This is a genomic window from Rossellomorea vietnamensis (assembly GCF_008180615.1).
Classification (GTDB): Bacteria; Bacillota; Bacilli; order Bacillales; family Bacillaceae_B; genus Rossellomorea; species Rossellomorea vietnamensis_D.
The window spans coordinates 173,014-229,181 of record NZ_VTEH01000011.1 but is presented as its reverse complement, the minus strand read 5'-3'; the positions used below and the strand labels follow the sequence as shown (position 1 = coordinate 229,181).

Sequence of the window (56,168 nt, the reverse complement as noted above, 5' to 3'; positions counted from 1 at the left end):
CGAAAGCATTCCAATGCAAAAAACCTCCTTGTCCAGCGGCGAGGAGGTTTTTTGCATTGGTTATTCGACAAATTCCGGGGTGTGACTGTCACAACCCGATTTTGGCTGTCTTCGTCTGAAAATCCACATCGGAATAGTAGGTGTTCTTGACGAGCACGTTCGGTCCCAGGCATTTGACAGCCGGGCAGTGGCAGCTCAAAGACCGGGCTGTTTTCGTCTGGTTCCAGCGGTCATATGCTTCTGTCAGTGTTGTGTCCTGGATGTTCCCCAGTCCTGGTTCGTCCCCGAAATCTGTTACGATGATATCTCCTGAAAATATATTGACATTCAGACGGGAACGGCCGTCCGGATCATTCCTGACCGTGACATTTTTTTCTTTATAAAGACGCTGATACAGTTCAAGCTCTTCTGTGGATGAACTGCAAGGATAGAATGGAAGCGTCCCGAACAGCATCCATACCTCTTTATTGCGATGGTCCAGCAGTCTCTTGATTGCCTCCCGGATTTCATCGAGATTCAGTGTCTCCAAATCTTTAGCGAAATCGACAGGATACATCGGATGCACCTCATGGCGTGTGCATCCCATTTCAATAATATGGTCATGAATTTTTTCCAAATAGGGAAAGGTCCGTCCATTCAGCATGGTTTCGGCTGATACCATGACCCCTTCACTGGATAACCGTTTTGAGTTTTCAACCATGCGTTCAAAGTAACCTGCTCTCTGCTTCTCGGAAGGCTTTCTGTCCATCCTGGCAAACCCTGTTTCTGCAAACTCTTCAACTGACCCCCAATTATGGGAGATATGAAGCACATCCAGGTAAGGAACAATAGCCTCATACCTCTCATATGGAAGGGTAAGATTTGAGTTTATCTGTGTTTTCACGCCTCGTGAATGAGCATACTTCAATAGCGGAAGAACATGATTTTCGACTGATTTTTTTGACATCATCGGTTCCCCGCCGGTAATAGAGATGGTCCTCAGAGAAGGAATCTCATCAAGCCTTCTAAAAATCAGCTCCATCGGAAGTGCATCAGGGTCCTTGTTCTGCAGAGTATACCCTACAGCACAATGGTTGCAGCGCATATTACAAAGGGTTGTTGTCGTAAACTCGACACTGGATAAAGTCATCTTTCCGTATTCTTCAACATCCATATAGGCTTCCCAGGGATCGTTCACAGGGGATAGCGGCTGGTTTTCTTTCTTTTGTAAAAGCATCTATGTAACTTCCTTTCAAAATACTCCAATTGAGTCATTCTTCATACCATATGAAATCTTACGGGATTCTACCACTTTTTACAATAACATTCTGAATACAGTATAGATTTTGAGCTGCAGGGCAGGTTAACCTTAGAAGTGCTCTAAGTAAAAACTAGAGCCCCTCCTGAAAGGAATGAAGTCACAATGGATCTTTGGCTCTTCTGGGCAATACATTCTCTCTCGAAACGCACTAATTCTCTCAACCGGATAATGATTCTGGTTTCTAATAAGATGCGGTATATCTATTTATTGGTTCTGGTGATCCTTTGGTTCCGAAATAAATCCATTCCAAGGATTGCACTCCTATCAGGGGCATTTTCTCTTTTTCTCGGCAGCATCATCAGAATGTTTCATTTCCGGCCCCGTCCTTTTGTCAACATGCGGGTAGGAATCCTGATCCCTTCAAAACGGAATTCCAGCTTTCCCAGTAAACACACCCTGCTGGCATTTGCTGTATCCAGCACTATCTTATTTTATCATCGCACGCTGGGCTTGATATTTACCTGTTTGTCTGTACTCACCGGGTTATCCCGCGTATGGGTGGGTCACCATTATCCTTCAGATATCTTCGGCAGTGCCTTGATTGGTTCTTGTACAAGCTGGGTGACACACTTTTTCTTCCCCAAAAAAAGACAGCCCGCTGAGTAAGCTGCTGTCTCCTGGATATATTACAAGCTTTTACTAAAAATAAGTATGGGTGATGCTATGCATATTGTATTGACGTTCACATTATTGCTTTTCGCTTTTTTAAAAGGAAATTGGAGGGAATGGGAGAAATATCATCTGACAATTTTCTATGTCATTATATGCAATCTCCTTTATAATCATATCGCCCAGAATAAACTGCTGTGGGAATATTATCCGGACTTTTATCCAAAGTCACATATTTTGGTGGACATTCTTTATTCTTTTATCAATCTGCCGGCAATCACCTTGTTATTTCTTACCTTTTATCCATTCACCGCCTCCCTATTAGTAAAAGTCAGGTTCATAGCCATATGGTCGGGAGCCTCATTTATAATTGAATACCCATTTTATAAATTTGAAAGGCTGCTGCTGCAAAACGGTTATGAATATTGGATGGACATCCTCTTTTACATTGTCATGTATAGTATGATCCGCCTGCATTTCTCGAGACCGTTTCTTACTTATCTCCTATCCGCCATTATTACCATCATGATGATTTGGTTATTTGATATTCCTTTGAGTTGATTTACCTATTCATAAAATTTACTTGTCGAGACTGACGAGGACAGGGTGAATTCTTGTAAAAAAAGCACCTCCTTCTCCTGATTGTCTTGGGAGAAAGGGGTGCTTTTTTATGAAATTCCGCAAAGTTTTTTCGACTTATATCGGGGCGTGACTGTCACTAAGGTTTCAATACGACCTTAATGCAGTCGTCTTCATGATCATTAAAGATCTTATAGGCATCTGCTGCTTGGTCCATCGGCATGATATGGGAGATGATCTCAGTTGGATTCAGTTCGGCAGACGTAATTTTCTCAAAGAGCTCCGGCATGTAGTGGACAACCGGTGCTTGTCCCATCTTCAAGGTGACGTTCCTCTCAAAGAAGTTGCCCAGCGGGAACATGTTGTACATCATGCCGTATACTCCTGTCAGCTGGACGGTGCCGAACTTCCTGACAGCATCTTTCGCAATATTGATTGCACTCAGCGTTCCACCTTGAATTTTTAATTTCTGCTCCACTTTTTCGAGTGCATTCTTTTCACCATCCATACCGACACAGTCAATGACGATGTCTGCTCCTCCGCCGGTCACTTCTTTCAGGTGATGTCCCATTTCCTTGAATTCATCAAAATTAAATATTTCCACATTATTATTTTGTTTGGCTTTATTCAGTCTGTAAGGAAGATTATCTACAGCAATGACCCTGCCGGCGCCTTTCATCCAGGCAAATTTTTGTGCCATCAAGCCAATTGGTCCGCACCCAAGGACAATGACTGTATCTCCCGGCTTCATTCCAGAGTGCTCAATACTCCAGTAAGCGGTCGGCAGCACGTCAGACATGAACAATAAAGCCTCGTCTGCTAAGTCGCATGACTCCGGCACTTTGAACGGCATCGCGTTTCCAAAAGGAACCCGTAAGTATTCCGCCTGCCCGCCTGGATGGTTACCATATTGCTCGGTATATCCGAAGTATCCTCCAGTATCTTTATGCGGATTGGCATTATCACATTGGCTTTCCATATCATGCTGGCAGTAAAAGCAATGTCCGCAGGAAACGTTGAACGGAAGAACGACTCTGTCCCCTTTTTTTACCCTCGTGACATCAGGACCCGTTTCCTCGACGATCCCCATAGGTTCGTGACCAATGATATAGCCTGGCCTCAATGGCAGGTTTCCTTGATATAAATGAAGATCAGAACCGCAAATCGCCGTTGATGTAATTTTGACGATGATGTCATCCGGCTTCTGGATCTTCGGGTCTTCAACCTCTTTAACTTGGATATCCTTTGAACCCTGATACGTTACAGCTTTCATAATCAGCCTCCTAATAGTGGAATATAAAACTATACCCCCTTGGCAAAAAAGTATTCTGTCTTAAACAAAGATTTCCTTATTATGTATCTTCTATTTAAGGCTGATTTTTCTGATCGGACCTTGAGGGGGAGTCCTATCAACGAAAATGAAGGTCTATGGACGATATCTCCTTCTCTATCAACGATTTTCAAGGTCCTATCGACGATTTCAATACTTCTATCAACGAATTCCCCCTCTCTATCAACGATCTCCTGTTTGCGAAGCTTAGGCTTCTGGCTGTTTTTTTCCACTCACCGAAAGCGCAGTGCATCACGCGAAAAAACAGATTGTGAAAGATATGTGAAAACAGTTGCCAAACCCGATCATCGGGAGTATATTATAAGTGTAGAGAGTAAGTGAAAACATTCACAAACTTAAATCTTAAATCGAAAGACCCTCACAACCTGCTCTCTAAGCAACTCGAAAGCTGGCCGGCTTTATCTCAAATTTTTTTAAATCTTTATGTGAAATAATTCACAAATTATAAGGAGATGTTTATGATGAGATGGTGGAAAACTCCTCAAGCTGCAATGGTGTGGACTGTATTGAGAATATGGCTCGGGATTCAATGGCTTGAAGCCGGCTGGCATAAAGTAGCGGATGGTTTTGATACAACTGGTTTCCTGCAAGGCGCAATAGCAAAAGCAAGTGGTGAACACCCTGCCGTACAAGGCTGGTATGCAGGCTTCCTGGAAAATGCTGCTCTTCCAAATGCAGAACTCTTCAATATCCTGATTCCTTGGGGTGAAGTACTTGTTGGTCTTGGCCTTATAGTAGGAGCTGCAACGATCCCGGCTTTATTAGCAGGAGCCTTTATGAATTTGAACTTCCTGCTGGCTGGCACAGTAAGCACAAATCCGGTTCTGTACACTGCAGCCATCATCCTTCTCTTCACTGGAGGCGGAGCTTACTTCTGGGGAATCGACCGGTTTGCTCTTCCTTATATCAAAGAAAGATTGGCCAACAGGAAAGCCCGCAGAGGCGGCAAAGTTGACCGCAAACATGCTGTCCTGCACTAATTAAGAATACCAGCTTCCAGAATATAATAACCGCGCATCTTCCTTAACAAAAGTGGAGATGCGCGGTTATTTACATTCCGTAAAATACCTTTCACTCTAAGCCTTATACTGCCTCCTTCCCTCCTGATGTGAAATTCTCCTCAACCATTTTTCACAATTTTCTTATCTTTATCAATTTAAATTTTCTAAAGCGGTTTCTTTTTCAAAAGTCCTGGGTATATAATCTTTGGTTTTATTAGAATTTTTTTACAGAAAAGGTGAATAGAATGTCTGCTGGCGAGTTGCTGATTATTGGCGGAAATGAAGAAAAGTATGAGGGCTTATCCATTTTGCAAACATTTGCGGACCTTGCTTTGAAAAAGGGCGGAAAGGTAGGAATCCTGCCGGCCGCTTCCCGCGTTCCTGAAGAAATCAGCGGTATGTATCAGGATATCTTCACAAAGCTTGGTATTAATGATTCTATCATTCTTTCAATCTCTTCACGTGAGAAAGCGGAGAACCCGGAATTGGTTAAAACTCTGGAAGGAATGGCCGCGCTTTTTATCACGGGGGGCAATCAATCACTATTAGCGGAGCGGATTGCGGGGACATCTTTTCATGATTCGCTCCAGCGAAGATGGCAGGAAGGAATGATACTGGCAGGGACAAGTGCAGGCGCTTCAATCATGGGCAAGGAGATGATTGTGTCATCAAAGTTAAAGCTTCATGATGACAATCTCAAAGTCTATATGGGAAAAGGATTTGGATTCTTGGAAGATTTAATAATCGACCAGCATTTTTCACAGCGCGGGAGATTCGGCAGGCTTATCGGCGCAATGGCTGAAATGCCCGGGATGATTGGCATCGGGATAGATGAAAACACCGCAATATTGCTTAAGGACAATGAATTCGAGGTTATTGGAGAACATCAGGTTTTTATCGTTGATGGTCAAGAGGGAGAAGTGTTCAGGCCAGAGGTTCCTGAGGAAAACAGTGAGCTAACTGCGACCAATTTCAAGCTCCACACTCTTAAAGCCGGATTCAGGTTCAACCTTACTAATAAATCTGTCATCCATTCTAAGTAGAAGAGAGGAAACAAGAATGAAAATAAAACGTGTCAGATACTTACAAGGTCCCAATTATTTCAGTTATAAGCCAACCATGTGGATTGAATTGGATCTCGAAGAATTTGAATATCAGCCATCCAATGAAATCCCTGGATTCCCCGAGACCTTAGAAAGGCTTATTCCTTCCCTTAAGAGTCATACCTGCTCCCGCGGATATGAAGGTGCATTTATTGAGCGTCTGCATGAAGGCACTTGGATGGGCCATATCCTCGAGCATATGGCCCTTGAGCTTCAGCATCTTGCCGGCATCAATGTCAAGCACGGCAAAACTTTGACCAGCGATGATAAAGGCATCTACTATGTCACCTTTGACTATAAAGAAAAAACGTCTGGATTGTACTCTTTTGAAGCTGCTATGGAAATCGTTCAGCGGATTCTTAATGATGAAGCTCCTTTCTCAGTGCAGCCTTATATTGATAAAGTTTCCGCACTATACTATGAAAATAAGCTGGGACCCAGCACGGAAGCGATCTATACAGCTGCACAGGAAGAGAAGATACCTGTGGAGAGAATAGGCAGCCAAAGCCTGCTGCGCCTTGGTACAGGTTCTAAACAAAAGTATGTTCAAGCCACTATAACAAGCCAGACCTCTCATCTTGCTGTAGAAAATGCATGCGATAAGCAGGCGGCAAAACAAATACTTCAAGCAGCAGGCCTTCCGGTTCCAACGGGCGAAACCGCTGACTCGAGGGAAGAAGTATTCACGGCAGCCGACCGTATTGGTTACCCGCTGGTTCTGAAGCCTCTTCATGGCAGGCAGGGTAAAGGGGTCATTACAAATATCAAGAACAAGGAAGAATTGTTCAATGCCCTCTACTGTCTTGAGCCTCTTCAAGAAACTCTTATCATTGAGCGTTTTTATGATGGAAGCGATTACCGTCTTCTGGTCGTTGATAATAAGTTAGTGGCAGCCAGCCTGCGTACTGCTCCCTTCCTCATCGGCAACGGAAAAGATACCATCGAAAAGCTGATAGAAGCGGAGAATGAGAATCCTCTCAGGGGATCCGGACACGAAAAACCGATCACCAAGATTCCTATGAATCAAACAGTCAAGTGCTTCCTGGAGAGCCAGGACCTTTCATTCCACACCGTTTTAGAAAAAGGCCAGATCATTCAAGCTGTCGGCAGTGCCAACCTTTCCACAGGAGGACAGGCTATTGATGTGACGGACGAAGTTCATCCTTCCATCAGGGAGATAGCTGAAACTGCCGCGGAAGCAATAGGCCTGGATGTTGCAGGAGTGGATTTAATATGCCGCGACATCACTAAGCCTTTCAGCTCTGAAACAGCAGCTATCCTCGAGATTAATGCTGCACCGGGCATCAGGATGCATCTGCATCCAAGCAAAGGAAAAAGACGGGAAGCTGGCAAGGCCATTGTTCAATACCTTTTCAAAGATAGAAAAGAAGCCTCCATCCCTATCATCTCGGTGACCGGCACCAACGGAAAGACCACCACAACCAGACTAGTGAAGCACCTTCTTGAAGGCAGCGGTTCTATCGTCGGCATGACCAATTCAGACGGAGTTTATATTGGTGATAAGCAAATTGATACGGGAGATTGCAGCGGCCCGATCAGTGCCAGGAAGGTGTTGAGCAATCCTAAGACTGATTTTGCCGTCCTTGAAACAGCACGCGGGGGGATCCTGAGAGAAGGTTTGGCTTTCCGATATTGCGATGTGGGAATTGTCACCAATGTCAGCGAAGACCACTTAGGGCTTGATGGAATAGAAACCTTCCAGCAGCTGGTCAAGTTAAAAAGACTGATACCTGAAGTAGTAGCAGAAGACGGGTTCTGCGTGCTGAATGCAGATGATGAAGAAACGGTAAAAATGGCTTCTCACACTGCTGGCACCGTCATATATACTTCTTTGAATGAGAAGAATCCGTCAATACGGAATGCCATCGGAAACGAAGGCACCGTGTGGTATGTAAACGGCGAAGGAATGATCATCCTCCATGATAAAGGAGTTCATCATCCCTTTTTACCTGTAATGGATATACCTATCACGATTGAGGGAACAGCCCGGCATAACATTTCCAATCTGCTGCAGGCTCTGGCAGCTTCATATTCACAAGGTGTAAGCCTTGAAATTTTAAAAGAAAGAGCACTGACTTTCAAACCTGATGCAGCCCACTCCCGCGGAAGATTCAACCGAACAAGGATACAAGGCAGGGAGATCATCGTCGATTATGCACACAACCAAGCAGGTTTGAAGGCCATTTTCGAGGCAGTTGAACACATCCCAAGGCAGCGGACCATCACTGTCATTTCCTCTGCCGGTGACAGACAGGACAAGGCCATAATTGAAATGAGCAGGATTGCTTCCTCAAATTCTGATTCTCTTGTGATCAAAGAAGATAAAGATTTAAGGGGAAGAGAAACTGGAGAGGTTCCAGCGATCATGCTTAAAGAAGCCCAAGCCTATTACGGTGATTCAGCGTCTTCATCTATTGTTTTAGACGAATCTGAAGCCTATCAATCTGCATGGGAACAATCAAAGGAAGGCGACTTATTATTATTTCTTTACGAATCCTTCCAGGCAGCTGAGGATTTTATTAACGGAATTCAAGATTCGAAGCTTCTTAGTGATGCTGCAGAGTAAGGACAAAGTCATCCGTCCTCTTTCAGAAAAAAGGGCTGCTATATTAAAGCCAAAAGGACATTCTTTGAGTGGAGGCTGATGGCTTCTCCTATAATCTAAGTGCCACTTCAGCTGCATTTCAGATCCCAGGGAGCGAAATGGATAGAGCATAAAGGTAATATCAAAAGGCTCTTTTCGTAAACGTTGTTGCTATTTCATATTAACTTCGTAAGATAATGGCTTTAATTCTGATAAGCCAATGAACTACTCCTCGTTTATAGAGAATAATCTTAGTACCCGAAGGGGGATACTGTCGAAAGCAAAAAATAATGCGGAAACAGTTTATTTGATAGCTTTTTTCTGATTAATTGCTGATTTAGAATACGTTTACCATCATCACTTTTTAAGTAGGAGGATTGAAGCGGAAGGCGGACGACCTCCTGCGGGACTAGCGGGACAGGTGAGACCCCACAGGCGCAGCCGAGGAGGCTCACCGCCCGCCCCGCGGAGTCGTCAGCCTGTAGCGGAAATCCATGTTCATTTAAAGCAGCCACAATCTTTGTGAAAACAGCCTATAAAAAAAAACCCATCACCTCAATCCAGCTATGGGAAAGGCGGTGGGTTTTCATTCATTTCATGGACTGCATTTTAAGATAACCCCATTACATTTTGTTAAAGACGATTCGCTCTGCCGCCTTCCTCGCTCCAGAAATATTACGGGAAACAGGCCCGATTTCAAGCTCTGCAAGAGGCCCGGAGACATAGAGATGCGGACACCATTCCAGCGTAGGCTTCACAATCGGATAACCGCAATTCGCACATTGAAGATTCTGCTGCCTGATCAATGTCTTCAGCCATTCCTGCTCCGGCATTGCCGGATGAAAGCCTGTGGCCATTAGTACTGCGCCAAATTTGATCCTGCTTCCGTCTTTTAAATTCAATCTTATTACCGAAGATTCCGAAACCGCTGAAGCCACTTCTCCATCAACAATCTTTAAGCTTCCATCACGAACAAGCCTGGAAATTTTGGCATTCAGCTCACTTGTTATTGAGCCTCTGTGCCTTGCCCCCTGAATTGCCTTTCTCCTCTCTTGATAATCGTTTATTTTTAAGAAACCATCCATATATTTCGGCCCAAGCCAGCCGGGATTACTGTCAAAGTCATGAACACGAAAAGGGTGCCTTTTCAGAAGGGTCACTTTTCCAGGGTAACTCCGGCAGAGTTTGATGCAGGTATGAGCAGCTGTAATACCCCCGCCAATAACTGCAATGGGTGTATTCATCTTTTCAAAACCGGGCAAGGAAGGACTGAAAATATGATGGATAAGACGGGAGCCCCGGCTCTGCAGTTCTGCCGCCCATTGAGGAATCACGGGTTGATCATTAAGGCTTATGGCGATAACAATGTTCTTGCCGCGAGCTGTCTGCCCATCCTCTGTAAGCACTTCCCACCATTCCCGTCCCTTAATTACATTTTTAACCTGCCCCTGCATCCATGCCTCATCCATACCTGCCTGTTTAAGAACCTCATCGCTATGTTCATTAAAAAAGGAGAGTAAAGGCCGTTTATAATATCCATAAAAAGCTCTGGAGTCTTGGGGATTTGCTGCCTTTTGCAAGCTGAATGGGTTGATATCGATATGGTGAACCGAAGGAGACCGCAAGTATTCCATTCCAATTCGTTCCGTGTTTCTCTTCCAGTTAGACAGGGGGCCATCATTCGGGTCAATGATCCGTATATCCCCGGCGTCTGCCCTTCCACTTTTAAGAAGAAAGGCCGCAATTGTACACCCATGGATACCGCCGCCTATAATGATCCAATTGTACATATCATTCTTCCTTTGTCCTTTTACCAGCTCGATTTCTTGACTCCGGGAACCTGTCCTTTGTGGGCCAGCTCCCTGAAAGCAATACGTGACATTTTAAATTTGCGAAGATACCCACGCGGGCGGCCTGTGACTTCACAGCGATTTTTCAACCGTGTGGGAGACGAGTCTCGAGGCAGTTTTTTCAATGCTTCATAATCCCCTTTTTCTTTAAGCTCTCTCCTTAACTCCGCATATCTTTCAACAATTTGCTGACGTTTTTTCTCTTTAACCACTTTGGATTTTTTGGCCATTTGTTATCTTCCTTTCTAATTAATACGTAATCATTACGATTTATATAACAAAAAAATTTATATCATAAACAGGAATTGCATACTTCTGTTGTTTCGAGTCCCGCTATTTCCCTTGACGTGATCTGAGTAATCAATCCATTTTGCTTTAGATTCTTTTTGCCTCAGTTTTTCATCAATTTCGCTTTCAATTTCCCTCATCAGAACCATCAGCTGTCCATACGTCATATTAAAGCGGGCTGCCGCCTGTTTATGAGGTGCATGTTTGACAAGCAGGGACATGAACTGTTCGGAAGTGTTTGATTGGGAAGCCAGTTCATCTTCCACCCCGACCACATATTGATAGACTTCTTTTTTATAAGAAGGAAGACCGGCAACAAGGTCCCGCACCAGGATTTCCAATAAATTCTCGTTCATATCTTTAATCCTCCAGGTTAATTCGGTCGTTCCATATTATATTTTTTCAAGAAACGGTCTGCACGGCCTCCGCGGTCGGCAAATTTCTGTACGCCAGTGTAGAACGGATGCGTGTCAGAACTAACTTCCACTTTGATCAGGGGATAAGTGCCGCCATCTTCCCACTCAATTGTCTCATTCGAGCCCATCGTCGAACTGGTTAAAAATTTATATCCGCTGTTTGTATCCATGAATACTACTTTTTGATAATCAGGGTGAATTCCTTGTTTCATTTTAGAAAACCTCCAGTAATTTTAGTAAATCGTAATTATTACGATTAAGTCCTTCCACTATTAAACCAGAAACAAATCTTCTTTGCAACCATTAGATCTTCACAAAAAAAAGAAGCGGTAATAACCTTGGTTAATGCCGCTTCTTACTTTCTCAAGCCGTCTTTTTCTTTGTTAAATTGAAAAATAGTTCATCAATTTTTTCAGTTCACAGGTGTATTTATTAACTGCTCTCCCAGAAAAAAATCCGTTTCTTGTGATTTTTACCAATGCAGCCAACTATTTATATGAGCCATTAACTAAAATTCTCTTCTGGTTCTCTTCATGAATTCTTTCACTGTCCTTGAGGGTACCTTCCCCTCTTTCCGGACAAGAGTAAAATAAACTCTTTCATCCCTTGCTGCCTTGATGGGAACACAAACAATATCCCCTGTCTGAAAAGGCTGGTGGCTGTTGAAGGAATAATCAAGGCCGACAGTCACAGCCATCCCTTTTTGAACTGCACGCTTTATAGCATCGAGATTATTACTGGTAAACATAATATCGATTTTGCCATATCCGGAAAGGATATCTTCTGTAAACTTCTTAATGTAATCATCATTGTATAAGACCAGTGTATTGGCAATGAGATCGCTTGGTGAAATGGTCTCCATCTTCGCAAGAGGCGAATCCTTGTTTACTGCTGCAACCATACTGCCTTCCAAAAGAGGTTCACATCGTAAAGCGCGGTCCTCTTCCAGTAAGGTTTGCGATGTAAGGATCAATCCAATATCCAGGCGGTAATGATGAATATCCTCCAGGATTTCCATTGGTCCCTTTTCATATATTTCAATCTTTACATTAGGGTAATCGGATTTAAAAGCGGAAACGATGTCTATTAAAAAGTTGGTTGGACTCGGGATGATCCCGATTTTCAATTCACCCGATAAACTTTCAGAGTATCTGTTTGCCTCTTCTTTTAATTCATTTACCTTCACAAGGGTTTCAATGGCCTTTTCAATGATTCCTTTCCCTTCAAAAGTAGGTACAGCTCCATTGCGATTTCTAATGAATAATTGAATTCCCAGTTCTTTTTCAAGCTTGCTGATTGATTGGCTGATCGCGGAAAGACTGACATGCTGATTCTCCGCTGCCTTTGTCAGTGACCCCGTATTGGCTACCTCAATTAAATGCTCGAGTTGATCTATATTCATGGAAATACCCCTTTTTGATTATGCTTTTATCGTAACTTTAATTTAGTTTTACTTAAGCTTCCCTTACTATTATTAAATTTTATGAAAGCCGTTTCAATGGTAAAATTTTAATTGATTATATAACTACTATTACCAGGAGGGGTTTTCATGACTAAAAGAGTAGCTGTCATTACAGGAGGAGCAAGCGGAATCGGAAGGGAAACTTGCTTTAAATTTGCCAAAAAGGGTGATCGGGTTGTCGTTGCCGATTTTAATGAGTTGGCAGGGAATGAAACCGCTGAAAGCATCAATGCCCAAGGCGGCGAAGCGATCTTTATAAAAACAGATGTTTCAAACTATGAAGATGTACTAGCCTTGATTGACAGAACGGTTGAAGAATTTGGACGCATTGATGTTATGTTCAACAACGCGGGAATCGGCAGCCCGACACCTGTGATGGATATGAATCTTGAAACTTACCACAAAATCATCGATATCAACCAGCATGGCGTTGCCTACGGAATTATCGCTGCCGGTAAAAAAATGAAAGAGCTGGGCATTAAAGGGGTTATCATCAATACAACATCTGTATTCGGAATCCTCGCATCTCCCGGCACTTTTGCCTACCATGCGACAAAGGGAGCTGTAAACATGATGACGAAATCAGCAGCTTTGGAAATGGCTCCTTATGGAATTCGTGTCGTTGGGGTTGCACCTGGAGTGGTAGATACTCCGATTATCCAGGGCTATAAAGACAAAGGCGTCATTGATTCCATGAAATCCAAAGTTATGGGCAACAAATTGACTCAGCCTGAACAACTGGCTGACACAGTCTACCTTCTTTCCCTTGAAGAAGCGAGTGCGATCAATGGAAGTGTTGTCATGGCTGATGAAGGATATGCTTCTTTTAAATAATCCTGACTTCTGCAGACATTCCTAACACACATTAAAACAGCGGATTCCCCTTTAGAGGGATCCGCTGTTTTTTCATTTCTTAAAACCGAGTGACGCTAATCATTTTTCTTCCGGCCGCTTCATATTATATTTTTTCATAAAGCGGTCTGCACGGCCTCCGCGGTCTGCGAATTTTTGCACTCCAGTATAGAAAGGGTGTGTGTCTGAGCTGACTTCAACTTTGATCAACGGGTAGGTGTTTCCATCCTCCCATTCAATTGTATCTGAAGATTTTAGTGTGGAGCTGGTCAGAAACTTGTAGCCGCTGTTCGTATCCATGAAAACTACTTTTTGAGTGTTTGGATGTATTCCTTGTTTCAATGAGAAAACCTCCTTTTTGATTCAAGTCACGATAGCTATGAGGATGGTTATTACTTCTTAAGGATGCAGTCCTTTTTGCAGCACAAAGACCCTCCATATAATTTGTATTCACGTTAAAACTGCCATTCAAACCTTCAGCCCCCCTGTATTTCACCAGCAATCGTAAATGTAATCTTTTTCCTTTCTCTATGAATCTTTTATCTGAATAAGCCGTATATAAACTAAAATAAGTTTTTGATAAGGAAGTGTCCGGGATGAATGATGTAATAGGGAAGATTGAGAGATACAAGGACATTTATTTACAGTTAAGAACCAATCTGCGCTGGAAGGTATCCGATAACAGAGCTCTTATGATGGCCTCTTCTCTATATGTAACAAGTGAGCGCGACTTCGATATAAATCATTTTCAGAAGCTTAGTGATTTTATAAAAAATGAGGCCGGTATATTTTCAACTCTGAAATCCCAGCTCCGTTTTACCATTGCCGCTATGCTCGACACCCGGTTCAGCAATCCAAACCAACCCGCAGTGCCCCACAACTGGAACGTAATAAACTACTCTCCAAATTAGCCTTTACGAAAATAAAGATGCCAGGTATCACCATGGACATACTGCTTTCTGTCCACGTGTGAAACCTGGCATCCTGTTTACTGCAGCCCTTCTATATCTATTTCCCGGACAGGCAAGGAGCCTTCTCCTGTATCCAGGTAGGTGACGTTTACTTTGTCATTTTCTTCAAGATAGATACTCATCGGGTTGTTTTCCGACGAGACAGTGAAGCTTTTTCCGCCATCCATCAGGAAGTAAACCGTTGTGTAGTCTCCCGTTTTTTCTTTATACACTCGTATGACTGTACCGCTGACTTTCTTTTCTTCCGCTTCCCCGCTTCCATTGACGCTGCCGCCTCCCCGCTGCAGGGCTGTTTTATACAGCTTGAGTGCCTGGTTTGGAGTATTTGCATATACGGAGATTTCCGGATTTGCCGCCGAGACAATGAAATAATTCTGGAGGAAGCCATTGGGATCAAGCACCGGCGTCAGCCAGCTCGCTTCACCATAGAAGTTATACAGGATCGGCATTTCCCCGCTCCATTTTTTCTCGATGAATTTCTTCTCGATGATTTGGAGATTTCCCTGTGAGTCCATGTACGATCTTTCCAGATTACCTGTATAGAAGGTTGCTTCACCCGTTCTTGAATTGGTTAAGGAATAGCCCAGCATGCTGTCCACTCCTTCTTTTGGCGAAGTAAAGTCTGTAAAGTAATACATTTCTCCGTTCTCATTGAAGATCGGGCTTACATTTGCCTCTGTTCCTTCATCTGAAGGCAGCTTTACTTCTGACTTCCCGAACAGGCTGTTCCAGAAGCCCTGCACATAGTTTCCGTAATAGCTGTTCTGCAGACTGACTGTTTCCGGGGATACTGCACCATCGATAAAGTCAGGTGCATCATCCAGCTTGTATGATTTCACCTTTCCGTTTTGCGGATCGACCACCACAATGCCTTCTGCCTTGAAGCCGTTCCTCGCAGAGATGAACTCTCCAAAGGTACGTACATAGTATGGCTTACCATTTTCATCGACTTCAAGCTGTACATCTCCATTAAAAATCTGCTTTGGATAGTTCATCCGGATATGGCGCTCGATGTTCTTATTAAAGTAGGACGAAGGTGTATAGGTCATTCTTTCCTTAACAAACTTTGGATTGTCTGATGAATCTGTTGCACTGATAGTGAAGTACCCTGGTGTTTCGTCTCCTTTGAACCATTTAAAAAATCCTGAAAATTCCACCGGGGCGATGTACACATAGTCGCCGTTCACTTTTTGAATCTGCAGGTTTCCAAGCTCATAATAACTTGTATCCGGTACCTGCCCAAAAGCCTTTTTCATTTTATTACGGGCAAATTTCGGAGGCACGCTGGCCGGTGTCTGCTGTTCATCAAATGCCTCTAGTTCAGTTTTTACATCCATTTTAGCTGACTGGAACTTTTCATCGGCATTGAAAAGGAACGCAGTCAATAGATATGCGCCAGCAAGCAGGGTTACTAAAAACACTGAGCTCTTGATCAGCCGCTCCTTCCCCGCAGCCAACATGGCACCTGCACCAGAAGCAATGATCAGTAATAGCCATACAGATGAAAAGTTACGATCCAGGTTGCTTAGATAATAAAATCCGAACGCTGCTGCAACTGTGATGAGAAGAACCCCCGCAGTCCCAGCGGCATTAAAACGGCTTTTCTCTTTTTTCCCGGTCCTTCCGCCTTGAAGCGGTACCAGCAGCACCGCTGTAACCACACCTACTATAATTGAAAATAAAAAAATGTTTCCCATATATTATATGTTTCCCCTTCCAGGAGTTAAGTTAATTTGCTACTTAACTATACGGATGAAGCCGGGGTTTGGTTTCATTTTGTTTGATGCGACCTCAAGGAACTTGGCTGTGACTGAAGCCCTCTCCTTCTAAAGCCTGATGAAAAAACATCCCTGCGGATGTTAATTCCAAGCGCATTTCTGACTACACTAGTGGTAGAAAGGAGAGATGAACATGAAACGTATATTGAAAGAGATTTTTAAGAGAACAGACGATATTGAAGTAAAGCGGATCAGGGATCAGATCATCGACAGACGGGCCGGGCTTTACAATAGAATGTTTTAAGAAGGCTCTTTTCTCGACCTTTTAGGCCGTCAATTAAGAGTTTCAAAAAAATGCTATTTCTCACCGGAAAATTCCTGGAAAGCCATAGACAAAAAAACGAGTGCATAACCAAATGGAGATACACTCGCTGCTTTCGACAAAAACCGGGGGGTGACTGTGCTCGACCCCCTTATAATGGACATATAAGTTATGATGAAGATACGACAAATATGCATTTATGGGGGAGAATTTAAATGGCTAAAAAACAACATTCACATACAAGTGTCGAAAATAAACTAGAAGCTGTCAAAAAGGTACTAGAGAATCATCAACCTGTTGCTGCTGTGGCAAAAGAATTGGGGTTACATCGAGATACCGTAAATAGATGGGTTAACCAGTTTAAAGCAAACGGGAAARAAGGGTTAATGAACTCCCGTTCTATTACTAACTCGGGTACTACCCAAGAAATTAAGCGTATTCGAGAACTAGAGAAAAAACTTAAAGAAAAAGAACAGGAGAATGAAATCTTAAAAAAGTTCCAGGCCTTTCTCAAAGAGAACGAATAAGCAAAATATTCGAAGCTGTTTCTTTATTGAGAAAGGACTATCCAGTGATTCTTTTATGCCGTGTGCTTGGGGTATCAACCAGTGGTTATTATGCGTATCTAAAGCGCCCAAAACTTCCAGCGTCAACTGAAGAGAAAGAGACTTTAAAAGCCATAAAAAAGGTGTATTACACTGAGAAAGGAACGTACGGATCTAAACGAATTTCCAAAGTTTTAAAGGCAGGTGGCAAGATTGTAAATCATAAAAGAGTTGCCAGGTTAATGAAAGAAGCCAACCTAAAGGCAACCGTTAGACTTCCTAAGACAAACGAAGAATCAAAGGGAAAAGCAAGTGGCTACGTGTATCCAAATTTACTTGAGAGGAACTTTGAGGCTTACCACCCAAACCAAAAGTGGGTAACCGATATGACTGAAGTAATTTATAAGGGAGAGAAGTTATATATATCAGCCCTAATGGATTTGTTTAATCGTGAAATTATTGCCTTTAAGATGGGGTTAAGTCCAAATACACAGTTAATTGAAGATACAATCAAAGCTGCCAAAAAGAAAAGAAAGCTAAAGACTTTAGAAGGTGTTCTCATCCACAGCGATCAAGGAAGTGTGTATCGCTCTCTAATGTACCAAGGGTTGAAGCAAGAGATGAATTTCACTCCTAGTATGTCGCGGAAGGGGAACTGTTGGGATAACGCAGTAATAGAAAGTTTCTTCTCTCACCTAAAGACTGAATTCCCTTGTTTTTATCCAGTAAATAAAGATTCACTTACTCTTCAAGCAAACCTTTTAAAGTACATTAAGCGTTACAACGAGAAACGAATCCACAGTAAAATTGGATTCGTCTCGCCAAAACAATACCTTAAAGATTACTTAAAATCAGCTTAAAATGTCGTATTTTCGACTGTCCATTTATTGGGGGTTGATTCACTGTCACNCTCCTAGTATGTCGCGGAAGGGGAACTGTTGGGATAACGCAGTAATAGAAAGTTTCTTCTCTCACCTAAAGACTGAATTCCCTTGTTTTTATCCAGTAAATAAAGATTCACTTACTCTTCAAGCAAACCTTTTAAAGTACATTAAGCGTTACAACGAGAAACGAATCCACAGTAAAATTGGATTCGTCTCGCCAAAACAATACCTTAAAGATTACTTAAAATCAGCTTAAAATGTCGTATTTTCGACTGTCCATTTATTGGGGGTTGATTCACTGTCACACCGAATTATTCTTCCGCGGGGAAGGTTTTCCTCAGGAAGAACGACAGGATGATTCCTATCCCTGCCACGACTCCGGCTGCTATGAAGGAAACATTGACACCGTGGACCAGTCCTTCCATCCCGTATTCGGAAGGATTGAGGGCACTGTTTGTCATGATTGTGACCAGCAGGGCCGTCCCTACTGAACCTGAGATCTGTCTCATAGTGTTATTCATGGCCGTTCCATGCGGAATCAGGCTTGGCGGCAGCTGATTAAGACCAGCCGTGGTGACAGGCATCATTACCAGGGCTACACCAAACATCCTTACCGCATTGACAACCGCCATGTATGTAAAGGATGTTTCTGTCGTCAAATTGGTAAAGAAGAAGGTTGAAATGGTTACAATAGTCAGCCCGACAATCGCCAGCATTTTAGCACCGAATTTATCAAAGATTCTCCCGCTGACAGGATTCATGATCCCCATGATCAGGGCACCAGGCAGAAGCATCAGCCCTGATTCAAAAGCGGAAAACTCGTGCATGTTCTGCATATAAATCGGCAGGATGGTCGCGCCTCCAATCATTGCAATGAACATGATCATGCCTATGATGGTTGCCAGAGTGAAAATCCCGAACTTGAACACCCTGAATTCAAGGATAGGCTGCTCCAGCTCGAACTGTCTTTTGATGAAAACATATAAAATGACACTGCCAAGCAGCAATGACAGGAGCACCTGCGCGCTGCCCCAGCCCGCAGTTCCGGCCGTACTGAAGCCGTAAAGAATTCCTCCGAATCCCAGTGTCGAAAGAATGATCGATAGGACATCCAGCTTCGGGTTCGTCAGTTTCGTAACATTTTTCAACACAAAAAAAGCAATGATAAAATCAATGATGGCTATCGGCAATACAACATAAAAAAGAACCCGCCATGGATATTGGTCGACAAGATAACCTGATAATGTCGGCCCGATCGCAGGAGCGAATGAAATGACCAATCCAAACAACCCCATCGCCGACCCGCGCTTTTCAACCGGAAAGATGACAAAAAATACGGTCTGCATCAATGGAATCATGATCCCGGCACCTGAAGCCTGGACAATTCGTCCCATCATTAAAAAGAAAAAGGTGGGGGCGACCGCGCAAATGAATGTTCCTGCCGCAAATAATCCCATTGCGGTCAAGAACAACCGCCGTGTAGTATACCGGCCGATGAGAAATGCTGTAATTGGGATCATCACCCCGTTCACAAGCATAAACACCGTCGTCAGCCATTGTGCTGTATTAGCGCTTAAATCCAGATCCCTCATAATATGGGGCAGTGCCGTAGCCAAAAGAGTTTGATTTAAGATCGCTGCAAATGCACCTGAAATCAAAATAGCGACAATCGGCACAATTTTAAATTCCTGTTCCTCTCTAGTTTCAGGTTTCTCCATCGTCCTCCCCCTTTTGCTTACATTCTGCAGTAAAACATTTATATATTCCCACAGCTTTATAAAAGAAAACGCAGTGATTTTATTTCGGGCACCGTAATAATTTTAGCGTTTAGAAGTATCTCTCGACAACCAATCTGCTTATTATTTTAGGTTTCTTCCTGAGCTGATTCGCTGAATTGAAATCTGCGATTGTGTTAATTTATATAATAATAATGAGAAAAGGAGATGACTAAATGCAAAACAAAGAGGAATTGAAGCAGCAAATTCTTGATGCCTTCCATTTCAGGCATGCAACAAAGCAATTTGACCCTGATAAAAAAATTGCAGATGACGACTTCCGTTTCATTATGGAAACCGCCCGCCTTTCCCCAAGTTCATTTGGATTCGAGCCTTGGCGCTTTCTAGTCATCCAGGATCCCGCTCTTCGTGAAAAAATCAAAAATGCTTCCTGGGGAGCCTACACCAAACTTCCTGAAGCAAGCCATTTTGTTATTATCCTTGCAAGAACCAAGGAAGACACCAAATACGATTCTGACTATCTGAAAGATCAACTGAAAAATGTCTCTAAGATCCCCGATGAGTTTCTGGAAAAATTCCTAGGCAGAATTGAGGAATTTCAGAAAGAAGACTTTAACCTTCTAGAGGGAGACAGACCTCTGTACGACTGGGCTTCCAAACAAACCTATATCGCGCTGGCCAACATGATGACTGCAGCTGCCCAGATTGGAATAGATTCCTGTCCGATTGAAGGATTCAATATTAAAGAAATGGATGCTCTTTTACAGGAAGAAGGACTGCTCCAAGACGGACACTTCAGCATTTCCGTTATGGCGGCTTTCGGTTACCGAGTAGAAGAACCAAGACCTAAAACAAGAAGGCCCTTTGATGATATTGTTAAATGGGTATAACAAATAGACCCGGCGCTAAATTTAGTGCCGGGCTTTTCACACAAAAATACCTTCCAATTTATCCCACCTTGTTTAAGAAGAAGAAGAAGGGGAAAAAAGAAGCAAAGACAAAAATCAATTTGATGAATGTCTTGAAAGAAATGCTGGTGTAAATCGTCTTAGATGGAAAAAACAATTTTTAAAATTTAAGGAGGAGTTACAATGGCTACAAACAACAACAATAACGAAAACAACAACGGTAAAATGTCAGTGGAAGAAGCAGGACGCAAAGGCGGAGAAGCTACTTCAAACAACCATGACAAAGAATTCTATCAGGAAATCGGCCAAAAAGGCGGAGAAGCTACTTCCAAGAATCACGACAAAGAATTCTACCAGGAAATCGGTGAAAAAGGCGGAGAAGCCCGAAGCCGTCAAAACAGCAATGACAACAACAGCAATAGTAATAACAACAACAGCCGCTAATACATGGAAACAGAAGAAGCCTGCACAACTCGTGCAGGCTTCTTTCATCTACTATCTATTAAAATTGTGTATAGCATTTTTTGCACTGCTGTCCATTTCTCTGCCGCTTGTTTTTCGCACCGCAGGCCGGGCATATGACAAAGCCGGTATTCTGATCCAGCCCTTTATTCTGATTAAAGTAGTTATATAGAGCTTTTGACGCCAGAACGATTGTAAAAGCGATGCATCCCCCTAATATAACTAACGTAAATACCAATATGATTCCGTTCAAATCAAAACATCCCCCACCTGTTTAGCTACTTTTCTTCAAAGCACTTTTGGCATATGAACTTTCCCTCGTTTTTTAGGTAGGCTTTGATTTCAGTCATACCCTTGCGCTTCGGCCAGCGCATTTTCACATAAACTTCTTCATCGCCTTCAATCTCCCTGCCGCACACCGAACATTTAGCTTTTTCTCCAAACATCTGGATCACTCCTTTATTAATAGCTTGCGACCACCATGTTAAAAATGACGGTGTATTTATTTTCACCAGTTGGTATTACTTCCTGTACCATAACATCATGTGAGCCTATTTCTTCTCTTTTGTTTTCAACGATTTGCTGCAGAACCTCGGCCAGCGAATGATTCTCCTCCAAGGTAATATCTACAAACTGCTGATCCTTCATAGTGCATACCTTCTTTCATTTGCTATAAATTTTCTGGAAGATTTATTTATCTTATATACGGAAGGCTGGCCGTTTGGTTTCAAGATTTCTGCCTTCTCATCTCAATCACTTGAGAATTTTATTTAAATGAACGATTATATAGAAGTGTATTTATAGATTTGGAGGAACTGTTATGGAAAAAAAGATAAATTCCAAGGCGATACTCGTCACGTTCATGATAGGTGCTTTCTTTGCCATCTTGAATGAAACCCTGCTGAATATCGCTCTTACAGAGTTAATGACCGTCTTCAGTGTGGATGCGCCGACGGTCCAATGGCTGGCTACAGGCTTTATGCTTGTCATGGGTGTGCTGATGCCGATATCCGCGCTTCTGATTCAGTGGTTCACGACACGACAGATGTTCATAGGGGTCATGTCGATATTCCTGCTCGGAACCATCATCGCTGCCTCGGCATTGAACTTTCCGATGCTGCTGACAGGCCGTATGATCCAGGCTGTCGGAACCGGGCTCTTGATTCCGGTCATCTTCAATGCCCTGCTGCTGCTGTACCGGCCTGAAGTCCGCGGGAAAATCATGGGGACGTTCGGTCTTGTCATTATGTTCGCACCGGCAATCGGACCTACCTTGTCAGGAGTGATTGTCGATTTACTCGGATGGCGCTGGCTGTTCATCACAGTGATTCCTTTTGCCGTTTTCTCCATTTTGTTTGCGATTAAATATTTGGAGAACGTCGGGGAGGTCACAAGACCAAGTGTAGATATCCTGTCGATCATCTTATCTTCCATCGGAATCGGGGGCATTGTGTATGGATTCAGCAGTGCCGGTGAAGAGGGTGCCGGCTTTACATCTATCAGGATTATCACCATTCTTGCTGTCAGTATCATCAGCATCATTGTGTTTACATTACGACAGCTGAAACTTGATCAGCCCTTGCTTGATGTCCGGGTCTTCAAGTATAAAAGCTACGCACGCGGAATTATCATATTTGTCATCGTCGTCATGGCTATGTTTGCTTCAGAAATCGTGATGCCGATGTATCTGCAAGGACCGCTTGGATACTCCGCGAAATTGGCAGGCCTGCTATTACTGCCTGGAGCATTGCTGAACGGCTTGATGTCGCCTGTCATGGGATCACTTTTTGATAAATATGGTCCAAGGAAACTGATCATCCCTGGTACTTTGACACTTTTGGGAGTCATGATTTTCTTCAGCAATATCAGCCCTTCAGTTCCTATTTGGTCCTTCATTCTGGCTTACATGCTGTTGATGCTTGCCATCTCAGCCATTATGATGCCCGCCCAAACCAATGCGCTGAATGAATTGCCGAAAAACTTGTACCCGCATGGCACGGCGATCGCCAATACGCTCCAGCCGATCGGGGGCGCACTGGGTGTGTCCATCTTTGTCAGCATCATGACACAGGGTGAGGCCAGCTACCTTGAAGGGAAAACAAATGTCACCGAGGAAGTCGCTAACCAGGCCATGACCTATGGTGTCCACCATGCTTACTGGTTTGCATTGGGGCTTGCCGCCCTCGCCTTTATCACTGCCCTCTTTATCAGGAAAGCCGTAGCACCAGATTTTGATGAAGAAAAAAGTCCTTCAGAAACAGGTGCTTAATTTTAACTTAGCTTAGATAATGAAAGACGCTCCCAATTTTGACTGGGGGCGTTTTTTTATAAGGCTCTTTTCGTACACTTTACTGCTATTTGAAATTAATTAGGCATAAAATGACCATAAAACACTCCAATAATTTGTTGATAATAAAAAGAAAAAACTGCTCCCCCTGATTCGAGAGACCCCCCTAATATTCGGGGGTATCCGAAAGCAACAATTTATGCCAAAACAGCCTTATAAGGAAAGTTCGGTGTTTGAGCGATTAATCTTTTCACCGAATTTAGTCAGTGTAAAGGCAGAACATGTAAACTCTCTGTTATTTTTAAATAATCGTTGATAATGATTATCAGTTTCGGTACAATGTAACTATAAATCTTTTAAACTTTCTGTCATTCTCACAATGAGAAAGATTCATACATTTATAGAAAATACAGAATGAGGAGCGGTCGTTATGAAGGAAACTGAATGCTTTGACGTCACCATCATCGGTGGAGGCCCCGCCGGACTCTATTCAGCGTTTTACAGCGGACTAAGAGGAATGAAGGCAAAAATTATTGAATTCCAGCCGCAGCTCGGAGGCAAAATACACGTTTATCCTGAAAAAATGATATGGGATGTAGGCGGTTTGATCCCCACGCCAGGAGCGAAACTGATCGACCAGCTCGTCCAGCAGGGCCTGACGTTCAACCCGGAGGTGGTTCTTAATGAGAAAATCGTCTCCATTGCACGCGACGAGGCCGGACTGTTTCAATTGAGAGCTGCTTCAGGAAATGTCCATTATTCCAAGACCGTGATCATCGCCGTTGGAAGCGGGATCCTTCAGCCGCAGAAATTGAATATTGAAGGGGCAGACCGCTTTGAAATATCAAACCTGCATTATACTGTTAAATCCCTGAAATATTTCAAGGACCGCACCGTGATCATTTCCGGCGGCGGCAACTCTGCAATCGACTGGGCTAATGAGCTGGCCCCTATTGCAAAGCAGGTTTACCTCACCTGCCGAAAAGGTCAGTTGAGCGGACACGAAGCGCAAGTGGCTCAACTGATGAACAGTTCTGCACAGACATTCTTGAATACTTCCATAACAAAGCTCGCTGCCAGGCATGGAGAAGATGTCATCGATTATGTAGAACTGCTCAATAATGTCACCCAGGAAACCACTTCCCTTGCCATTGATGATGTCATCATTAACCACGGCTTCGACCGGGATGCATCTCTTCTGGAGGAAAGTGAACTCCATATTAAAATGATGGATAACTTCTATATAGAAGGAACCACAATGTGCGAATCTTCCATACCGGGCATTTTTGCCGCAGGAGATATCATTAAGCATGAAGGAAAACTGAACCTGATTGCCGGTGCGTTCCAGGATGCTGCCAATGCTGTCAATAAAGCGAAGCAGTTTATCGAGCCGGAAGCTGGTGCGTTTGCGATGGTTTCGTCTCATAATGAAGTGTTTAAAGACCGGAATAAAGAGCTGGTGCGGCAGCTGGTGAAATAATGATAAAAAGGCGTGTCCCCTTGGGGATACGCCTTTTTGGTTAGTTGAGCCTGGCTCATTTTCACACTTTTGAGCCTGGCTCAATTCCGCCTTTTTGAGCCTGGCTCAATCTAACCTTTTTGAGCCTGGCTCAGTTTCACACTTTTGAGCCTGGCTCAATTCCGCCTTTTTGAGCCTGGCTCAATTTCACCTTTTTGAGCCTGGCTCAATCTCACCCTTTTGAGCCTGGCTCAATTCCGCCTTTCTGAGCCTGGCTCAATCTCACTCTTTTGAGCCTGGCTCAGTTTCACCTTTTTGAGCCTGGCTCATTTCGCACTTTTGAGCCTGGCTCAACTAAACTCAAAGCTCATCAAACCCATTGGCATCGGATGTTTTGGTATACTGCCTGGATTTCTGTTCAAAGAAATCTGTTTTGCCCATATCCACTTCCTGATAGGCGACGATCCACCTTAATGGATTGGACCTGTATCCCTCAAAAGGCGCCTGGAAGCCCAGCTGCTGAGCTCTTTTATTGGCCATGAATTTTATATAGGCTTCGATATCAGACATGAGGAGACCTTCTATTTTGTCGCCGATGATCTCCCTGCCCCATTCAATTTCGAGCTCTGCCGCCTGTTTGAAAGCTTCCATTCCAAATGTGTGAAGCTCCTTTGTATCATATTCCGGGTTCTCCCGGAGTACCTCTTTGAAAATTTTTTCAAAAAGCCCCACGTGCAGCTGTTCGTCCCGGTTGATGTAATTGATCATCGTGGAGGTTGCCACCATCTTTTGGTTGCGCGCGAGATTATAGAAGAAGGCGAAACCTGAATAGAAGAACAAGCCTTCTAAAATGACGTCATATACAATGGAATGAAGCAGGTTTTCGACATTCGGCTGCTCAACAAACCCCTGATAGCCGTTTGTGATGAAGTCGTTCCTCTTCCGCAATGTCGGCTCGGTTCTCCAGTAATCGAACACTTCGTCCTGTTTCTTCTTGGAAACGATGCTGGACAGCACGTAGCTGTATGAATGGTTATGGACAACCTCCTGCTGAGCTAAAATGATCATCAGAGCGTTGAGGCTTGAATCCGTTAAGTAGTCAGCCACCTTTCCTGCGTAATCAGTCTGGATGCTGTCGAGCAGTGCAAGCAGACCTATCACTTTCAGGAAGGTTTCCTGCTCTTGCTCAGTCAGGTTTGGGAATTGCTTAATGTCTTTGGACATATTGATTTCAAAAGGTGTCCAAAAGTTTCCGAGCATTCTTTTGTACTTTGGGTAAGCCCATGGATACCTGACATCATCCCAATTCAATATATTTGAACTTCTTCCGTTGATGAGACCTGTGGAAGCGTTCGGAGCCTCAGAATCTATCAGTATTCTTTTCTCTAGTTTGTCCATTTTCCATCCATCCTCCCGGGAAATTCTCAGCTGTGGCAGCTTTCACAATCATCGATTTCTGCATTTGAAGTGGAGCGTATATAGTAGGTTGTCTTCAATCCTGACTTCCAGGCATCTAGATGAATATCCAGCAATGCTTTTGCCTTGATGTCGTTCCGGACGTACAGGTTGAACGAGATTGATTGATCTATGTGTTGCTGGCGTTTCGCATTCTGTTTGATGCTCCAATGCTGATCGATGTTATAAGCAGTTTTATAAAACCAGGTTGTGTGAGGCGATAAATCCGGTGCCGTTACTGGTATCTTGTAATCTTTCTTTTCTTCTGAATATTCGAGGCGGAAAATCGGATCAATGCTGGCAGAAGAACCAGCAATCAGTGAAGTAGATGAATTAGGAGCGACCGCCATTAAATACCCATTTCTGATGCCATGCTGCTGTACCTTTTCCTTAAGCTCAACCCATCTGGAAGAGGTGTATCCTCTTTTATCAAAGTAACTGCCTGTGGACCATTCTGAACCAGGAAAATAAGGATACGCCCATTTTTCTTCTGCCAGTGAGGTGCTTGCTTTTATAGTAAAATAGGCGATATCTTCATATAGAGAATCACAGTAAGCCACCGCCTCATCACTTTCCCACTTGATTCCTTCCTGAGCGAGAAGATGATGCCATCCGTATGTTCCCAATCCGATTCCGCGGTACCTTTCGTTGGTGAGCTCCGCCTGAAGGACCGGGATGTTATTAATATCGATAACATTATCGAGCATTCTCACGGCGATGGTGATCACTTTTTCAAGGACCCCATCCTTTACAGCCTTAGCCAGGGAAAGGGAAGACAGATTACAGACAACATAATCTCCAGGCTTTTTATAAGTGATGATCTTTCCATCGGAAACCAGCTCTTCTTCCATGACTGTCGGGCTCATGTTCTGGGTAATTTCTGTACAGAGGTTGCTGCAGTAAATCATTCCTTTATGCTGGTTTGCGTTCATCCGATTCACTGTGTCTCTGTAAAACATGTAAGGAGTTCCTGTTTCAAGCTGCGAAATCATGATCGACTTGAAGAGGTCTATAGCAGGAACGGTTTCATGTGATAGGTCGGGGTGAAATACGCACGCCCAATATTTTTCCCTGAAGGATCCTTTCCCCTGCTGTTCATCATAAAAATCTTCAAGTGAGAAGCCCATGACTTTTCTTACCTCATGAGGATCGAACAGGTACCATTCTCCCCTGTTTTCCACCTGCTCCATGAAAAGGTCAGGAAGGCATACCCCAGTAAACAGATCATGGGTTCGCTGCCTTTCATCACCATTGTTCAGCTTTGCGTCAAGGAATGGAAAAATGTCTTTATGCCAGACATCCAGATAGACCGCGATCGCTCCCTGCCTCTGCCCCAGCTGATCCACGGAAACCGCAGTATTATTTAGCTGCTTCATCCAGGGAATCACTCCTGAACTGACTCCTTTAAAGCCTTTGATATCACTTCCGCGGCTTCTGATTTTCCCCATGTAGATGCCGATTCCTCCACCGTTCTTGCTCAAGGTTGATACATCGGTGTTCGAATCGTAGATGCTCCTCAGGTCATCTTCCACAGTATCAATGAAACAGCTTGAAAGCTGCCCATAGCTTTTGCCGGCATTTGCCAAGGTGGGTGTGGCAACAGTCATATAGAGATTAGAAAGCGCCCAGTAAGCTTCTTTCACAAGATCGAGACGTTTCTCTTTTGGTTCTTCCGCCAGCAGAGTCATCGCAATGATCATAAACCGTTCCTGCGGCAGCTCAATAACTTGGCCAGTATGGGACTTGGCTAAGTATCTTTCCGCCAGGGTGACAATCCCTATGTAAGTAAACAGCCTGTCCTTCTCAGGATCTATCACTCTCTCAAGAACCTCAACCTCATCAACAGAGTAAGTTTCACGAAGACGCTTACCGTAGATTCCAAGGCGTTCAAGCATCTCAATCAGTTTATAAAATGAGCCGTAACCCTTATAGGAGTCCGTCCCTCTATTCTCTGAACTTTTCCGGTATAAGCTTCTTAGATAGATATCTGCTGCAGCATAGGTCCAGTCCGGTTCGGTGCTGCTGATTCTCTCAACTGCTGCAAGGATAAGCATCTTTTCAAGTTTCTCTGCTGTTAAATCAGGCTTAGCTCCGATGGTTTGAAGCACTTTCTCCTCATATTGATCGAAAGAGAGCGACTTGTGCCTGTCCTTTAACTTCTCCAAAAGTTCCTGTGCAGCAGCTTTGTGCTGTTCGGCCGTTATTTGCATCTGCGATTCCTCCCAATCATTCTATTGATTTCTCATTTCAAGACGGTGCTGTTTACGCTGCTGAGCTGTCTTCAGCAGCCGTTCCTCTTCTAATGTCTGAGGGATGACCCCGGGCACCTGCGTCGGCTTTCCGTCTTTATCCTTTGCCACCATCGTCAGGATTGAAGTTGTTGTTAGTGTCTTGGTGCCTGACTCCAAATCTTCACTTTTCACTTTTACAAACACTTCCATTGAAGTCCGCCCTGTAGAGACCACACAGGCTTCCAAGGTGAGAATATCTCCAACCACGGCTGACGACAGAAAATTCACAGTATCAATCGAGGCCGTCACGACAACCTTCCTGCTGTGCTTCATGGCGGAAATCGCGGCTATCTCATCAATATAAGATAAAACTGTCCCTCCAAAGATGGTGCCCATATGGTTGGTGTCAGGTGGGAGCACCAGCCTGGTAACGATAGTTCTGGACACGTGAGATGATAAAGCTTCCATTTTTCATGGCTCCTTTTATTCAATTTGTTTCTAGTAGAAAAATAGGAAAGGTCTTAAAGCGCAGACAGGGTCATCCACAGAGGTTGATTTTTAATTCCCCATAAAAATCAAAAAAACCCATCGCAAAGGATGGGTTTTTAAACGTTGATATATTAATAGACAGTACAGTCGAATCTACCAATGTATCCTCGTTATACCTTCCCAATTCCCGAAGAAGATAAGACGCTATAAAAATGGCAGGTCTCCTGACTTGTGCTTTCACTCTACTTTAAGTCCTTCCCGTCTTTTTTGAAGACAGTGGTCATCACTTATTTCGTCAGCACTTACAGTTGCGGGGACAGCTCCGGATTCTCACCAGATTCCCTATTAAGTCTATATAGACACCATTATTACCGGCATTACACAATATGTAGTTGTAAAATAATATCAAGACACATAATATTGTGTTCTCTTTTTAGATGATAAAGGAAAAGAAGAAGGAATACAATAGATTTGCCTGATAAATTTTTGAGTTTTAATGAAGTCGGCTTCAAGTGAAGAAGGAGGTCTTACAGACGCCTGTGTTGCACCATTCTTCAGTAAAATTATTAAAGAGGATATACTACTACTGACATTAAAAGATTATTTCCAAGGAGAATTAGTGATGAAACCACAACTGAATTCCTATCTGTATGCCATCAATTCTCTATCCATTCCTTTGGGTAAAGAAGACCTGCTATCAAGGGATTTTCTTATAGAAAAAACCGGGGATATAGAAATGTACTATGCACCACATAATGAGCACATAAATAAAGAAGCTAAAGTTGTCCTGGCCGGAATTACACCGGGATGGACGCAAATGAAAGCAGCTTATGAAGAAGTTCTAAGAGGAGTTGAAAAGAATCATTCGAATGAGCAGATATTATACGACGCCAAGCAAACTGCCGGATTTTCAGGGACTATCCGAAAGAACCTGACGGATATGCTCGATCAATGCGGGCTGCCTGAAACACTGGGCATCGAAAGTTCATTATCACTTTTCCAACAAAACCGGCCATTGCTGCATACTACCTCCATCATCAAGTATCCTGTCTTTATCTCGGGAAAGAACTATACTGGCCACCACCCTGATATCGATCAGTCTCCAATGCTCTCCCGGTATGCTTATCAAGAATTTCCAAAGGAACTCGAGTACATTAGGTCTCAGGCTTTGGTCGTTCCACTTGGTAAAACAGCAGAGAAAGTCTGCAGAAGACTTTTGAAGACGGAAAATCCCCCGGGACATTATTTCTTGTTCGGATTTCCCCATCCATCGGGAGCAAACGGGCATAGGTTAAAGCAGTTCCAGCAGAACAAAGATGAAATGGAGAGTTTTATTAGAGACTGGGGCAGAAAAGTGTTTTGATATTTTCTAAAATCCTCAGCCCATGCTAAAAAAGGCTTTTGCCGATAATAAACTGCGGAAGATTTGAACTGTGATAACTTTTGAACAATATAAAAAGCCTGGTTAAAACCAAGCTTTCATAAAGTCATAACGGTTCTTACTATAATCAGTACCTTCTAGACAGGACAACAAACGATAAAAACACGGTTATTATAGTCAACGCTGCCAGTAAACTTACAGTCTGATACCCATTTAAATGAATGACGTTAAATTGAAAGAGCGGCATCAGAACGATCATATAGCTTAATATAAAGAAGTAGCTATAGAACATCCCTCTCTCCCGGATTCTCTTCGTGCGCTCATCGTTATCTTTAAATTGCGGGTATAGATAAGCCAGGCAAAAACACATAACCGTTGTGCTTACAAACACCACCTCGTACCCGACAAAAAATGCTCCTGTTGATATACTCGCATAGCCCATCAGCAAACCGGTCAGCAAAAAGAAAATACCATTAAAAAAGAAAAACTTCCTCCCTGTTTTACTGCTCATCTGCATAAAATCGCTCCTTCCCACCCTAGAAAATCACCTTTCAGTTGTTCAATCTTCTTCATCCAACAAAAAAACTTCTTCCACAATTGTGTTAAAACAGCGGGCGATTTCAATAGCCAGAGGCAGGGAAGGATTGTACCGCCCCTTTTCAATCGAAATAATCGTCTGTCTGGACACGCCCAGTATGCCAGCCATCTGCTCCTGAGAGATTTTATTTTCCTGCCTTAATTCCTTCATACGATTTTTCATACGCTGACTTCCTCTCTAAAACCATTATAAAGTAAAGCAACCTTTACTGTAAAGGTCGCTTTACAAATTAATTAGTGCCTATTCATTTTCATAGAGTTCTTTTATCTTTATAAGAACCTTCTGAATCCGATAAATAAAACCAGCCCTTCTTTAATCAAAGGGCTGGTTTGGTGATATAGCATATCCAGGTGACTCGTTAAGATTTGTTTTTCCAGCGGTCACCTACTCCATTTGTGTGGAGGAGGTTGCCACGCCTATGATCTGACCTTCATCATTCATAAGCGGCTGTGCGAAGATATCGAAGGGCAGGTTGCCATTCGATAACGGAAAGCGGATCTGGCGGCGCAAAGATGTGTTCAGTTCCAGAACATCCTGCTTCAATTTTTTTAAAGCACGGGTGCCTTCATTATCATCGATTTCTGTATCGGTTTTGCCAATTACCTTTTCAGGTTGAAAATCAGGATGAGGATTATAAATCCATGTATATTTGAGAGAGGTATCACAGTGGGCCAGAATCATAGGTGAATTATGTAAGGAGAAGTAAAATGGATTTTCATCCATTGAAAAGGCAGAATAGTGGAATTCCAGGATATTTGCTATTCTCTTGGCAACATTGTCACCGGGTTTCCGCTCTCCATTTTCAATTTGTGCGAAATAGGAGCGGTCAATAAAAGCCTGGTCAGCGACCTGTTTTTGTGTATAGTTTCTCTCTTTTCTCAATGTTATTAACCAAGTTCTTCTAGACATATAGCAAACAACCTTTCCATCCATTCAATGAGTGGCTATCAAGCCACACTTTTAATTATGTTTAAATACTGCAGTATAGTCACGTGGCATTTTTGCCACTTTCAATCTGCATTTCCGATTCTTACATACATGGTAAAATATAGTTGGAGGGGATTCAATGACAAAGCTCTTCAATTTTTCCCAGCTTGACGAAAATTGTCCTGATGCAAAAGTTATTTTGTACTCGGGGAATATAGTATATGCAAATCGTGCTTCAGCCGCCTTCTTGGATTTCAGGAAACAGGAGGGATAGTCGGTGAAAACATCTTAACGTTTTTCCATCCCCCGTGCAAACAGCAGGAATTATCCCATTTGCTAAAGGTAAGGAACGGTCAACTGTCGTCCTTAACTCAGAATAAACTGACCAGGTCTGACAGCCGGTTAGTCTATGTTGAAATCATGACAGCTCCTTTTATCCAAGATGGTGATGTATTGATCCAGGCAGTCATACGCGACTTGTCTGCTGTTAAGGAAAAGGAAAAATTAATTCAGCAACCAGATAAGCTTTCCCTTGCAGGGGAACTAGCTTCCGAAATTGTCCATGAAATCCGTAACCCGCTGACTGCAATGAAGGGCTTCCTGCAGTTGATGAGAAGCTATCCTGAACCGGAGTACATCGAGATAATCCTTGAAGAACTGAAGCAGATAGAAGATATAGCCGATGAATTGTTATCCTTTTCAAGATCAGAAGAAACTCATTTTACACAGTTAAACATAGTGGATATCGTCAAAGAAGCCGTGAACTTCTCAAGAGCACAAGCTTTTAAGAGGAACATAAACATTGAGTTAGTCCAGACGGCAGAAACAGGCATAGGTATAACAGGAAGCAAAACACAGCTTAAGCAGGTTCTTCTCATTATTTTAAAAAACCGAGCTGAAGCCATCAAGAGTGATGGCAGGATCCATATACATCTAAGCAAAGATACTCAGAATGTGTACATATACATAAGAGATAATGGAAGCAGTATATCAAAAGATAACTTAGACAAAATCGGCCAGCCGTTTTTCACCAGCAAAGAAAAAGGAACCGGGCTTGGACTGATGGTCTCCTTCGATATCATTAAAAATCATAATGGCACTATCCAAATCGATAGTGAAGAAGACCAAGGAACCACCTTTACAATCACACTGCCCCTCACCCTTGAAAAAGCCCTCCCCCATTCTCCTTATAACCCGTTCGGATGAGAGGGAGAAACCGATAAATTGCAAGGTAATTTGCGGTACAATTTGCATAGCATTTTGTATCGCCTTTTTTATTGATATAGCAATGTTTTTGGTGATTTCACACTTGATTTAGCATGCTGATTTGCAGACTATTTTGCACTACCACATAAATTTATGTTCTGTTGCAAATCAGGCTGCATTTTGTGTTACATATTGGCCGGCAGAGTCGATGGTCGTTGCAGCATCCGGTTTATGGTAATGGCTAAGGCTAACAAACTATTCAAAATGAAGAACTTCCGGTGAAATTCCATTAAAGGCAGGTTAACGGAACAAGGGGTTTGCCTTTTGTCTTGGTATAAAATGGAGTAAGTAAAAGATAAGTCAAGTGATTTAGGGCCATTTAATAAGCCTTTGTGATACAATTTACCCATACATATTTTGAATTTGCTAACTTGGGAGGAAATTATGAAAAAATCACTTATTTTGTTAATAACTACCGCTACTTTGTCTTTGGCTGCATGTTCGGAAGAAGAGAAAGATACGGCAACTGCCGTAGTAGAGTCAGAGGACACACAGGAAGTTCAATCCAAAGAGGTTAATGAAGAAGTGAAGGATGAAACAACCAAAGAGTCAGAAGACGGTCAAACAAAGGGTTCTGAAGAAGAGCTTTCAGAAGAAAGAAAAGAGTCTATCAAACAAGCAGAAGAAATCAAGAAAAGAGTGGAAAAAGAGTCAGAGGAAGAACTCCAAGCAAAAATTAACGCTCAGGTACCTACTGATGCATCAGATTTTGAACCTAATTACGAAAATACAGAAGGAATGGTTCAAGCGTATACCACTGATATTTTGAACAATCTTAATCGTCAGTTGGCTTTGGATGAAGGTGGTCCTTTTACCATGGAAGAAATAAAGACGTGGTTTAGTGATTTTGATGCTTTGGTCATACCCATCAATGAGTATGATGACAAGTTGCTGGAAAAAAACATGGATCCAAAGCACTTTACCAAGATAGAAAAGTATTTTGACGAGATTACCCCGCTGGAAAATTACGCATGGAAGATTAATATGAAAAAAGTAGACACTCAGAACGATAAAATTCACACTTCATATTGGGATATGGTCGTAAAACCAGATGAACTAGGCAATCTAAGAATTCACAAACTAGAAATTAGTCATGATTAAGAGTAGCTTGAAGGCGCTTTTTTAACAATCAATATTCCATTGCATAATATAAAAGAGGAGCTGAAATGTCGTTGCAGTTCCTCTTTTTTGTGCAATTTTTCATTCATTTTCCCCTTCAAAATTACTTACAAAAGACTGTGTGATTTAACCTGTAAAAGCAATTGCAATTTTGCCTTTTCTCCCTCTCAACCGAATGGGTTAATTCTCCTTAAGGGAGGGCTATGTTTTCGCAAAATCCTAGTCAGCCAGGAAAAACCTTTTGATGTTGTTTTGAAGGTTCATTTTCGGGCTATCTTCGAAAGTAATATCTAACAGCTGCAAATTTTACGAAAAGAGCCTGACAGATAGAGCTCTAGATTTCTAATTACGGATGATAATATATACCGCATAGACTAAGTAAGCAATAACCAGGAAAATCCCTTCCACTTTTCCTACCTTAAAACTTGTTCTTGAGAAGACGAGCAGAACAATGGTAAAGATGATCATCAGCCCAACATCAATGAATATCTTGCTGTCTACTGCAAGCGGGGATATGACGGAAGCAGCTCCTAAAACAAACAGGATATTAAAAATATTGCTGCCGACGATATTCCCAATTGCAATATCAGTTTGTTTCTTTATGGCCGCTGTAATAGAAGTAATTAATTCCGGCAGGGAAGTTCCTACTGCAACAATCGTCAAGCCTACCAGCGTTTCACTCATACCGAACGACAAGGCGATGTCTGTCGCATTATTGACTACGATATCTCCACCAAATATAATTGCAGCCAGACCTGCTATAGTCAGCACTGCATTCTTCCCCCAGGATACAGGTTCTGATGGTGCATCCTTCTCTTTAACCGTGTCTCTGCTTTTTCTTGCAACCTCAAAAATATAGTAGAGAAAGATTGTGAAAAATAGCAGCAAAATGATCCCGTCGCCTCTAGTAATGAAATTTTCGTTCAGGAATTGCAAGCTGATATCACTGATAAGTACCAGCAAAGTGATACTCGCCACAAGTGTGAAGGGAATCTCTTTCCTAATGGTTTCATTCTCAACCTTCAATGGATTAATCAACGCGGTCAATCCAACGACAAGCGTAATATTGAAAATATTGCTTCCAACAACATTCCCAATAGCCACTCCTGCATTCCCTTCAAGGGCTGCCACGATACTGACTGTGGCTTCAGGAGAACTGGTTCCAAATGCCACGATCGTCAATCCAATTAATAAAGGCGAAACTTTCAGCGCCTTTGCAATGTTTGATGAACCTTCCACAAAGAAATCGGCCCCTTTAATCAATAAGGCAAAGCCGATGATCAATAAGATATAAGTCATTACCTTCCTCCTCTCAAAAAGATCTTTTGCTATCAGTTTACCCTGTCTTACAAAAATATCACATTTATCGCCAACAGGAAAAGCCTGCTCTGAAAGGGCAGGCTCTTCCTATTGTTATAAATCATGGATTTTACAAGAAATCACTTTGTTGACCTGACATAGTATACATTCTGTCCAGATTCAATGATGTGGCCGGGTTTTGGCTTTCCAGCGCTCGCTTTGTGGCCTGCGATATGCTCGGGACTCTTCTCCCAGCTTTTCCAAGCCTCTTCTGACTCCCACTGTACCAGGACCAGTACTTCTTCGTCTCCGCGGCGGACTTTCTTCTCCAGTACTTTGAAGTCAATGAACCCCGGCTGTTTTTCAATGAGGCCTTCCCCGGAGAAACGTTCTATGACCCTAGGGGAAGTGCCTTCTTTTACAACGATTCTTTTGATCTGATAAAACATTACAGTCCAGCCTCTACGTCTTCAACCATTTGCTTCACAGATTGAAGGCCTCCGCCTGACAAGTACCAATGGCCTCCGTTCAAGTAATTAATCTTTCCTTTTTTATAAGCATCTGTTTTTTGGACCAGTTCATTCTCGAAAGAATCTTTTACACTTGCATTTGGATCAAATGCAGCATCACGGTCGATGACGAATAGAGTGGCAGGGTTCTTCTCTACAATGTATTCAAATGTTACATTCTGTCCATGTGTCGATTTTTCGATACCTTCATCTGCTGCCTTGAAGCCGAATACATCGTGGATGATGCCAAAACGTGATTCTGGGCCATAAGCACTTACTTCACCTTCGTTACCCATAACGATAAGCGCTTTATCTTCGGAGGCTTCTGCTTTTTCTTTAATAGAATCGATTTTCGCCTGAACTTCTTCAAGTTCTGTTTTTACTTCTTCTTCTTTGTCAAAGATCTGCCCAATTGTTTCCATGTTCTTAGTAAAAGATTCCATGTAGTTTGAATAATCTAGTCCCATGTAGACAGTTGGAGCGATTTCCGCATATTCATCATACATTTCAGATTGACGCGCTGAGATGAAGATGACATCCGGCTTCATCGCATGGATTGCTTCAAAATCCGCTTCTTTCAAGCTTCCTACGTTTGTATACTCTTCACCGGCATACTTCTCAAGGTACGGAGGGATCGTTGCTTGAGGAACACCGGCAACTTCAACGCCAAGTTCATCTAATGTATCCAAAACTCCGAAATCAAATACGACTACTTTCTCAGGTTTTTTCTCGAGCACTGCTTCACCAAGTTCATGTTTGATTGTCAGTTCGGAAGAAGCTTCTTCGCCTTCAGCATTTGAACTTTTAACATTGGATGCAACCTCTTCTTTTGAACCGCAAGCTGCCAGCACCAGCAGTACAGAAAGCATAATTGTTAACAATGACCATTTTTTCATAATATCCATCTCCTTAAGTTAATTTATTGTAAAACCAGTTCTACACAAATCTCTGTAGTCTCATATCTTAGAAAGCGATAGGGCACAGTTACAAAGCCAATATAGCTGTATTCTCGATTAACTTTGAATTAAATAAATCAATCAGCTTATTAAGCACTTATTAAGCACTTGTCTTTGTTAGAAAAAATCTGTTATCTTGATAAGGTTTTGTAATCACTATTCAAACAATCTTTTATTTAGTTGTTGATTGGAGCGGAGTCGCTCACCTGCAGCGGAAACCAACCATGCAAATCTATTTAAAATAAACACAGATCCGGCAGTCGTTCATTTCCTGTATAGGGATATCCATTCCGTAGATTTCTCTCAATGGTTCGGTTTGGATGATCGATTCTGTCGGTCCTTCTTTGACAACCTTTCCATCCTTCATGGCCACAATTCTGTCGGAATAAATGGAGGCAAAATTGATATCGTGCAGGACGACAACAACTGTTTTTCCCAGTTCATCCACAAGTTTGCGCAGCATTTTCATGATCTGGACAGAATGCTTCATGTCCAGATTATTCAACGGTTCATCCAGCAGGATATAGTCTGTATCCTGGGCAATGACCATGGCGATGAAAGCCCTTTGCTTTTGCCCTCCCGACAACTCATCCATGAAACGATTCTCTAATTCACGAAGATTCATGTAATCTATTGCCCTATCAACCACTTTTTCATCCTCTTGGGTCAAGCGCCCTTTGGAATAAGGGAACCTGCCGAACGAGACAAGCTCCTTCACCGTCAGCCTGACATTCATGAAATTGGACTGTTTGAGAATCGACACCCTTTTAGCCAGGTCGTTGGACTTCATCTTGTTCACATTGTCATTGTCAACAAGGACTTCACCGCTGTCACTGTCCATCAGGCGGCTGACCATCGATAAAAGGGTGGACTTTCCTGCACCATTGGGCCCGATGAAAGATGTAATCTTGCCCCGCTTAATAGTGACGTTGACATCTTCGACGACTTTTTTCTTTCCATACGATTTCGAAAGGCCTTTAATGCTTATCATGACGATCTGCTCTCCTTCAGTAATAAGTAGATAAAGTAGATTCCGCCTATAAAGTTCACAATGACACTCAATGTCGTAGAGAAGGTAAAGATTCTTTCCACAACCCACTGTCCTCCCACCAGGGCAATGATGCTGATGATGATGGCCCCTGTAACCAGGGAAGTATGTTTGTAGGTGTTAAAGAACTGATAGGATAAATTCGCCACAATCAGGCCAAAAAAGGTGATCGGCCCTACGAGTGCAGTCGAGATGGCAATGAGAACAGCCGAGATAACAAGCATCCTCTGAACCAGTTTGTCGTAAGGAACCCCCAGATTTACCGCTGTTTCCCTTCCCAGGGAGACAACATCCAATTGGCTCATCGACCGCCACCCGATTGCGGTAGTTACACCGACCAGCAGCAGAGACAGCCAAACCAGTTCATCACTCACATTATTGAAACTGGCAAACATTTTATCTTGTATGCTGAAGAATTCGTTTGGATCGATCAGCACCTGCAGGAAGGTGGAGATCGACCCGAAGAATGTCCCCAGAATGATCCCAACCAGCAGCAGAAAGTAGATCGGCTGTTTCCTCTTATGGAAGAACAATTTATACAACAGCAGCGCAAAAATTATCATCATGGCGGTCGAGATAAAGAAATTCACCTGCTTATTAATGGCCATGACACTTCCAGAGCCTAAGAAGAAAATGATGACCGTCTGAATTAACATGTAAAGTGAATCGAGCCCCATGATACTCGGCGTCAAAATCCGGTTATGGGTAATCGTTTGGAATACAACCGTTGAATAAGCGATTGCCGCAGCCGTCAGCACCATGGCGAGCAATTTGACCCCCCGCCTCGGCAGGGCATAATCATAGCTTCCATTCAACTCGTAAAACAGGTAGAGTCCGCATAGCGACAGGGCCAAAACAATCAATATCGTAAACTTCCAAAAATTATTACGCATAAGCCTTCCTCCTAAACAGCAAGAACAGGAAGATGGCGCTTCCAATCACCCCGACCATTAAACTGATCGTGATTTCATATGGAAAAATAATAATCCGTCCCAATATATCGCAGACGAGCAGGAAGACCGCTCCCAGCATGGCTGTATGCGGCAATGTCCTCTGTAAGTGGTCTCCCTTATAGATGGAGACGATATTCGGTATGATCAATCCGACAAACGGAATCATCCCTACCGTAAGAACAACGGAAACCGTGATGAGAGCAACCAGGATCAGGCCGGAGTTTACGACACTACGATAACCCACACCTAAATTTTTTGAAAAATCCTCTCCCATCCCTGCGACGGTGAACCGGTTGGCATAAAAATAAGCAATGATCATAATGGGGATACTTATGTATAGCAGTTCATATCTGCCCTTCATTATCAGCGAGAAATCACCTTGAAGCCATGCTGCCATGTTCTGAATCACATTGGATTTATAAGCAAAGAATGTCGTGATGGAGGAAAGGATATTTCCAAACATCAATCCTACTAGCGGAATAAATACTGCATCCTTGAATTTGATCCGATCTAGTATTTGCATGAATAAAAATGTGCCGGCAAGCGCAAATACAAAAGCGACGATCATTTTTTCAATCATGGAAGCATTCACGAACAAGATCATGGAAACCAGAATGCCCAGTCGTGTGGCATCCAGCGTCCCGGCCGTTGTCGGTGAAACAAACTTATTCCTGCTCAAGCTTTGCATGATCAATCCAGCGATACTCATCCCGGCTCCTGCAAGAATGATTGCAGCTAATCTTGGCAGCCTGCTGATAAGGAATATTTGTGTTTCTTCAGAATGGATATCCAATAAATCCATTGGCGTGATACTGCTCACCCCTATAAATAAGGACAGAATCGACAGCAAGATGAGTGCGGCGAGAAGGTATCTTTGTTTCATGGTAAATCCCCAAAACTTTCATTGTATTTGGGACATTGATGATGATATTGAAAATCATTATCATTTGACCCATGTCTATGATACTTCTAATTGATAATCATTGTCAACGACTAATTGAAAATAATTATCACTATTTTTACAAATAGTTCCTTGGTTGGATAATTCATTCTTTTTCCTGAAAAAGGATACCAATATGAGTTTCAGGAAATATTCATTTTATCCTGTTTTGGACTAAATAATGGAATGAACTTCTTTCTTTAGCTACTTTTCGTAACTTTAGTGGCTAATCAAAAAAATCTGCATGATTATCTTGAAATATCCCCTAAGGAATATTCAGATAAGCCAGCCTCCAATTGCGGAAGATGTTAGCGGACTCTGCTGAGCACAGACACTCCTGATCTGAATAAGAACATTACATAATCCTTGGAAAAATCAAGTGAACTCTCAAAAATTCACCACTAATTACAAAGCCATGAAACACCATTAGATATTCTGTGATATATTTGTTATAATAAAGTGTTGTTACAATTATTAAGGGGGAACTTTTTTTGGCAATCGAAATAGGCAGCAAGGTTAAAGGTAAAGTAACTGGTATCACTAATTTTGGGGCATTCGTGGAATTACCCGAAGGCTCAACCGGTCTCGTGCATATCAGTGAGGTGGCGGACAGCTATGTTAAAGATGTTAACGACCATCTTAAAGTAGGCGATGAAGTTGAGGTTAAGGTAATTAGTGAGAATGCGGGCAAAATTGCCTTGTCAATCAAAAAAGCGGTGGATAAACCAGAAGGTTCAACTTTCACTAAACGACCTCCGCGCCAAGGAAGAGACGGCAGACCAAATAAAGATTTCCGCTCAAAAGGAAACTTCAAGCCTAAAGAATCTTTCGAAGATAAAATGGCTAAATTCCTCAAAACCAGCGAAGAAAATCTTACGTCACTGAAGCGCAACACGGAAACGAAGCGCGGCGGCAGAGGCGGAAGACGCGGTTAATCTTCATTTGATGCACCACAGAATAGACAAGGGCAAGCAAATTGGCTTGCCTTCTTTATTTCTCCTTTTATCAATTTTCAACAGTACACTAGAGCCATTGGTTATCATAAAATCACTAAACCCGAAAGGATGAGATCATGGGAAAATGTCTATTCAACGTAGGTGATGAAGTCAACATTAAATCATCTAAGGAAACTGTCACAATCATCAAATCACAATATGTTAAAAACATGAAAAGATATTCATATATCGTGAAAGAATATCCTACTACTTTCTTCTTTGAAGAAGAACTCGTAAAACAATAATAGATAAAGCATCCCCGCTGCGCCTGCATCGGGGTTTTTTTCTCTTTTCTTTTTCATGTCCAGGTTTTTACAGCCACTCCTTTCGTAAAGATGGATGCTGGGTAATATATCAGTAAGGTAACGTCTCATTTCCCTCCTCTCATCTATATAACCCCATTAAAACGTTCTCAAAAAAAAAGACACCTATAGAAAGTGGCTGGTTTGCTACATAGGTTTAATACAAGATTTCTTATGATAGTCTTAGTTTATTATACTGTTCGTACTAATACACTCGGTTCTGTTCACCTAAATAAGATGCTTATCCCTTTTTTCGTGACAGCTCTCAGAAGCCGATATGGTTAAATCAATGAAGAGAAAATCAGGAGGGATAAAAATGGAAGAGTTAGCCACGATTCTCATCAAAGACTTGAAAGACATTGCAACAGCCCGAACCTTTGTAAGAAACTTTGCAAAAGAATTGGGTTTCAGCACGCTCGACCAGACCAGAATTATCACCGTCGTCAGCGAATTGGCCAGAAACCTCTACTTATATGCCCAACATGGGCAGATTATTCTCTATAAACATCAATCCTTGTCACAAACCGGAATTAGAATCTATGCGGCAGATTCAGGTCCAGGAATCGCAGACCTTCAAAAAGTAATGGAAATCGGCTATTCCACTTCTGGCGGATTGGGGGCTGGCCTTCCTGGTGTGAAAAGTATCATGGATGAGTTCTCTATAAGTTCTTCCTCTGAAGAAGGGACAAGAATCAATACAGTAAAATGGCTTCGTTAAACCTCTTCCAGCACTTCCGTTATCACCTATCTCTATGCAAAACCCAATCGCGTCTTTCTTCAACTCGTACAGAGTCCTATCCATGAAAAGGCATATATTCCTTATGTTCCATGTGCTAGAATTGAGTACGTAAGTTTTTTCACCAAACATCCGTCTCTGCAGCGGTTGTTTTAATTCATTATTCATCACAAGAGGGGGAAGCAGAATGGACTCAAGATTACATACTCTCGCACAAACAGTTGTCCGGTACTCCCTGAATGTCCAAGAGGGCCAGAAAGTACTAATCGAGGCACTGGATATCCATGATTACAATTATATCGCTCCTTTCATGGATGAAGTCTTTAAAGCCGGCGGTCACGTATTTGTCGAACAGACAGATTATCGAATCAACCGTAAAATGATGCTTTCAGGTACCCAAGAACAATTCGAGGCGGACGCTAAACATAAGCTCGCTCAAATGAAAGAAATGGATGCCGTCATCCTCATATTAGGAGAAAATAATATTTCAGAGTTTGCTGATATCCCTTCTGAAAAAAGGAATGTGTACCGTCAAGCCTATAAACCTGTCAGCGATGAACAGCTGAAAAAGAAATGGGTGCTGTTCAATATCCCGACTAAAGCATACGCCCAGCTGGCTGAGATGAGCACGGAAACCTACACAGACTTTCTATATGAAACCTGCACGATGGATTACAGCAAAATGTCCAAAGCAATGGATGCGCTTGTCGAGCTGATGAACAATACAGAGAATGTGCGCATCCTCGCGCCTGGCACGGACCTCACCTTCTCTATAAAAGATATACCGGCCATCAAATGTGACGGCAAAATAAATCTTCCCGATGGCGAAGTGTTCACAGCCCCCGTCAAAGACTCGGTAAATGGCAGCATCACCTTCAACACGAAATCCATCTATGCCGGGCAAACATTTTCAAATATCCAACTTACCTTTGAAAATGGCAAAATTACAGACTGCAAAAGTGATAATAACCAGAAACTGACCGAACTTCTGGATTCAGACGAAGGTGCCCGGTTCATAGGCGAATTCGCATTGGGGGTCAATCCCCATATCAACCACATCATGAATGACATCGGCTTTGATGAAAAAATCAACGGCAGCCTTCACCTTGCTCTCGGCGAGGCATATGATGCTGCCGATAATGGAAATAAGTCCTCAATCCACTGGGATATCGTCTTAATGATGAAGCCTGAATTCGGTGGCGGAGAAGTCTATTTTGATGGCGTGCTGATCAGCAAAGACGGCCGATTTGTGGTTGACTCACTGGCTGGATTGAATGCCGAGGCCCTGCTATAACAGAACACGGACGGTAAGATCATGAAACAAGCACAGCATCCTCCTCGGTTCTGTGCTTGTTTTTTATATGCTCCTTTCTAAAAGATCGTTGCTTTTATATGTAAATGGATGAATGGGGAAAACGTACGGTCTCTTTATTGGTACTTTTAAAATCACCCCAATCACTGCGAAAACATCCTTATGTAAAAAGAGAAAGGCAGGCATGTGTGAATAAATTCTGTCATTTTTAAAAAGCATCCCGAACTATTGGAAACAGAATGGGCTTTCTGAAATATACTACATAAGAGCAGAAAGAGGAGTGTATGCTGATGAAGATTTTAGCTTTGTTGGGGAGCACCAGGAAGAATGGCAATTCGGAGTACCTGGCAAACAAGATACTGGAGGGAACCGATCATACAATCGTATCTTTAGCAGATAAAGATATACAGCCGATCATCGATATGAGACATACGGAAGAAGGCTTCTCTCCGGTCAATGATGATTACGAAGAGTTGGTCCATCTGATGCTGGAGCATGATGTCCTATTGTTTGCCACTCCCCTTTATTGGTATGGAATGAGCGGACCGATGAAGAACTATTTTGATCGATGGTCTCAGTACCTTCGCGATGAGCGTTTCAACCTTAAGCAAGAGCTGGCAAAGAAAAAAGCTTATGTCGTTATTACGGGCGGAAGCAGTGCAAACATCAAAGGACTGCCTTTGGTGCAGCAGTTCAATTATATTTTTGAGTTCGTAAACATGGAGTTCACTGATTACCTGATTGGTGCAGGCGTGAGGCCTGGTGACATATTGAATGACCTTCCTTCCCTGAAAAAAGCCGAACGATGGAATAAGCAGTTTAGGGACGCAGATGATCTATAGGATGGTGTATCTGATTGAACCATGTCTTGCTTCAATCTAGAATGAGAAACAATTGGAAGGCAAAGAAAAAGACGCAGATTTCCAATAAGGACTCTGCGTCTTTTTATTGCTTTCTCCAGATAAAAGGACACTTCATGTCAAAGACCTCAGCCGCCAAACCAGCTCTGTGCTTTGGCCCTTTCCTCTTCCTGGATCACATTTTCCTTATCGTCAAACGTCTTCCTCGGCCGCAATAAATTAGCGATGATTGAAAAGAACAATATCAATCCAAATGTCCACCATAACATAGGTTAGTCCTCCTTTTATAAAATTCCTTTCGGATGAACTACATCTGCAATTAATGTGATTGTGTTTATTTTACCATAAATAAGGTAATTATTCTGTAAATTATAACAATTAGGGTTATGCCAGCCTTTAAATTCCTTGTATCTTGGACAAACTGTAAAAAGGTAACTTGTGGAGGGAGTATTTATGAAACGGACTAATTTATCACGCAATCTGATATCAGGGATCTTCTTTGGCTTGGGGCTGGCTGCATTTGTCGATGAGACGGTATTTCACCAGCTTCTTCACTGGCACCATTTTTATGACAAATCGACCACCGCCATCGGGCTTGTCTCTGATGGATTATTTCATGCCTTCAGCTGGTTCGCGACAATAGCTGGATTATTTATGCTCGCCGACCTTCGCCGTAAAGGGACATTTTGGCTGAAGAGATGGTGGGGCGGGATGCTGCTGGGCAGCGGCGGCTTTCAATTGTATGATGGGACCATTCATCACAAAATCATGCGAATCCATCAAATCCGTTATGTGGATAACGTGTGGGTATATGACTGGGTATGGAACATCATTGCCGCTGTGCTGTTATTGGCAGGAATTTTAATAACACTTAAGACAGGAAAAGAAGACAAGAACCAAAAAGGAGAGCTGACAAATGGCCAATGAGCACATTCATCATGGGGGTATGGGCGCCGGAGGCTTAGCGGCTTTGATGACATTTGCTGCAGCGATGCTGTTATATGTATTTGCAGTTAAACGTTCCAATATGAAGTTCAGCCCTTGGCCGGTCCATCGGATCTTTTTTTGGATTGCCGGAATGAGCTGCGCTGCTGCCTCTGTTGTTGGACCGATTGCTGAACGTGCGCATTCCAGCTTCACTTATCATATGGCAGCCCATCTGCTGCTGGGAATGCTTGCTCCTCTTCTCATTGTTATTTCGGCTCCGCTTACTCTGTTACTAAGAACGGTGAATGTCAGAATGGCACGGCGGTTTACTTTCATCTTAAAAAGTACTCCTGTCAGGCTATTAACTGACCCCATTACGGCTTCTCTGCTCAATATGGGAGGGTTATGGATTTTATACACTACCGACCTGTACCAAATCATGCATCATAATTGGATTTTGCTTGTCCTCATCCATATTCACATCTTTCTGGCAGGATACCTCTTCACGGTTTCAATGGTGACTTTTGATCCAGCGCCTCACAAACCATCGATTTATTATCGTTCTGTTGTCCTGGTCCTTGCCCTTGCGAGTCACGGCATTCTGGCTAAGTTTCTCTACGGAAACCCGCCTGCCGGTGTTCCAGCGGGAGACTCGGAGACCGGTGCTCTGTTGATGTATTATGGCGGTGATGCCATTGATATGGTCATCATTTTTCTTTTATGCCTGGAGTGGTATAGGTGCCAAACACCACATCGGTCTGGCAGGCATAACCCTGCCGTAAATTTATAACTTTTTTAAAATATGCATAGTTTTTCACCCTCCTGCAAAATCTATCCTTGAACAATATTAGATTTGGAGGGAAAATTATGAAAAACCTTAAAAGGTTTATGATCGTATTGACAGGTTTGTTCCTTATGGCAGGCTGCGGAATGGCTAATGGAGGAAATGATGCCAGCGATAACAATCTTCAGCCTGAGAATGTCGGCTACAACAATGGAAATAACGCAAATGATATGAATGGAAGAAACAACGGCAATAATGGCAATAACAGTATGTTTGGCGATAACATGAATAACGGTGAAGGAAGAATGGAGTCGTCTGAAAAGGCAGCTGAAAAAGTGAACGAGCTTAAAGAAGTCAAACAGGCAAATGTCATCATGACGGAGAACAATGCTTTCGTTGCCGTCATGCTTGAAGATAATTCTGAAGGTGAAGTAACGAAAGACATCGAGAAGAAGGTTGCTAAAGCTGTAAAAGATTCAGAGCAGAACATTGAAAACGTGTACGTATCTTCAAATCCTGATTTTGTTGAAAGAATGAGGGGCTATGGAGATGATCTTCAAAACGGAGAGCCAGTTGAAGGGTTGTTTGAGGAATTCGGTGAAATGACTAGAAGGATTTTTCCTAACGCACGATAAATTGAAAAGCGCAGGCGCCTTGCCCAGCCCCGACAGGCAAATGTTCCAAAGAGAAAAAAAGGCGGGCTTTCCTTTTATTCTCTTTGGGTTATTTGACCCCGAGGGGCTAGGCGCCGAAGCTAGACACGGATAACATAGTTAAAGTTATCCAGTTTCCTAATTATCATGGAAACCCCGCTTGAGAATTTTGGTTCTCTTGCGGGGTTTGTTTTCGAGTAAAAAATAACAATTACACATTAAAAGGAGTGTCTAATCGCATTGATTTTGACACTCCTTTTTGGTTGCTTTAGCGGTATTCTCGCTGGTAAATCTGTTCAATTAGTTAAACGAAATGCACCCTAAATAGCAAATGACAGAACTTTTTGTTCTTCAAAATTTGTGGGACAATTTCCTATACACTTTCAATCCTAATATTAATATGAAGGAGAGTTGTTAATTATAGTTAAATATAAAAAATCTAGCAATGATTCGATTGGAACGCAAGGTGCGTGACCTCCTGCGGGACTAGCGTGACAGGTGAGACCCCACAGGCGAAGCCGAGGAGGCTCACCGCACGCCCCGCGGAGTCACGCATCTGGAGTGGAAATCACTCTACCATTTCTTTGGCTAATTAGAAGTTTGTACTTCAAAACAGAACCCGTTATTCTCTTGCGGGGTTTTTTTAAAAAATCACCCTTATGGATCCCTGGTTTTAAATGTATCTCCGCCTTCAATGGTTCCATTTTCAAAACCTTTATAGAACCAGCTCTTTCGCTGCTCTGAGGTTCCATGTGTGAAGCTTTCCGGCACTGAATAGCCCCTTGACCTTTCCTGGATGGTGTCATCTCCTACTGCACTCGCTGCTGTCAGGGCTTCATCAAGGTCTCCCTCTTCCAGCAGATCCATTCCTTGTGCGTGATGTGCCCACACTCCTGCGTAGTAATCCGCCTGAAGTTCAAATCGGACGAGGTATTTATTGAATTCCGTCTCGCTTAATTGATTGCGGAGCGGCATAATTTCATCGCTGGTTCCAAGTAATGTCTGCACATGATGGCCGACTTCATGGGCAATTACATATGCCATTGCAAAATCACCCGGAGCCTTGAATTTTTGCTGAAGTTCTTTATAAAAACTCAGATCGATATAAAGCTTCTGATCTCCTGGACAATAAAATGGTCCAACCGCTGAACTTGATGTCCTGCATGCGGATTGAACACTATCGGTATACAGAACCAGTGTCGGTTCCTCATACGTCATCCCCTGCTCTTCAAAAACCTCTGACCATACTTCCTCTGTATCCGCCAGCACCACTGATACAAAGTCAGCCAGTTCCTCTTCCTGTTGGGTCGCCTGATAGGGCTCCCCGCTCTGCGTGCTGCTCCCATCGAAGCCGTTCAAAAGCGCACCTGGATCCCCGCCAAGAAAAGTGAACAGAAGAACCAGGATGATTCCACCGATCCCTCCTCCGGCCGCAATGGTTTTTCCTCCCATTCCGCGTCGGTCTTCTACATTAGAGCTCCCTCGTCTTCCTTTCCATTTCATCGTGTATCCTCCCGTCTATGTTGTTGTATTACTTATACCCCGGTGATGATGAAATATTTAGGCTCTTATCGTAAACTTTGCTGCTTTTTAAGATACCCCCACAATTCACCGGAAATATCCTGGTAAGCAATTGAGAAAAACTTTAGTATTCGTGGACATCCGAACAATTCAGGTGAAAACAGCCAATATTTCTTGAGTTCCTGAAAAAGGGATTTATCTTACTTTGATAGTATACTAACGGTAGAGATTTTGTTTGGGAGGGGTTACTGCACCTCTGAACACAAATGACCAATCCATTTTTGATAAAAGAAAGGAAGAATCTTGTGATAGATCCCCGCTTGGAAAATTTAAAGAACGATTGGCTTATAGAAGCAGCAATTGAAGACATCCAGCTCAAACTGGACAATAAGGAAGTCAGCTCTCATGACTTGGTGTTGATGTATTTGGATAGAATCGCCGAGATTGACCAGTCAGGCCCGGCCATCAATTCTTTGATTGAAGTTAATCCGGATGCCCTGCAGATTGCTGCTTCCCTTGACTATGAAAGAAGAACGAAAGGAAGCCGAGGTCCGCTTCACGGTATTCCTATAGTAATTAAAGATAATATCGATACCGGAGATAACATGCATACGAGTGCCGGTTCATTAGCTCTTGCAGATTCCTATGCGAAGGAAGATGCCTTCCTTGTCAAGAAACTGCGTGAAGCAGGTGCAGTCATTCTCGGAAAAACCAATTTAACGGAATGGGCTAATTTTATGGGAGAAAAGATGCCGACCGGCTACAGTTCAAGAGGCGGCCAGGTATTGAATCCATATAGAGCTGATTTCATGGTTGGCGGATCTAGTGCAGGGTCAGCAGCTGCGATTGCCGCCAATCTCGCTGTTGTATCTGTGGGGACAGAAACATCCGGATCGATTTTAAGTCCGGCCAGCCAGAACTCGCTTGTTGGCATCAAGCCGACTGTCGGGCTGATCAGCCGGACGGGGGTCATTCCTATTTCTCATACACAGGATACTGCCGGTCCAATGGCACGCACGGTTACAGACGCTGCTGTTTTGCTGCAGGCACTTCAGGGTGTGGATGAAAAAGATGCCATTACAGCTTCCAATGAATTGCTTGAAACCAATTATACGGATCACCTTTTAGCGGAAGGAGTTAAAGGCAAACGGATAGGTGTTGCGCGCAGTACTTATTTTGACTATTTGGATGAGGATAAGCTGGAGATCATGAATAGTGCTGTTGACAAGCTTGCCGAGCTGGGAGCGGAAGTTATAGATTCTGTAGAGATTCCTTCCACAGAAGCTGATTGGGATATCAATGTCCTGCTATATGAATTCAAGTCCGGCATTAATGCTTACTTGAAAGCGATCGATCCGGCTGTTGGTATTCGCAATCTGGGAGATATCATCAAATTCAACAAGGAGACGGGCGAACCAGCTTTAAAATACGGCCAAAAGGTGCTGGAAGAATCAGAAGAAACAAAAGGCCTGCTCCATCCCGTTTATCTGAAGAGACTGGAAAAAGATCAATATCTATCCAAAAAGAACGGTATTGACGCTGTCATGAAAGAACATAGGCTGGATGCCATCGTTTTCCCGAATAATTATGGAGCGATGATTCCCGCCAAGGCCGGATATCCGTCCATCACAGTTCCCGCCGGCTTCAGCCCCAAAGGCGAACCCGTCGGAATAACATTTACCGGAGGTGCTTACAGTGAACCCGTCCTGCTTGAAATCGCTTATGGGTATGAGCAGGGTACGAAGCACCGCAAGCTGCCTGTGTTTGGGTGACAGTCACGCCCCGGAATGTGTCGATAAATCTTTAAGCACCTGCTGGTTGTATGGAGCAGGTGCTTCTTTGCTTTAAAGTGTGAAAAGGGACTGTCCCTCTTCGTGCTTTAAAGCACGAAAGTCCAACTAAACAAGAAAACGCTCCATTCATCCGAATGGAGCGTTTCTTAGGTTTTAATGCTGGTGAGCATGAAGTTTGGCAAATATTCCATTGTGCTGAGACAGGAGTTCGGCATGTGAACCGTCTTCTGCGATGCCATTTTCGGTAATGACCATGATGCGGTCGGCCTTTTTAATAGTAGCCAGACGGTGGGCGATGATCAGTGTCGTTCTGTCTTTTGATAGATCGTTCAACGCTTCCTGGATGATGGCTTCTGTTTCGGTATCCAGTGCCGAAGTTGCTTCATCGAGAATGAGAATCGAAGGATCTTTCAGGAACATCCGGGCAATCGCCAGCCTTTGTTTCTGACCGCCGGAAAGCTTCAGTCCCCTTTCACCAATCTGGGTGTCGTAGCCATCCGGCAGCGAGGCTACCAGTTCAGTAAGATGGGCTTTACGGACAGCTTCTTCGATGTCTTTCTGCGAAGCCCCAAGTCTGCCGTACGCAATATTTTCTCTCAGGGTGCCTGTGAATAAGAAGACGTCCTGCTGCACGATTCCTATATTGGCCCGAAGAGACTCTTTCGTCATATCGCGGATATCGATGCCATCGACCGTAATTGCGCCTCCCTCGACATCATAAAAACGGGGGATCAATGAGCATATCGTCGTTTTCCCTGCACCGGAAGGACCGACGAATGCTACGGTTGTACCCGATTGAATGGAGAAGGACATGTCATTCAAGATGGTACGATTATTCTCATAACCAAAGCTGACATTCTTAAAGCGGATATCACCTTTTAGAACAGGGACCTCCACTGCATCCGGTCTGTTTTCAATGTCAGGCTCCGCATCCATCAACTCCGCAAACCTCTTGAAGCCCGCCATCCCCTTCGGATACAACTCCAAAAGAGCACTGATTTTATCAATTGGTTTAAAAAGAGCATTCAGATAAAGGATAAAAGCGACAAGTTCCCCATAGGACAGCTCATTTGTAAAGCTGAGCCATGCCCCGTACACCAAGATAACAAGCGTCATGACTCTCGTCGTGATATAAATACCGGACAGATTCCAGCTCATCACTTTGTACGCCTGCAGCTTCGTCTTACGGAAGAACAGGTTGTTTGTATTGAAGCGCTCTTTTTCATATTCTTCATTTGTAAAAGATTGAACCACACGGGCTCCCGAAACACTGTCCTCGACGCGTGCATTTACATCGGCAATATTTCCGTACATCTTCGTCCAGGCCGCATTCATTTTTATGTTGGAATAAGAAATCAGCCAGACAAGGAATGGAACAATGATGATTGCCACCAGCGCCAGTTTCACATTGATGGTGAGCATGATCCAGAACGCCCCGATGAACGTCATGATGGCAATGAAGAAATCCTCTGGCCCATGGTGGGCAAGCTCCCCAATATCCATCAGATCATTGGTGATCCGGCTCATGATGTGGCCCGTTTTCGTATTATCAAAAAAGCGGAACGACTGCCTCTGAACATGATTAAACAGTTCGCGGCGCATGTCGGTTTCAATATTGATTCCAAGCTTATGTCCCCAGTAGTTGACGACAAACTGCATACCGGAACTCATCACGTAAAGGGTCAAAAGCCCGGCACTTACCGCCGTGATGGTGGCCCAGTTCCCTTCCGGCAGCAGCTCATCAATAAAATAGGAGACGGCCAGCGGAAAGCCCAGCTCGAGAAGTCCGACCAGCATCGCACAGAAAAAGTCTATGTAAAACAGCTTTTTATGAGGACGATAATAGCTGAAGAAACGCTTAATCACAGATGAACACCTCATTTTTATATTTTCATAAGTTCATACATTTTGATTATACTTAATTTCGGGTGTCTAAGGAATTGTTTTTTCGTGAAAGGCTATTGGAACAAGCATATGGTAAAACAAGGGAGTGATTAGTTAAAGGGCTATTAAAGGACACATAAAAAAATCCTGGGTAAGTTCCCAAGATTTTTTGTGCGGCAGTTATATTTCCGCTTCGTTTAGACACACACCAGGACTTCCCGCTGAAAATTCCCTTTGGTGACGATACAGCGGTCCGTTATTTCAAAACCTGCAGCAGCAAGGACTTCGTCTACTTTTTCAATCGTAACGACCACTAACCGTTTGGTAAACCTGCGGGCACTTTGGAACATTTCCAGCTGCCCTTGTTCAGTGATGACAGAACAAAGATTATAAGGAAGGTCGATGATGGCTGCATCATAATTTCCCTCCACATCCCTTATATCCCGTCTCTCAACTGATCCTTCTAACCCGAAATACTCCATATTCTCTCTTACACCCGGAATCACGAGGTGGTTGATATCACTGCCAGAAATATCGATGCCCATTGACAGTCCTTCGATCAGTACGGTTCCGATGCCGCAGCAGGGATCTATGACTTTTTTTCCAGCAGGATCAGGAACAGCGATGTTGACGACTGCCCTGGCGACCCGGGTGCCGAGCGCAGTGGAATAACTGTTGGGCTTCCACTGATGCTGCAGCCAAACGGCTTCATTCTTCACGTACTCACCGAATATCCATTTTCCGTTGACTTTCATGACACCGAAGACAAGCTGAGGATCGATTAAATCAGCTTCTCCCTTAAGTTCCAGTCCAATTCTGCGTTCAATGTCACGACGTGCTTTAAATCTGGTTTTCTTATCAATAATAGAATCAGGCTCCTGGATAAAAACCACCTTAAAAGAGTCTTGAATTTCAGGCAATTCTTTAAGACTGTCAATCAATTGTTCAAGATTGCTGCCTTCACAAAGCACACTTATTCTTTCTCGTATAAACGGACTCCTGCTGGGATCAATTTTCAATGAACTTTCCACTGGACCGGATCCGGAATCTGCCTCTTGACCAAAGAATGCACCTTTCTCCAATAAACACAGGTGCTCTTCGTTCTTTTCCCAGGCATAATTGTATAGATATTTCATGAATTCCTCCTTATATTCACCGCTGCAGGCAAATGCTTTAAGATATATATCGAATGTTTTCTGCAAGCCATTTTCTATCAACCAATTTTGCCATTCTATCGACTACCCGGCATTTTCCGACCATCTTGCTCGGTGCAGCAGCCACTTCCCAGACCTAAGCCATTTGATTAACTTTGTGTGGATGAGTCAGATTGATTAATAAACATAAAAAAGGGACCCTCAAGAGAGTCCCTTTGCACAATTATGCTTTGTTAACGTTTGTAGCTTGAAGACCGCGTTGGCCTTGCTCTGTTTCGAAAGTTACTTTTTGACCTTCGTCAAGAGTTTTGAAACCGTCGCCTTGGATAGCTGAGAAATGTACGAATACATCTTCTCCGCCTTCGATTTCGATGAAGCCGAATCCTTTTTCTGCGTTAAACCATTTTACTGTACCTTGTTGCATGTGTATTTCCTCCTGTGTGGATATTGATCCACGATTTATTACTATTGTTGCTCAATTCATCAAGAGCGAGAAGTTCGAAACTTTTCTAACTTAACCTGACCGAACAAGAATAATTAACCTTATCATACCTTATATTTTTTAAAAAAGCAAATGCTATTTTTTCCCACAGGTAAAAAGAAGCAGAAGCGGCCCTTTCAGCCCTGACAGGCAAATGTTCCAAAGAGAAAAAAGGCGGTCTTCCCTTTTATTCTCCAGGGGTTATTTGATCCCGAGGGGCTGGATTAAGAAACGCCATCCAATTTCCAAATCAAAAATATGTTCAGCACTTTAAAGTGTTGAAAGGGACTGTCCCTCTTAGCGCTTTAACGCATTGAAGCGGTCTCCCCCTTCTGATTCTTCATGTCTAACCGGAGTTCTTGGGTCATATGAATAATTGTTAAAGTTTTTATAAGGGAGCGATGACATCATGAATGAACAGCAGATTGCGTTTGTGAGCAGTTATGATCCTTATGTTTATGAGACTTTGTCCGGGATTATCGGCAGTATGGTTTCCGTACAGACTACCCGGGGGACTGTTTCCGGGAAGCTTTCGAATGTGGTGCCGGATCATATTGTAGTCGAGTCAGGCGGATCACCTTTCTTTATCCGCACTCAGCAAATCGTTTGGGTCATTCCAAGAGGATAAAGGAGGAAGGTATATGTTCAAGCGCGAGAATAAGTTGTTGATCGACCTGCCCGTCCCTGAACATGGAGATCCCAATGCAGCTGCCGCCGTCCAGGAGCTTTTGGGTGGAAAATTCGGGGAAATGTCAACGCTGAATAATTATATGTACCAGTCCTTCAATTTCAGAAGAAAAGACAAACTGAAGCCATTCTATGACCTTGTTGCCAGCATTACGGCCGAGGAGTTCGGACATGTGGAGCTCGTATCGAATGCCATCAATCTGCTATCAAGGGGTAACACTTTTTACACTGGGGACCCCGATGTCACACCTTTGCGTGAAGGAAAGGACAGCCGGAATACCCTTCAATTCATTGCGTCCGCCCAAACTGCTTTAGCGGGTGATTCAATGGGGCGTCCCTGGACAGGCGACAATGTTTTCACCAGCGGCAATCTGGTGCTTGACCTTCTTCACAACTTCTTTTTGGAGGTCGGTGCACGAACACATAAAATGAGGGTTTACGAGATGACCGAAAATGAAACAGCCCGGGAGATGATCGGATACTTGCTGGTGCGTGGCGGCACTCATGTCCTTGCATATGCGAAAGCCTTGGAAATTGTCACGGGTGTGGATGTGAAAAAGATGGTCCCGATCCCCAACCTTTCCAACCGTAAGTTTGACCACGCCAGGAAATTTGAAGATCAGGGCATTGGAAATATTCTTTACACGTGGAATGATGTCGGGGACTATGCCGATATCCGCCAGATCTGGAAAGGCACCAATCCGGAAAGCGGACAGAGGCTTGAGGTCAAAGAAGGATCACCTAAAGGAGCACCGATTCCCAACCTTGAGGACCTGCCTGAAGAGTTTGCGCCTGGCATTGACCGTGATGATTATGAAAGAATCGCTAAACGATTGATGGAAAACTTGTGAAGCATTGCTGCAGCAAAGACGAAAAGGCACCCCGCCAAAAAAAGCGGGGTGCTTTCATGCTTTAAAGCATGAAGAGGGACTGTCCCTTTTACTACTTTAAAGCGGAAGTGCATAAAAAAGGACTGTTCCTTTTCGCCCGGTGGTGCGTTATTCTTCCGAAAGGAACTTCTGCCGGGTTTTGATGTAGTTTTCAAGTTCGGCGGCTGGCAGTGGTTTGCTGTAGTAGTAGCCCTGCCCGATATGACATGCATTTTTCAGGAGAAAATCCACCTGTGCTTCCTCTTCCACCCCTTCGGCAATTATGGTGAAATTCATGTTTTGTCCCAGATCGATAATTGTTTTTACAATCGATCCATTTTTAGAATGCTTGGAGTGATCGGTGATATCGTCCACAAAGGACTTATCAATTTTGATATGATCAATGGGAAGGAACCGTAAATTATTTAAGGAAGAGTAGCCGGTTCCAAAGTCATCGATACTGATGGACACCCCTATCTCTTTCAATTTGTGCAGGATTTCGGACGATCGTTTAAAGTCCTGCATGATGCTTTCTGTAATTTCCAGCTCTAGTAGACGGGGATCGAGTTCTGTTTCTTTTAAAACACCTTGTACAAAATCCACGAAATCATCATCAAGGATCTGTCTTACTGAAATGTTGACCGCTACCTGAATCGAGCCGGCTTTCCCTTTTTCCCACTCTTTACTTTGCCTGCAGGCTTCCTGGAGAACCCACTTTCCTATCGGCACAATCAGACCCGTCTCTTCTGTGAGCGGGATGAATTCTCCCGGCGGAACCATTCCCAGGGTGGGATGATCCCAGCGGATCAAGGCTTCCACTCCCAGAATTTTGCCCGTTTCAAGATTCACTTTTGGCTGATAGTAGAGCATAAACTGGTTGAGTTCGAGTGACTTTCTTAACTCTTGTTCAAGTTCCATTTTCCTGGTCGTATTCCTATTTAAACTCTCGTTGTAAAACTGAAAATTGTTTTTTCCTCGCTCTTTCGCCAAATACATTGCCGTATCCGCATGCTTGATCAATGTTTCCTGGTCAGTGCCATCAACGGGATACATGCTAATGCCGATGCTTGGCGTCACAAAGAACTCCTGTCCGGTAACCTTAATCGGCTTCACAAAGCTATCTAAAATGTTCTGAGAAAGGCAGGAGACCTTTTCCTTCCTGCTGTTCTCCAAAAGAATGATAAATTCATCTCCGCCCTGCCTGAATACCTCACCCTCTTGTCCGATGACGGCTTTCAAGCGTTTTGCCACTTCGACAAGCAATAGGTCGCCGGTGGAATGACCCTTTGTATCATTGATTACTTTAAAGCGGTCAAGGTCGAGAAACAACA

At 43.2% G+C, this 56,168-nt stretch carries 58 protein-coding genes, 1 pseudogene and 1 riboswitch (1 of these 60 running past the window's edge); of the genes and pseudogenes, 28 read left to right on the top strand and 31 right to left on the bottom strand.

Annotated elements, in window-relative coordinates; all coding sequences use genetic code 11:
• Positions 1-88: 88 nt before the first annotated feature.
• Entirely contained in the window at positions 89-1,216 is a 1,128-nt protein-coding gene (gene yfkAB, locus FZC79_RS14565; protein ID WP_148947492.1) for a radical SAM/CxCxxxxC motif protein YfkAB, read from the bottom strand.
• Between the two features lie 186 nt (positions 1,217-1,402).
• On the opposite strand from yfkAB, the gene FZC79_RS14560 reads away from it, so the two are divergent.
• Positions 1,403-1,906, top strand: coding sequence for an undecaprenyl-diphosphatase (locus FZC79_RS14560; protein WP_148947491.1), 504 nt, complete (start codon positions 1,403-1,405; stop codon positions 1,904-1,906).
• 57 nt (positions 1,907-1,963) lie between these two features.
• Entirely contained in the window at positions 1,964-2,470 is a 507-nt protein-coding gene (locus FZC79_RS14555) for a CBO0543 family protein (RefSeq protein ID WP_187442795.1), read from the top strand.
• A 157-nt stretch (positions 2,471-2,627) separates the two neighbouring features.
• On the opposite strand, the gene FZC79_RS14550 is transcribed toward FZC79_RS14555, so the two are convergent.
• Complete coding sequence (locus FZC79_RS14550) at positions 2,628-3,761, bottom strand: zinc-dependent alcohol dehydrogenase (RefSeq protein WP_148941527.1); 1,134 nt, start codon at positions 3,759-3,761, stop codon at positions 2,628-2,630.
• Between the two features lie 539 nt (positions 3,762-4,300).
• Between FZC79_RS14550 and FZC79_RS14540 the strand changes: the two genes are divergently transcribed.
• The 3 genes from FZC79_RS14540 to cphA all read left to right on the top strand — a co-directional run bounded on the left by FZC79_RS14540 (position 4,301) and on the right by cphA (position 8,530).
• Positions 4,301-4,819 (top strand): DoxX family protein, encoded by a 519-nt coding sequence (locus FZC79_RS14540; RefSeq protein WP_148947488.1) that lies wholly within the window; start codon positions 4,301-4,303, stop codon positions 4,817-4,819.
• Between the two features lie 266 nt (positions 4,820-5,085).
• On the top strand, positions 5,086-5,883 hold the full coding sequence (locus tag FZC79_RS14535) for a cyanophycinase (RefSeq protein WP_148947487.1): 798 nt from the start codon (positions 5,086-5,088) through the stop codon (positions 5,881-5,883).
• A 16-nt stretch (positions 5,884-5,899) separates the two neighbouring features.
• A complete protein-coding gene (gene cphA / locus FZC79_RS14530) occupies positions 5,900-8,530 on the top strand; it encodes a cyanophycin synthetase (RefSeq protein ID WP_148947486.1) in 2,631 nt (876 codons plus the stop codon).
• A 641-nt stretch (positions 8,531-9,171) separates the two neighbouring features.
• Here the strand turns inward: cphA and FZC79_RS14525 are convergent.
• From FZC79_RS14525 to FZC79_RS14505, 5 genes are all read right to left on the bottom strand, one after another.
• Positions 9,172-10,338 carry an FAD/NAD(P)-binding protein gene (locus FZC79_RS14525; RefSeq protein WP_148947485.1) on the bottom strand — a complete coding sequence of 389 codons (1,167 nt, stop codon included), beginning with the start codon at positions 10,336-10,338 and terminating at the stop codon, positions 9,172-9,174.
• Between the two features lie 20 nt (positions 10,339-10,358).
• Positions 10,359-10,628, bottom strand: coding sequence for a 30S ribosomal protein S14 (gene rpsN, locus FZC79_RS14520; RefSeq protein WP_148947484.1), 270 nt, complete (start codon positions 10,626-10,628; stop codon positions 10,359-10,361).
• 57 nt (positions 10,629-10,685) lie between these two features.
• Entirely contained in the window at positions 10,686-11,042 is a 357-nt protein-coding gene (locus FZC79_RS14515) for a hypothetical protein (protein ID WP_148947483.1), read from the bottom strand.
• A 17-nt stretch (positions 11,043-11,059) separates the two neighbouring features.
• Positions 11,060-11,314, bottom strand: a complete 255-nt coding sequence (locus tag FZC79_RS14510; RefSeq protein WP_148947482.1) for a type B 50S ribosomal protein L31 — start codon at positions 11,312-11,314, stop codon at positions 11,060-11,062.
• Between the two features lie 296 nt (positions 11,315-11,610).
• A complete protein-coding gene (locus FZC79_RS14505; protein ID WP_148947481.1) occupies positions 11,611-12,504 on the bottom strand; it encodes a LysR family transcriptional regulator in 894 nt (297 codons plus the stop codon).
• A 147-nt stretch (positions 12,505-12,651) separates the two neighbouring features.
• On the opposite strand from FZC79_RS14505, the gene FZC79_RS14500 reads away from it, so the two are divergent.
• Positions 12,652-13,398 carry an SDR family NAD(P)-dependent oxidoreductase gene (locus tag FZC79_RS14500; RefSeq protein WP_148947480.1) on the top strand — a complete coding sequence of 249 codons (747 nt, stop codon included), beginning with the start codon at positions 12,652-12,654 and terminating at the stop codon, positions 13,396-13,398.
• A 99-nt stretch (positions 13,399-13,497) separates the two neighbouring features.
• On the opposite strand, the gene FZC79_RS14495 is transcribed toward FZC79_RS14500, so the two are convergent.
• Entirely contained in the window at positions 13,498-13,758 is a 261-nt protein-coding gene (locus tag FZC79_RS14495; protein WP_148947479.1) for a type B 50S ribosomal protein L31, read from the bottom strand.
• 254 nt (positions 13,759-14,012) lie between these two features.
• Here FZC79_RS14495 and FZC79_RS14490 point away from each other — a divergent pair, with 254 nt between their 5' ends.
• Positions 14,013-14,327, top strand: a complete 315-nt coding sequence (locus FZC79_RS14490) for a DUF4003 family protein (RefSeq protein WP_148947478.1) — start codon at positions 14,013-14,015, stop codon at positions 14,325-14,327.
• A 77-nt stretch (positions 14,328-14,404) separates the two neighbouring features.
• Here the strand turns inward: FZC79_RS14490 and FZC79_RS14485 are convergent, their stop codons facing one another.
• Entirely contained in the window at positions 14,405-16,084 is a 1,680-nt protein-coding gene (locus FZC79_RS14485) for a sulfite exporter TauE/SafE family protein (protein WP_148947477.1), read from the bottom strand.
• Between the two features lie 558 nt (positions 16,085-16,642).
• Here FZC79_RS14485 and FZC79_RS14480 point away from each other — a divergent pair.
• Genes FZC79_RS14480 through FZC79_RS14470 form a run of 3 tightly spaced genes read left to right on the top strand, consistent with a single transcriptional unit; the run spans position 16,643 to position 18,112 of the window.
• Entirely contained in the window at positions 16,643-16,954 is a 312-nt protein-coding gene (locus FZC79_RS14480; protein ID WP_148947476.1) for a helix-turn-helix domain-containing protein, read from the top strand.
• Positions 16,951-17,832 (top strand): IS3 family transposase, encoded by an 882-nt coding sequence (locus FZC79_RS14475; RefSeq protein WP_148947475.1) that lies wholly within the window; start codon positions 16,951-16,953, stop codon positions 17,830-17,832. Before FZC79_RS14480 ends, FZC79_RS14475 begins: the two co-directional genes overlap by 4 nt.
• A gap of 1 nt (position 17,833) precedes the next feature.
• Positions 17,834-18,112: an integrase core domain-containing protein gene (locus FZC79_RS14470; RefSeq protein ID WP_148947474.1), complete on the top strand. Its 279-nt coding sequence runs from the start codon at positions 17,834-17,836 to the stop codon at positions 18,110-18,112.
• A gap of 55 nt (positions 18,113-18,167) precedes the next feature.
• Here the strand turns inward: FZC79_RS14470 and FZC79_RS14465 are convergent, their stop codons facing one another.
• Positions 18,168-19,574 carry an MDR family MFS transporter gene (locus FZC79_RS14465; RefSeq protein WP_148947473.1) on the bottom strand — a complete coding sequence of 469 codons (1,407 nt, stop codon included), beginning with the start codon at positions 19,572-19,574 and terminating at the stop codon, positions 18,168-18,170.
• A 233-nt stretch (positions 19,575-19,807) separates the two neighbouring features.
• On the opposite strand from FZC79_RS14465, the gene FZC79_RS14460 reads away from it, so the two are divergent.
• Both FZC79_RS14460 and FZC79_RS14455 read left to right on the top strand, forming a co-directional pair.
• Entirely contained in the window at positions 19,808-20,482 is a 675-nt protein-coding gene (locus FZC79_RS14460; RefSeq protein ID WP_148947472.1) for an NAD(P)H-dependent oxidoreductase, read from the top strand.
• Positions 20,483-20,683: 201 nt separating this feature from the next.
• Positions 20,684-20,908 (top strand): annotated as a pseudogene (locus tag FZC79_RS14455) (KGG domain-containing protein); the annotation flags it as partial.
• A 94-nt stretch (positions 20,909-21,002) separates the two neighbouring features.
• On the opposite strand, the gene FZC79_RS14450 reads toward FZC79_RS14455, so the two are convergent.
• The 3 genes from FZC79_RS14450 to FZC79_RS14440 are packed head-to-tail and all read right to left on the bottom strand — an operon-like array spanning position 21,003 to position 21,610.
• The gene (locus FZC79_RS14450; RefSeq protein WP_148947470.1) at positions 21,003-21,215 is read right to left on the bottom strand and encodes a hypothetical protein; all 213 of its coding nucleotides are present in this window, start codon (positions 21,213-21,215) and stop codon (positions 21,003-21,005) included.
• A 25-nt stretch (positions 21,216-21,240) separates the two neighbouring features.
• Positions 21,241-21,408 carry a Fe3+ hydroxamate ABC transporter substrate-binding protein gene (locus FZC79_RS14445; protein ID WP_148947469.1) on the bottom strand — a complete coding sequence of 56 codons (168 nt, stop codon included), beginning with the start codon at positions 21,406-21,408 and terminating at the stop codon, positions 21,241-21,243.
• Positions 21,409-21,424: 16 nt separating this feature from the next.
• A complete protein-coding gene (locus tag FZC79_RS14440; RefSeq protein WP_148947468.1) occupies positions 21,425-21,610 on the bottom strand; it encodes a hypothetical protein in 186 nt (61 codons plus the stop codon).
• Between the two features lie 172 nt (positions 21,611-21,782).
• On the opposite strand from FZC79_RS14440, the gene FZC79_RS14435 reads away from it, so the two are divergent.
• Both FZC79_RS14435 and FZC79_RS14430 read left to right on the top strand, forming a co-directional pair.
• Complete coding sequence (locus FZC79_RS14435; RefSeq protein ID WP_148947467.1) at positions 21,783-23,231, top strand: MDR family MFS transporter; 1,449 nt, start codon at positions 21,783-21,785, stop codon at positions 23,229-23,231.
• Positions 23,232-23,679: 448 nt separating this feature from the next.
• The gene (locus tag FZC79_RS14430; RefSeq protein ID WP_148947466.1) at positions 23,680-24,729 is read left to right on the top strand and encodes an NAD(P)/FAD-dependent oxidoreductase; all 1,050 of its coding nucleotides are present in this window, start codon (positions 23,680-23,682) and stop codon (positions 24,727-24,729) included.
• Between the two features lie 339 nt (positions 24,730-25,068).
• On the opposite strand, the gene FZC79_RS14425 is transcribed toward FZC79_RS14430, so the two are convergent.
• The 3 genes from FZC79_RS14425 to FZC79_RS14415 are packed head-to-tail and all read right to left on the bottom strand — an operon-like array spanning position 25,069 to position 28,862.
• A complete protein-coding gene (locus FZC79_RS14425) occupies positions 25,069-26,106 on the bottom strand; it encodes a ribonucleotide-diphosphate reductase subunit beta (RefSeq protein ID WP_148947465.1) in 1,038 nt (345 codons plus the stop codon).
• Between the two features lie 26 nt (positions 26,107-26,132).
• The gene (locus FZC79_RS14420) at positions 26,133-28,373 is read right to left on the bottom strand and encodes a ribonucleoside-diphosphate reductase subunit alpha (protein WP_148947464.1); all 2,241 of its coding nucleotides are present in this window, start codon (positions 28,371-28,373) and stop codon (positions 26,133-26,135) included.
• A gap of 21 nt (positions 28,374-28,394) precedes the next feature.
• Positions 28,395-28,862, bottom strand: a complete 468-nt coding sequence (locus FZC79_RS14415) for an acyl-CoA thioesterase (RefSeq protein WP_148947463.1) — start codon at positions 28,860-28,862, stop codon at positions 28,395-28,397.
• Positions 28,863-29,080: 218 nt separating this feature from the next.
• Positions 29,081-29,265, bottom strand: a riboswitch (cobalamin riboswitch).
• A 240-nt stretch (positions 29,266-29,505) separates the two neighbouring features.
• Here FZC79_RS14415 and FZC79_RS14410 point away from each other — a divergent pair.
• Positions 29,506-30,246: a uracil-DNA glycosylase family protein gene (locus FZC79_RS14410; protein WP_148947462.1), complete on the top strand. Its 741-nt coding sequence runs from the start codon at positions 29,506-29,508 to the stop codon at positions 30,244-30,246.
• A 145-nt stretch (positions 30,247-30,391) separates the two neighbouring features.
• On the opposite strand, the gene FZC79_RS14405 is transcribed toward FZC79_RS14410, so the two are convergent.
• The 3 genes from FZC79_RS14405 to FZC79_RS14395 all read right to left on the bottom strand — a co-directional run bounded on the left by FZC79_RS14405 (position 30,392) and on the right by FZC79_RS14395 (position 31,771).
• Positions 30,392-30,781 carry a hypothetical protein gene (locus FZC79_RS14405; RefSeq protein WP_148947461.1) on the bottom strand — a complete coding sequence of 130 codons (390 nt, stop codon included), beginning with the start codon at positions 30,779-30,781 and terminating at the stop codon, positions 30,392-30,394.
• 42 nt (positions 30,782-30,823) lie between these two features.
• A complete protein-coding gene (locus FZC79_RS14400; RefSeq protein WP_148947460.1) occupies positions 30,824-31,024 on the bottom strand; it encodes a helix-turn-helix transcriptional regulator in 201 nt (66 codons plus the stop codon).
• A gap of 222 nt (positions 31,025-31,246) precedes the next feature.
• Positions 31,247-31,771, bottom strand: a complete 525-nt coding sequence (locus tag FZC79_RS14395) for a helix-turn-helix domain-containing protein (protein WP_148947459.1) — start codon at positions 31,769-31,771, stop codon at positions 31,247-31,249.
• A 351-nt stretch (positions 31,772-32,122) separates the two neighbouring features.
• On the opposite strand from FZC79_RS14395, the gene FZC79_RS14390 reads away from it, so the two are divergent.
• Positions 32,123-32,995: an ATP-binding protein gene (locus FZC79_RS14390; protein WP_148947458.1), complete on the top strand. Its 873-nt coding sequence runs from the start codon at positions 32,123-32,125 to the stop codon at positions 32,993-32,995.
• 444 nt (positions 32,996-33,439) lie between these two features.
• Positions 33,440-34,156, top strand: coding sequence for a hypothetical protein (locus FZC79_RS14385; RefSeq protein ID WP_148947457.1), 717 nt, complete (start codon positions 33,440-33,442; stop codon positions 34,154-34,156).
• 360 nt (positions 34,157-34,516) lie between these two features.
• On the opposite strand, the gene FZC79_RS14380 is transcribed toward FZC79_RS14385, so the two are convergent.
• From FZC79_RS14380 to FZC79_RS14355, 6 genes are all read right to left on the bottom strand, one after another.
• Positions 34,517-35,473 carry a calcium/sodium antiporter gene (locus tag FZC79_RS14380; protein ID WP_148947456.1) on the bottom strand — a complete coding sequence of 319 codons (957 nt, stop codon included), beginning with the start codon at positions 35,471-35,473 and terminating at the stop codon, positions 34,517-34,519.
• Between the two features lie 140 nt (positions 35,474-35,613).
• Positions 35,614-35,922, bottom strand: coding sequence for an antibiotic biosynthesis monooxygenase family protein (locus tag FZC79_RS14375; RefSeq protein WP_148947455.1), 309 nt, complete (start codon positions 35,920-35,922; stop codon positions 35,614-35,616).
• Entirely contained in the window at positions 35,922-36,878 is a 957-nt protein-coding gene (locus FZC79_RS14370; RefSeq protein ID WP_148947454.1) for a siderophore ABC transporter substrate-binding protein, read from the bottom strand. Before FZC79_RS14370 ends, FZC79_RS14375 begins: the two co-directional genes overlap by 1 nt.
• Positions 36,879-37,170: 292 nt before the next feature.
• Positions 37,171-37,929 carry an iron ABC transporter ATP-binding protein gene (locus tag FZC79_RS14365; RefSeq protein WP_148947453.1) on the bottom strand — a complete coding sequence of 253 codons (759 nt, stop codon included), beginning with the start codon at positions 37,927-37,929 and terminating at the stop codon, positions 37,171-37,173.
• On the bottom strand, positions 37,926-38,879 hold the full coding sequence (locus FZC79_RS14360; protein ID WP_148947452.1) for an iron chelate uptake ABC transporter family permease subunit: 954 nt from the start codon (positions 38,877-38,879) through the stop codon (positions 37,926-37,928). The genes FZC79_RS14365 and FZC79_RS14360 overlap by 4 nt, the downstream gene beginning before the upstream one ends.
• On the bottom strand, positions 38,872-39,822 hold the full coding sequence (locus FZC79_RS14355) for an ABC transporter permease (protein WP_148947451.1): 951 nt from the start codon (positions 39,820-39,822) through the stop codon (positions 38,872-38,874). Before FZC79_RS14355 ends, FZC79_RS14360 begins: the two co-directional genes overlap by 8 nt.
• 548 nt (positions 39,823-40,370) lie before the next feature.
• On the opposite strand from FZC79_RS14355, the gene FZC79_RS14350 reads away from it, so the two are divergent.
• From FZC79_RS14350 to FZC79_RS14335, 5 genes are all read left to right on the top strand, one after another.
• Positions 40,371-40,814, top strand: coding sequence for a S1 domain-containing RNA-binding protein (locus FZC79_RS14350; protein WP_148941757.1), 444 nt, complete (start codon positions 40,371-40,373; stop codon positions 40,812-40,814).
• Positions 40,815-40,951: 137 nt separating this feature from the next.
• The gene (locus FZC79_RS23220; protein WP_187442793.1) at positions 40,952-41,119 is read left to right on the top strand and encodes a hypothetical protein; all 168 of its coding nucleotides are present in this window, start codon (positions 40,952-40,954) and stop codon (positions 41,117-41,119) included.
• A gap of 373 nt (positions 41,120-41,492) precedes the next feature.
• Entirely contained in the window at positions 41,493-41,894 is a 402-nt protein-coding gene (locus tag FZC79_RS14345) for an anti-sigma regulatory factor (protein ID WP_148947450.1), read from the top strand.
• Positions 41,895-42,099: 205 nt separating this feature from the next.
• Positions 42,100-43,206 carry an aminopeptidase gene (locus FZC79_RS14340; protein WP_148947449.1) on the top strand — a complete coding sequence of 369 codons (1,107 nt, stop codon included), beginning with the start codon at positions 42,100-42,102 and terminating at the stop codon, positions 43,204-43,206.
• Positions 43,207-43,514: 308 nt separating this feature from the next.
• Positions 43,515-44,066 (top strand): flavodoxin family protein, encoded by a 552-nt coding sequence (locus FZC79_RS14335; RefSeq protein ID WP_148947448.1) that lies wholly within the window; start codon positions 43,515-43,517, stop codon positions 44,064-44,066.
• Between the two features lie 146 nt (positions 44,067-44,212).
• Here the strand turns inward: FZC79_RS14335 and FZC79_RS23215 are convergent, their stop codons facing one another.
• Positions 44,213-44,353, bottom strand: a complete 141-nt coding sequence (locus FZC79_RS23215) for a hypothetical protein (protein WP_162785058.1) — start codon at positions 44,351-44,353, stop codon at positions 44,213-44,215.
• A gap of 184 nt (positions 44,354-44,537) precedes the next feature.
• On the opposite strand from FZC79_RS23215, the gene FZC79_RS14330 reads away from it, so the two are divergent.
• The 3 genes from FZC79_RS14330 to FZC79_RS14320 all read left to right on the top strand — a co-directional run bounded on the left by FZC79_RS14330 (position 44,538) and on the right by FZC79_RS14320 (position 46,430).
• The gene (locus FZC79_RS14330) at positions 44,538-45,011 is read left to right on the top strand and encodes a DUF2243 domain-containing protein (protein WP_148947447.1); all 474 of its coding nucleotides are present in this window, start codon (positions 44,538-44,540) and stop codon (positions 45,009-45,011) included.
• On the top strand, positions 45,001-45,801 hold the full coding sequence (locus FZC79_RS14325; protein ID WP_252183337.1) for a cytochrome c oxidase assembly protein: 801 nt from the start codon (positions 45,001-45,003) through the stop codon (positions 45,799-45,801). The genes FZC79_RS14330 and FZC79_RS14325 overlap by 11 nt, the downstream gene beginning before the upstream one ends.
• A 77-nt stretch (positions 45,802-45,878) precedes the next feature.
• On the top strand, positions 45,879-46,430 hold the full coding sequence (locus FZC79_RS14320; RefSeq protein ID WP_148947446.1) for a YhcN/YlaJ family sporulation lipoprotein: 552 nt from the start codon (positions 45,879-45,881) through the stop codon (positions 46,428-46,430).
• 675 nt (positions 46,431-47,105) lie between these two features.
• Here FZC79_RS14320 and ypfJ read toward each other — a convergent pair.
• Positions 47,106-47,951 (bottom strand): KPN_02809 family neutral zinc metallopeptidase, encoded by an 846-nt coding sequence (gene ypfJ, locus FZC79_RS14315; RefSeq protein ID WP_148947445.1) that lies wholly within the window; start codon positions 47,949-47,951, stop codon positions 47,106-47,108.
• 284 nt (positions 47,952-48,235) lie between these two features.
• On the opposite strand from ypfJ, the gene FZC79_RS14310 reads away from it, so the two are divergent.
• Positions 48,236-49,741 carry an amidase gene (locus FZC79_RS14310; RefSeq protein WP_435873948.1) on the top strand — a complete coding sequence of 502 codons (1,506 nt, stop codon included), beginning with the start codon at positions 48,236-48,238 and terminating at the stop codon, positions 49,739-49,741.
• 174 nt (positions 49,742-49,915) lie between these two features.
• On the opposite strand, the gene FZC79_RS14305 is transcribed toward FZC79_RS14310, so the two are convergent.
• From FZC79_RS14305 to FZC79_RS14295, 3 genes are all read right to left on the bottom strand, one after another.
• Positions 49,916-51,628 (bottom strand): ABC transporter ATP-binding protein, encoded by a 1,713-nt coding sequence (locus FZC79_RS14305; protein ID WP_187442792.1) that lies wholly within the window; start codon positions 51,626-51,628, stop codon positions 49,916-49,918.
• A gap of 215 nt (positions 51,629-51,843) precedes the next feature.
• Entirely contained in the window at positions 51,844-52,782 is a 939-nt protein-coding gene (locus tag FZC79_RS14300) for a TRM11 family SAM-dependent methyltransferase (RefSeq protein ID WP_148947443.1), read from the bottom strand.
• A 241-nt stretch (positions 52,783-53,023) separates the two neighbouring features.
• Entirely contained in the window at positions 53,024-53,224 is a 201-nt protein-coding gene (locus FZC79_RS14295; RefSeq protein ID WP_113926925.1) for a cold-shock protein, read from the bottom strand.
• Positions 53,225-53,690: 466 nt separating this feature from the next.
• On the opposite strand from FZC79_RS14295, the gene FZC79_RS14285 reads away from it, so the two are divergent.
• Both FZC79_RS14285 and FZC79_RS14280 read left to right on the top strand, forming a co-directional pair.
• Positions 53,691-53,909: a YuzF family protein gene (locus FZC79_RS14285; RefSeq protein WP_148947442.1), complete on the top strand. Its 219-nt coding sequence runs from the start codon at positions 53,691-53,693 to the stop codon at positions 53,907-53,909.
• A gap of 13 nt (positions 53,910-53,922) precedes the next feature.
• On the top strand, positions 53,923-54,819 hold the full coding sequence (locus FZC79_RS14280) for a manganese catalase family protein (RefSeq protein ID WP_148947441.1): 897 nt from the start codon (positions 53,923-53,925) through the stop codon (positions 54,817-54,819).
• A 147-nt stretch (positions 54,820-54,966) separates the two neighbouring features.
• On the opposite strand, the gene FZC79_RS14275 is transcribed toward FZC79_RS14280, so the two are convergent.
• Positions 54,967-56,168, bottom strand: partial view of a bifunctional diguanylate cyclase/phosphodiesterase gene (locus FZC79_RS14275; RefSeq protein ID WP_252183336.1) — the 3' portion only. The gene runs 1,042 nt beyond the window's last position; the window shows 1,202 of its 2,244 coding nt (coding positions 1,043-2,244); its start codon lies off the right edge, out of view; its stop codon occupies positions 54,967-54,969.

What these genes read in the sequence shown, in the direction of transcription:
- FZC79_RS14395 (WP_148947459.1), bottom strand. Translation starts at nt 31,771, where the DNA reads ATGTCTAGAAGAACTTGGTTAATAACATTGAGAAAAGAGAGAAACTAT.
- FZC79_RS14400 (WP_148947460.1), bottom strand. Translation starts at nt 31,024, where the DNA reads ATGAAAAATCGTATGAAGGAATTAAGGCAGGAAAATAAAATCTCTCAG.
- FZC79_RS14355 (WP_148947451.1), bottom strand. Translation starts at nt 39,822, where the DNA reads ATGAAACAAAGATACCTTCTCGCCGCACTCATCTTGCTGTCGATTCTG.
- FZC79_RS14485 (WP_148947477.1), bottom strand. Translation starts at nt 16,084, where the DNA reads ATGGGAAACATTTTTTTATTTTCAATTATAGTAGGTGTGGTTACAGCG.
- FZC79_RS14345 (WP_148947450.1), top strand. Translation starts at nt 41,493, where the DNA reads ATGGAAGAGTTAGCCACGATTCTCATCAAAGACTTGAAAGACATTGCA.
- FZC79_RS14505 (WP_148947481.1), bottom strand. Translation starts at nt 12,504, where the DNA reads ATGAATATAGATCAACTCGAGCATTTAATTGAGGTAGCCAATACGGGG.
- FZC79_RS14440 (WP_148947468.1), bottom strand. Translation starts at nt 21,610, where the DNA reads ATGAAGGATCAGCAGTTTGTAGATATTACCTTGGAGGAGAATCATTCG.
- FZC79_RS14535 (WP_148947487.1), top strand. Translation starts at nt 5,086, where the DNA reads ATGTCTGCTGGCGAGTTGCTGATTATTGGCGGAAATGAAGAAAAGTAT.
- FZC79_RS14365 (WP_148947453.1), bottom strand. Translation starts at nt 37,929, where the DNA reads ATGATAAGCATTAAAGGCCTTTCGAAATCGTATGGAAAGAAAAAAGTC.
- FZC79_RS14370 (WP_148947454.1), bottom strand. Translation starts at nt 36,878, where the DNA reads ATGAAAAAATGGTCATTGTTAACAATTATGCTTTCTGTACTGCTGGTG.
- FZC79_RS14415 (WP_148947463.1), bottom strand. Translation starts at nt 28,862, where the DNA reads ATGGAAGCTTTATCATCTCACGTGTCCAGAACTATCGTTACCAGGCTG.
- FZC79_RS14445 (WP_148947469.1), bottom strand. Translation starts at nt 21,408, where the DNA reads ATGTTTGGAGAAAAAGCTAAATGTTCGGTGTGCGGCAGGGAGATTGAA.
- FZC79_RS14360 (WP_148947452.1), bottom strand. Translation starts at nt 38,879, where the DNA reads ATGCGTAATAATTTTTGGAAGTTTACGATATTGATTGTTTTGGCCCTG.
- yfkAB (WP_148947492.1), bottom strand. Translation starts at nt 1,216, where the DNA reads ATGCTTTTACAAAAGAAAGAAAACCAGCCGCTATCCCCTGTGAACGAT.
- FZC79_RS14310 (WP_435873948.1), top strand. Translation starts at nt 48,236, where the DNA reads ATGACCAATCCATTTTTGATAAAAGAAAGGAAGAATCTTGTGATAGAT.
- FZC79_RS14490 (WP_148947478.1), top strand. Translation starts at nt 14,013, where the DNA reads ATGAATGATGTAATAGGGAAGATTGAGAGATACAAGGACATTTATTTA.
- FZC79_RS14550 (WP_148941527.1), bottom strand. Translation starts at nt 3,761, where the DNA reads ATGAAAGCTGTAACGTATCAGGGTTCAAAGGATATCCAAGTTAAAGAG.
- FZC79_RS14405 (WP_148947461.1), bottom strand. Translation starts at nt 30,781, where the DNA reads ATGCAGATGAGCAGTAAAACAGGGAGGAAGTTTTTCTTTTTTAATGGT.
- FZC79_RS14540 (WP_148947488.1), top strand. Translation starts at nt 4,301, where the DNA reads ATGAGATGGTGGAAAACTCCTCAAGCTGCAATGGTGTGGACTGTATTG.
- FZC79_RS14420 (WP_148947464.1), bottom strand. Translation starts at nt 28,373, where the DNA reads ATGCAAATAACGGCCGAACAGCACAAAGCTGCTGCACAGGAACTTTTG.
- FZC79_RS14325 (WP_252183337.1), top strand. Translation starts at nt 45,001, where the DNA reads ATGGCCAATGAGCACATTCATCATGGGGGTATGGGCGCCGGAGGCTTA.
- FZC79_RS14560 (WP_148947491.1), top strand. Translation starts at nt 1,403, where the DNA reads ATGGATCTTTGGCTCTTCTGGGCAATACATTCTCTCTCGAAACGCACT.
- FZC79_RS14295 (WP_113926925.1), bottom strand. Translation starts at nt 53,224, where the DNA reads ATGCAACAAGGTACAGTAAAATGGTTTAACGCAGAAAAAGGATTCGGC.
- FZC79_RS14380 (WP_148947456.1), bottom strand. Translation starts at nt 35,473, where the DNA reads ATGACTTATATCTTATTGATCATCGGCTTTGCCTTATTGATTAAAGGG.
- FZC79_RS14510 (WP_148947482.1), bottom strand. Translation starts at nt 11,314, where the DNA reads ATGAAACAAGGAATTCACCCTGATTATCAAAAAGTAGTATTCATGGAT.
- cphA (WP_148947486.1), top strand. Translation starts at nt 5,900, where the DNA reads ATGAAAATAAAACGTGTCAGATACTTACAAGGTCCCAATTATTTCAGT.
- FZC79_RS14385 (WP_148947457.1), top strand. Translation starts at nt 33,440, where the DNA reads ATGAAAAAATCACTTATTTTGTTAATAACTACCGCTACTTTGTCTTTG.
- FZC79_RS14340 (WP_148947449.1), top strand. Translation starts at nt 42,100, where the DNA reads ATGGACTCAAGATTACATACTCTCGCACAAACAGTTGTCCGGTACTCC.
- FZC79_RS14410 (WP_148947462.1), top strand. Translation starts at nt 29,506, where the DNA reads ATGAAACCACAACTGAATTCCTATCTGTATGCCATCAATTCTCTATCC.
- FZC79_RS14330 (WP_148947447.1), top strand. Translation starts at nt 44,538, where the DNA reads ATGAAACGGACTAATTTATCACGCAATCTGATATCAGGGATCTTCTTT.
- FZC79_RS14435 (WP_148947467.1), top strand. Translation starts at nt 21,783, where the DNA reads ATGGAAAAAAAGATAAATTCCAAGGCGATACTCGTCACGTTCATGATA.
- FZC79_RS14465 (WP_148947473.1), bottom strand. Translation starts at nt 19,574, where the DNA reads ATGGAGAAACCTGAAACTAGAGAGGAACAGGAATTTAAAATTGTGCCG.
- FZC79_RS23220 (WP_187442793.1), top strand. Translation starts at nt 40,952, where the DNA reads ATGGGAAAATGTCTATTCAACGTAGGTGATGAAGTCAACATTAAATCA.
- FZC79_RS14425 (WP_148947465.1), bottom strand. Translation starts at nt 26,106, where the DNA reads ATGGACAAACTAGAGAAAAGAATACTGATAGATTCTGAGGCTCCGAAC.
- FZC79_RS14320 (WP_148947446.1), top strand. Translation starts at nt 45,879, where the DNA reads ATGAAAAACCTTAAAAGGTTTATGATCGTATTGACAGGTTTGTTCCTT.
- FZC79_RS14430 (WP_148947466.1), top strand. Translation starts at nt 23,680, where the DNA reads ATGAAGGAAACTGAATGCTTTGACGTCACCATCATCGGTGGAGGCCCC.
- FZC79_RS14285 (WP_148947442.1), top strand. Translation starts at nt 53,691, where the DNA reads ATGAATGAACAGCAGATTGCGTTTGTGAGCAGTTATGATCCTTATGTT.
- FZC79_RS14375 (WP_148947455.1), bottom strand. Translation starts at nt 35,922, where the DNA reads ATGTTTTATCAGATCAAAAGAATCGTTGTAAAAGAAGGCACTTCCCCT.
- FZC79_RS14460 (WP_148947472.1), top strand. Translation starts at nt 19,808, where the DNA reads ATGCAAAACAAAGAGGAATTGAAGCAGCAAATTCTTGATGCCTTCCAT.
- FZC79_RS14515 (WP_148947483.1), bottom strand. Translation starts at nt 11,042, where the DNA reads ATGAACGAGAATTTATTGGAAATCCTGGTGCGGGACCTTGTTGCCGGT.
- FZC79_RS14555 (WP_187442795.1), top strand. Translation starts at nt 1,964, where the DNA reads ATGCATATTGTATTGACGTTCACATTATTGCTTTTCGCTTTTTTAAAA.
- FZC79_RS14500 (WP_148947480.1), top strand. Translation starts at nt 12,652, where the DNA reads ATGACTAAAAGAGTAGCTGTCATTACAGGAGGAGCAAGCGGAATCGGA.
- FZC79_RS14300 (WP_148947443.1), bottom strand. Translation starts at nt 52,782, where the DNA reads ATGAAATATCTATACAATTATGCCTGGGAAAAGAACGAAGAGCACCTG.
- FZC79_RS23215 (WP_162785058.1), bottom strand. Translation starts at nt 44,353, where the DNA reads ATGTTATGGTGGACATTTGGATTGATATTGTTCTTTTCAATCATCGCT.
- rpsN (WP_148947484.1), bottom strand. Translation starts at nt 10,628, where the DNA reads ATGGCCAAAAAATCCAAAGTGGTTAAAGAGAAAAAACGTCAGCAAATT.
- FZC79_RS14335 (WP_148947448.1), top strand. Translation starts at nt 43,515, where the DNA reads ATGAAGATTTTAGCTTTGTTGGGGAGCACCAGGAAGAATGGCAATTCG.
- FZC79_RS14280 (WP_148947441.1), top strand. Translation starts at nt 53,923, where the DNA reads ATGTTCAAGCGCGAGAATAAGTTGTTGATCGACCTGCCCGTCCCTGAA.
- ypfJ (WP_148947445.1), bottom strand. Translation starts at nt 47,951, where the DNA reads ATGAAATGGAAAGGAAGACGAGGGAGCTCTAATGTAGAAGACCGACGC.
- FZC79_RS14525 (WP_148947485.1), bottom strand. Translation starts at nt 10,338, where the DNA reads ATGTACAATTGGATCATTATAGGCGGCGGTATCCATGGGTGTACAATT.